Genomic DNA, 57,671 nt, shown 5'->3' on the forward strand with positions numbered 1-57,671 from the left:
CCAAAAAATGCACTAACTAAACAATATATTAAATTGTTTAAAATGGAAGGTGTAGATTTAGAGTTCAGAGAATCAGCACTGCTACTGATTGCGAAAAAAGCTTTAGAGCGTAAAACCGGTGCACGTGGTTTGCGTTCTATCATGGAGCATTCGTTATTAGAGGTGATGTACGAATTACCATCATTAAAAAACTTGGATAAAGTTGTGATTGATGAAGGTGTGATTCGAGGCGATACGCCACCGCTATTAATTTATGCGGATAAGCCAGCCGACGAGGCATCAGCTTAAACAAAAAGCCAGCAACTTAAAATTGCTGGCTTTTTAGTTTTTGTGCCGTGCATTTGTTACTTTCTATGTGCATGCTTTTTTACTAAACGCATATGCCGCGTTGCATCCACTTTGTACTGACGTCAGCCTAGCCCTTTAGTCGTTGTGTTTCGCTATATTTAGATGCCTAGCAATAAATTTCTTTAAACTTTTTACAATTACTTGCTAAATTTGGTGTTAAATACTAATAAATACTTGAACTGTTAATAGTTATCCCCATCAATCAATATATAAGCTCTCTTGGGCTTAACTCTTAGCTTAATTTTGGAAGTCTACACATGGCACAATCATTACCTTCATACAATCCAGATAGTGGCTTATTACCGCTATTACCTTTGCGTGATGTCGTTGTATATCCGCATTTGGTTATCCCTCTTTTTGTTGGGCGCACTAAGTCTGTCAAAGCCCTTGAGATTGCGTCAGAAGGCAATAAGCAAATTCTATTGGTTGCGCAGAAGTCAGCGAATAAAGACGACCCTGAAGCCAGCGATTTGCATGAAGTTGGCACGGTAGCTACCGTGTTGCAAATGCTTAAGTTGCCTGATGGCACTGTAAAAGTATTGGTTGAAGGCGTACAGCGTGCGCGCGTCAGCGAATTTACCGAAACTGATGAGTGCTTTGCCGCTCGTGCAGAGTTAATTGCTGAGTCTGTCAGCGATGTGGAAATCCAAGCTTTGATGCGCACTGTGTTTGCGCAGTTTGATCAGTATGTTAAGTTGAATAAAAAGATTCCACCTGAGATTTTAACTTCCCTCGCTAGCATTGATGAAGCTAGCCGCCTAGCTGATACTATTGCTGCGCATCTGACTTTGAAGCTGGAAGAGAAACAAAAAATCCTAGAAATGATTGATGTTGCCGAGCGTTTGGAGCACTTGTTGCGCCTAATGGAAGGTGAAATTGACATTCTGCAGGTAGAGAAACGCATCCGCGGCCGTGTAAAACGCCAGATGGAGAAAACACAGCGTGAATACTATTTGAATGAGCAAGTAAAAGCGATTCAAAAAGAATTGGGCGAGCAAGATGAAAACGCTGAAATGGATGAGCTTGAAAAGCGCATTGATGAAGCACGCATGCCAAAAGAAGCATTAGCCAAAGTGTCTAGTGAACTTAAGAAATTAAAACTGATGTCACCAATGTCAGCAGAGGCTTCTGTTGTACGTAACTACATTGATACTTTAATCAACCTACCTTGGAAGAAAAAAACCAAAATCAGTAAAGATTTAGTCAAGGCTGAAGCGATATTGGATGATGATCATTTTGGTCTAGAGAAAGTAAAAGAGCGTATTGTTGAGTATCTCGCGGTGCAGCAACGTGTAGATAAAATTAAAGCACCAATCTTATGCTTGGTAGGGCCGCCTGGCGTTGGTAAAACGTCATTAGGACAAAGTATTGCCAAAGCTGTGAATAGAAAATTTATCCGTATGGCCTTGGGTGGTGTGCGTGATGAGTCTGAAATTCGTGGTCATAGACGCACTTATATTGGTTCTATGCCGGGTAAAATTCTGCAAAGCATGTCTAAAGTTGGCGTGAAAAATCCATTGTTCCTGCTGGATGAGGTGGATAAGTTAGGTCAAGACTTCCGTGGTGATCCTTCTTCAGCATTGCTTGAAGTGCTTGATCCTGAGCAAAACCACACCTTTGCTGATCACTACATTGAAGTTGAGTACGATTTGTCAGATGTTATGTTTGTGGCGACAGCCAACTCAATGAATATTCCTGCGCCTTTGTTGGATCGTATGGAAATTATTAATCTTTCAGGCTATACCGAAGATGAAAAAGTGAATATCGCTATGCGCTATTTACTGCCTAAACAGCTTAAATCTCATGGTTTGAACGAGCTGGAGGTGCATATTTCAGAGCCAGCGATCCGCGATATCGTACGCTTTTATACACGTGAGGCTGGTGTACGAAGATTAGAGCAAGAAGTGGCTAAAGTTTGCCGTAAAGTGGTTAAGGAGTTGCTTACAACTAAAGCTAAGCAGGGCGTAAAAGCACCTAAAAAGATTAATGTGACACCGAAAAACCTAGATAAGTATTTAGGTGTTCAGCGTTATGACTTTGGTGTTGCTGCTAAAGAAAACCAAGTGGGTCAGGTAACAGGGCTTGCTTGGACATCGGTAGGTGGCGAGTTGTTGACCATTGAAGCTGTGTTGTTGCCAGGTAAAGGTAAAACTACAACGACAGGTAAGCTCGGTGATGTGATGAAAGAGTCTACACAAGCAGCGATGAGCGTTGTGCGCAGTAGGGCTGAACGCTTGGGTATAGAAGGTAACTTCTACGAAGAGCATGACATTCACATCCACTTCCCAGAAGGTGCTACGCCTAAAGATGGACCAAGTGCAGGTATTGCTATTACTACTGCCTTAGTTTCCATTTTGACGGGCATTCCTGTGCGTGCAGATGTGGCAATGACCGGTGAAATTACCTTGCGCGGTGAAGTGTTACCAATTGGTGGCTTAAAAGAGAAACTGTTGGCAGCGCATCGTGGCGGAATTAAAACTGTATTGATTCCACAGCAAAACGTGAAAGACTTGGCTGATATACCAGAAAACATTAAAAATCATCTGGATATACACCCAGTGCAATGGATTGATGATGTATTAGCACTAGCGTTGGCTTCAAAACCAGTGCCGCGTTCCGAGGAGTCTGATGTTGCAAAAGATGTACAACCTACTGATAATTCAAAAGAAAAATCAGACGTTGCACTAGAAACAACTAAGCATTAAAAAATAAGTGCGTTTTAACCCGTATTAACGCTTGACATAGCCTTTGTTGGCTTGATATAAAGTTGATACGGGTGGTTTGTTACCCAGACTGTCTGCCGAAGTTTTTTATTTAATAAACCTTGAGAGGGGATTACACGTGAATAAATCAGAACTAATTGACGAGATTGCTAGTGCCGCAGGTATTTCAAAAGCTGCTGCTGGTCGTGCGCTAGATGCAACAACTGCTGCAATTACAAAAGCAATTAAAAAAGGTGATCTAGTAACATTGATTGGCTTTGGTACGTTTTATGTAGGTAAACGTGAGGCTCGTAACGGCCGTAATCCACGCACAGGCGAAACAATTAAAATTCAAGCTGCAAATTCTCCTAAATTTAGGGCTGGTAAAGCGCTTAAAGATGCTGTAAACTAGCGTTTTCGTTGGTGATGCAGGGTGCTTAGCTCAGTTGGTAGAGCGTCGCCCTTACAAGGCGAATGTCAGCGGTTCGACCCCGTTAGCACCCACCAAAAACCAGCGATAATGTGACTAAGCCGTTTCTAATTTTATAAATTCAGAGTGCTGGTAGTTTAAGCGCTCTTTATTTTGTAAAAAATTTGCAGTAGATAATCACTGCACTTGCTAGAAGCGCAAATTTTTAAGTATGTTATTTAATAATATGCTGAGTTATGGAGTGGTAGTTCAGTTGGTTAGAATACCGGCCTGTCACGCCGGGGGTCGCGGGTTCGAGTCCCGTCCACTCCGCCAAATAAAAAAGCGAGCCTAATGGCTCGCTTTTTTATTTCTATTTTCCCTATTCTCTTTCATTGGGCGTTAATTCCCATCTGTCCTTGTCTGAACTTGTCTCCATAATCTAGTGTCATCACTCACTCTAGTCATGTTTCAACTATAACTTGTGATATATTAATGACCCTTGGCTTGTGGTTGATTTAGATTGTAAGCTTTTACATTTTTAATGATTTTTCAGCATATTTTTAAGAAGAGAACTTTATGTTAGATGGTATCCGTTCTGTAGCTAAAGGCTGGGTAGGGAAAGCTATATTGGCTTTCATTACAGTTCCTTTTGCTTTATTTGGGATTGACTCTTATTTGAGTCAGGCCGGTAATAATGCGGCAATTGCAAAAGTTGATGGTAGCGAAATCTCTGTACAAGCATACTCAAATGCAATGCAGAATTTACGTAATCGGATGCAAAGTGAAGGTAAAGCAGACCAGGCACAATTAGACAGCCCAGAAGTGAAAGCAATGGTGTTGGATCAATTGATTAATGAGCAATTGCTAGAAAAAGAAATTCAACGTGCAAACTATAAAATTAGCGATGCGCAATTGGCAACTTATATTACTGCGATGCCATCTTTCCAAAAGGACGGTAAGTTCTCACAAGAGTTGTATGATGAACTGCTGCAACAAAACAGATATACCCCGAAAAAATTTGAAGCTGAGATCCGCGCTACTTTATTAGCGCAGCAAGCACAGGATGGTATTGCTAAGCTTGGTTTTATCTCTACCGCGCGTGCTGACAAGACCTTAAAGCTTTTAAATCAAAAGCGTTTAGTGACAGTGTCTGAGCTTAAAACTAAAGACTATCTAGACCAAGTTAAAGTATCTCCGGAAGAGGTGAAAGCTTACTACGATAAACATAAAGATAAGCTGCGCGATCCTGAGCAGGTGAAAATTGAATTCTTGTTATTATCAGCAAGTAGTTTAGTGCCTGGTATTAAAGTCGATGATGCTGAGGTGAAGCGCTATTACGATGAGAATGCAGCTAAATTTAAAGGTGATGAGCAAAGACGCGCTAGCCATATCTTGATTGGTTTTGGTGTGAATGCAACGCCTGAGCAAAAAGAAGAGGCTAAAAATAAAGCGCAAGCTTTGTTAGCAACTATCAAAAAGAATCCAAAATCTTTTGAAGAGTTAGCAATTAAAAACTCACAAGACCCTGGCTCTGCAACTAAAGGTGGGGATTTAGGCAGCTTTGGCCGTGGCGCAATGGTGAAACCATTTGAAGAAGCAGCATTCAAAATGAAGGTGGGAGAGGTTAGTGACTTAGTAGAGTCTGAGTTTGGCTATCACATCATTAAAGTGACAGAAATTACTGGCCAAGGCTCTGATTTTGAGTCATTAAAAGCGCAAATTAAAGGTGACTTGATTTTCCAAAAGGCACAAGCTGAGTTTGTTGAAAAAGCCGAGAGCTTCAGCAATGCGGTTTATGAACAATCTGAAAGCTTGGCACCGGTTGCTAAAATGTTTGGTGGTCAGTTACAGCTTTCTGGTTGGACTTCACGTGAAGAAGCGACTAAGTTCTTTAAGAACGATAAAATCGTTAGTTTGATTTTCTCACCAGAGGCTATTAAAGAACACCGTAATACAGAGGCTGTTGAGATTTCACCTAACAATTTAGTTTCAGCACGTGTGCTGGAGTACAAGCCAGCAGCAACAAAATCATTTGATGCTGTAAAAGCAGGTATTGAAGATTTGCTTAAACTGGAAGCAGCTTCAAAGTTGGCAATTGCTAAGGGTGAAGAAGCATTAAAAACCTTACGTGCTGGCGGTTCAGTTGCTAATTTGGACTGGATCCCTGAAGTGAAGGTTGATCGTAAAAACGCACAAGGTTTGACGCAGCTTGCGATGACGCAAGTGTTTAAAACTGATGTAAGCAAGTTACCAGCTTACTCTGGCTTGGCAGATAGCAAGCTTGGTTATTTGATTGTAAAAATCATTGAAGTAGATACTGACAGCGTTGCTGATGCAGAGTCAGTAAAAACGGCAAAAGGTGAACTTAGCCAAGTGTTATCAGATGAGTACTTGTCAGCGTATAAACAATCACTGCGTGAAAAAGTAAAAGTAACTGTTAACCAACGTTTGTTGTTAGAAAACACTAACCACTAATGATATGACTGGCCTCGGAATGAGGCCGGTCTATTTGCAGTAGGCAATAAAAAAGGCACCTAGGTGCCTTTTTTATTGAGTGCTAATCGCTTAACTTAATCAATGCTGCCTGCAGCAGTGATATTCATGCCGCCGTCTACATAAGTGATTTCGCCTGTAATACCAGAAGCCAAGTCACTACATAGGAAAGCAGAAGCATTACCAACTTCTTCGATGGTGACGTTTCTGCGCAATGCAGCGTGCTTCTCGTTAAAGCCAATCATTTTGTCAAAGTCTGCAATACCTGACGCTGCAAGCGTTTTAATCGGGCCTGCAGACACCGCATTAACGCGGATGCCACGTGGGCCTAAGCTTTGTGCTAAATAGCGTACATTCGCTTCTAAACTGGCTTTAGCTAAGCCCATTACGTTGTAGTTTGGCATTGTGCGTTCTGCACCTAGGTAGCTCAGTGTTAATAGGCTGCCTTTACGGCCTTCCATCATCGGGTAAGCTGCTTTGGCTAGCGCTGAGAAGCTGTATGAGCTGATGTCGTGCGCAATGCGGAAGTATTCGCGATCAACTGCCTCAAGGTAGTCACCAGCAAGTGCGACCTTAGGTACAAAGGCAACAGAGTGAACTAATGAATCTAAACCATCCCAGTGTTTCGCTAGAGCAGGGAATAGTGCGTCTATTTGTGCGTCTTCTGCAACATCACATGGTAATACAATTTTCGAATCAAAATCTGCGGCTAAGTCTGCAACACGCTTTTCATGTTTATCAATTTGATAAGTGAATGCGAGTTCAGCGCCTTCTCTTTTCATGGCGGCAGCAATACCGTAAGCGATTGAGCGGTTACTTAATAAGCCCGCGATGAGTACTTTTTTACCAGCTAAGAATCCCATAGTTATTTCCTATTTACTTGTCATTAGAGGAAGGGGTGGTTTAGCATCGGCTAAACTCGATAGCTGCGTGATAGCTTAGATTAGATTGATATATGGAACTAACGATTGCTTCCACTTCGTGGGTCTAGTGCATCACGCAAACCCTCACCGAGCAGATTATAACCTAACACGGTAATTAAAATCGCTAATCCTGGAAACAACGATAACCACCAGGCAAACTGAATGTACTCTTTTCCATCAGTAAGAATGTTGCCCCATGACGCTTGTGGTGCTTGTACGCCTAAACCTAAAAAGCTTAAGCCTGATTCCATTAGTACGGCACCAGCTACCCCTAAGACTGAACTGACGATAATAGGGGTTAAGCTATTAGGCAGTAAATGGGTGAAGATGAGTCTGGCATTTTTAGCACCTAGGGTGCGCGAAGCCATTACGAACTCGCGTTCACTTAAACTCAAAAACTCTGCACGCACTAGCCTTGTAACACCCATCCATGAGGTGAGGCCGATCACGATCATGATGTTGATGATAGATGGTGTTAAAAACGCAATTACGGCCAGTATCAGGAAAAAGCTAGGGATAGATAGCATGACGTCAACGATACGCATGATAAAGGTGTCTACCCAGCCGCGATAAAAGCCAGCGAGCGCGCCTAGTAGTATGCCGATAGCGGTGGATATGCCGACAGCCACTAGGCCGACTAGTAACGATATACGACCACCGAACAGCATGCGGCTCAGTACATCGCGCCCTAATCCATCGGTGCCCATCCAGTGTTGCATAGACGGCTGTAATAGAATGGCTTTTACATCTATGTAATTAGGGTCGTAGGGTGCAACTACAGGGGCGAGCATCGATAATACGAACACAAACATAATAATGATGAATCCCGCTAAAGAAAGTGGGTTAGATAAGGCTTTTTTAATTAGGCTGGTCTGCATGTTCATGAGTGCTATGTCTTTGCTACGCCGCGGCGTACACGTGGGTCTGCCCATGCGTATGCAACATCGGCAAGCAGGTTGCCAATAAGTGTTAATGCTGAGCCTATTGTGAGTATGCCCATGACCACGGGGAAGTCACGCATCAGCACTGCATCGTAAAACAACTTGCCCATGCCAGGGATTGCGAAAATAGTTTCCGCAATCACTGAGCCGCCAATGAGGCCAGGGATTGATAAGCCTACAATGGTAATGAGTGGTAGTAACGCGTTGCGTAAGGCGTGTGTGTAGACTACTTTACGTTCACCTAAGCCTTTAGCGCGTGCAGTCGTGATGTAGTCCTGTTGCAATACATCCAACATTCCGTTTTTCACAAATAAGGTGATGCCTGCAAGCCCTGTAATCGATGGAATAATCACAGGTAGCCATAAGTGGTTGAAAGAGTCTTTAATTTTATGCCAGGTATCCATTGAGTCGTAATTGAGGCTGTGTAAGCCTGAAATAGGAAACCAATTGTGAACCACACCCAGCCAGTACATCAGCAGTAAAGATAGCCAAAAGCTAGGGATAGAGAAGCCGATGAAGTTAAATAGAGTAATTGAGCGGTCTTGCCAACCTTGGTATTTGCGTGCAGCAATAATGCCCAATGGTATAGCTAGAGCTAGGGTGATGACTAAGCCGATTACATTAATCATTAACGTAATAGGTAAGGCCTGTTGAATCATGCCTTCTGTCACGTTGCCCTCAGCATCTACAGTTTGCCAAAAAACAGGTTTTTGGTGTGATGCAAACGAGTTGCCGAAATCCAAGGTGGCCATACGCTTTAGCCATAAACCATATTGCACGATGACTGGTTTATCTAAATGATACATCTCACGTAGTCTTTGCCTGGACTCTTCGCTTGCCTTAGGATTAAAGGCGGCTTCGTTGTTGGTAATGTCACCAGGCGCCAGATGCATGATAAAAAATGAGATAAGGCTGATACCTATGAGCATCGGTATCAGCCACAACACACGTTTGACTAGATATTTAATCATAATAGTTATTGAGTGCTAATTTCATTTCTTCTTAAGGCTTGTGGAATATACCAATCTTGCGAGTTATGGCCGATGCCAGCAGGTGGTGCCGGATTATCAATGCCTTTGACGCGTTTGTGTATTGCGGTTAAGCCATAGCCCGCAGAAAGATAGATGATAGGGCTGTCTTCAAGCAGTATTTCCGCAAACTTGTGATAAATGACCATGCGTTTGTCTGGATTGAGTTCTAGCCGTCCTTGTTCCAACAGTGCGTCAATTTTAGGGTTGTTGTAGCCAATAAAGTTGAATTGGCCGGGTGCTTGCTGGCTGGAGTGCCAAATATTGTATTGGTCAGGATCTAAACCTAGCCCCCAGCCCAATACGACCACATCAAAATCACCAGTTTTAATAAAGCGACTGATAAAGCTTGCCCATTCTATAGCGCGGATTCTGACATCAATGCCAACTTCTTTTAGCCTGCGCTGGATCAGCACTGCTGATTTTTCACGCTCTTTGTTTTGGTTGGTGATAATTTCAAAGCTAAATGGTTTGCCATCACGTTCTAATATGCCATCGCCATTGCTGTCAGTAAAGCCAGCCTCTTTCAGCAAGGCGCGCGCTTTGGCTGGGTCGTAAGGATAAGGCTGTAGGGCAGGGTTGCTCCAACGCGTACCCGGTTTGTATGGCGAGGCAATATTAATGCCTAGACCAAGGTAAACGCCATCTATGATTTCCTGCTTGTCGATAGCGTAATTGATAGCACGTCTTACACGCACGTCATCAAACGGTTTGTGTTTGAGGTTAAAGCCCATATAGGTGTAACTATTGCCGAGTTCTTTATATAGCGCGAGTTTTTTGAGCAACTCAGGGCGGGCAGGGATGATGCGCGAGTATTTAATCGGGTCGAGACCCATCAGGTCAATGTTGTCTGCCATTAACTCTAAAAACTGTGCCGAGTTATCAGGAATAATCCGTGTTACTAGACTATCGATTTGCGCCGACCCAAGTACCGAGTTGGCATTTCTGGAAAGCATCAGATGCTCGCCATGCTTCCAGTTGTCTAGTTTGTAATAGTTGCTACCTACTGGCTTGCGTGCGAATGCCGTGGTGTGCAGGTCTTTGCCTTCAAGCAAGTGTTTTGGCAGTATTTGCAAGCCGGCCCAGCTATCTAGGGCTGGTGCATAAGCTTGCGCATAAGTGACGCGAAATGTCTGCGGGTCTGGCGTTTCTGCCTTTTTTACCAGTAAAAAATCAGAAGCGTAGGGGCTGGCATTTTTTTCATCGGTCACGGCTTGCCAAGTAAAAAGTACATCTGCGCTGGTGAGTGGCTGGTTGTCTGCCCATTTTAGGTTGTGCTTCAGCTTGAAGGTGATTGTTTTCTGGTCAGTAGATATCTGCCAGCTTTCAGTCAGGTCACCTTCTAGCTCAAGGTTCTTGTCGTATTTAAGCAGGCTATTGAAGATGTTGCTGCTAATTGCTGAAGATGCTGACTCTCCTGCAATCATAGAAATGAGACCGCTAGGCTCACCTGTCATTGCGTTGATTAATGTGCCGCCAGAGACTTTAAGTGCGTTGACGTTGTAATCAATCTGATTTTGTTGGTCCGTCGGTGCACCACACCCTGTAATCAATAAGGTGAGTAATATGCTGGTTGTGGTGTTTAGACTGAATGATGGCGGCATTGGCAGTATTTATCTATTAAACGTTATGCTGTTATTGGATGATCAGCTTGGCGCCAGGGGTGATGTGGCTAGATGACTTTTTGTTCCAACGTTTAAGGTCTGCCACTGCCACATCAAATTTATCAGCAATGCTGTGTAATGTGTCACCACGTTTAACGATGTAAGTTTGTTTCTTGTCTATGATTTTACTTTTGCTTGCAGACTTATTAGCGCTGGCATTATCTTTGGCGTCAGTAACATCAATGTTCAATACTTGTCCGGTTTTTAGTTTACCGTTGCGTAATGCATTAGCTGCCAATATTTGTTTAACGCTCACGCCGTAGTATTTAGCAATCGATTGCATCACTTCACCTTTTTTCACCTTGTGAGTGATGGTTTGTTTTTGTGGTGCTTCTTTTTCTACTTCTTGGTCTTCAATTACAGTCAGTGGTGCATCGTCATTAGCGTCAGATTTAGGCACCAATATGGTGGTGCTTTTTTTCATTTTAGCTTGTGCGGATAAATCATTGACATCCCTGAGCTGAGCTAGATTCATACCAAACTTGTTGGCGATTTTATCCATGCTTTCGCCGCGTTTTGCCTGATAAGTTTGCCAGTTAACTAAAGGCTTTTCGTAGTTGGCCAGGTTGGTTCTAAAAGTCTGTGCTGCCATAATTGGCAGTAATAGTTCCAGGTTTTCACGGTCGCTATTAATCAGTGGGCGGTCATAGCTCGGGTTGAGCGCAAGAAACTCTTCATGGTTAATTTCTGCAAGCTTGGCGACTAAATGCGTGTCGATGCGGGCTGGCGCGCTTACTTTGGCAAAGTAGGGGGTGTTAGCAATTGTTGGTATCTTAAGCCCGTAATTACTTGGGTCTGTCATCAAGTTCTTTACGGCCTGTAGCTTAGGCACATAGTTTTTGGTTTCATCTGATAGGTTCAGGCTTTCGTAATCTGTAGGCAGGCCGAGTTTACGGTTGCGTTCGATGGCTCGCCCAACAGTGCCTTCACCTGCATTATAGGCAGCGAGTGCTAAGTCCCAAGCGCCAAACATGGCGTGTAGTTTTTGCAGATAAGTAAGCGCTGCGTCGGTCGCCATGGTGATGTTGCGTCTGTTATCCACCCACCAGTTTTGCTTTAAACCGAAATGCTTGCCTGTAGATGGAATAAACTGCCATATGCCTGAAGCACTGCTTTTTGAATAAGCTTTAGGGTTGTATGCACTCTCAATCATTGGCAATAGTGCAATTTCGGTAGGCATACCACGCTTTTCCACTTCTTCAACGATATGGAATAAGTAGCGTTGGCTACGCTCTACCATGCGTTGTACGTAGTCTGGGCGTGAGCTGTACCACTCCTCATGTTTAGTGGTGAGCGCAGATGTTGAGTCTGGCATGGCATAGCCATTTTTAATGCGTTGCCACAGGTCATCGTGTTGCGGTGATGTTGTGTCTGTTGTTGCTGTGCTGGTATCGCCACTAAGACTGGTTTTATTGTCTTTGATGTTTAGTTCAAAACTATCTGCCAGACGGCCACCGCGTGAAGGTTTTTGGCTTTGCAACTCTTTGCCGGTTTCGGGTTTTGTGCCCAAATCTCGCATGGCTGGTTTAAACGTGTCGTCTGAGAAAATAATAATCTCATCACCAGCGACGTTGGAAATTGTATTTGATTCTGCCTGCGATGCACTGCTAAACATCATGCCCGCAGAAGCTAAACTGATAAATAGTGTAGCGTGAAGCGTGCGCACGGAGCTAATAAGAGTTGGGATGGCAGGAGTTTGGATAGATCGACCAATGCGTAAGAAAAATTGAGTACCCATAAAAACGCTCTTGTTCATCATAATGCAACATAGTAACGAACGTGCGTTCGTAAAGTCAAGTTAAAATCACCGTAAATTACTTTATAAAAATTGTCTATCTTCATGATTAATATGAGTTTCTAAGCGCTCTCATTGCGCTGAATGTTTGTAAGATTTCTGCTTTTTCAGTATTTAAAGATGCTTGAATTTCAGGCATATGGCAGCGTAAAAAAGGATTAGTTTCCAGCTCTAATGCAAGGGTGGAAGGTAAAGTTGGCTGGCCTGATGTGCGCAACATCTTTGCATCCTGCTGGCGCTTAACTAGCGACATATTGCTAGGCTCTAAACTGAGAGCAAAGTTAATGTTGTGCAGCGTGTATTCATGTGTGCAGTAAACTTGTGTGCTCGACGGTAGTGCTGCCAGTTTTTGCAACGATGTCATCATTTGCGCAGGCGTGCCTTCAAACAACCTGCCGCAGCCTGCACCAAACATAGTGTCACCGCAAAATAGCCATTGCTGTGCCTGATGCTCAATATAGTAAGCGATATGACCAAGTGTATGCCCCGGTACATCAATCACCTTTGCACTGCTAATCCAATCACCCAAATACAGTTGGTCAGTTTCACTTACCGGCTTGTGTGCAAATGTGTACTGCTCTAATTTTGGGGCGAAAACTTCTGCATCAGGATATGTTCTTAGTAGTAAATCTACCCCACCTATATGGTCTTGATGGTGGTGGGTAATTAAGATGGTTTGTAAATCTAAACCAAGCTGTTTTAAGGTGTTAATGACAGGTGTTGCATCTCCGGGGTCTACCACAATCGCTTTGCGATTGTTATGTATAAGCCACAGATAATTATCGCTAAAAGCCGGAATTGGAATAATTTGTAATGGATGTTGTATATCGTCTATCATCTGCTTAAGTATATTACTTTACTAAAATATAGTTTGTTTTAATTCCATTAAAGTGACATCAACGCTATGAGCCAGCAACTAAATACATCTGCACCGCTGCATCCAGAGCATCAATGGCTAAATTCAGCGCTTGGTCGTTACTTGCAACAGGAAGAGCAGGTGCTGTATGACCAGGCGGTGGTCGATTTATTTGGGTTTAACGCACTGCAAATTGGCTGCTTGCAAATGGATTTGCTACGCAGTTCACGCATCGCCAACCGATACAGATCTACAGAGTATATTAACGCTGCCGAGTTCCCACATTTATATTGCTGCGATGACTTTCTACCTATCGCAGATGCGAGTTTAGATTTATTAATCTTACCGCATAGGCTTGAGTTTAGTGAGCGCCCCCACCAAACGCTGCGTGAAGCAGAGCGCGTGATGATGCCGGAAGGGCATTTGTTGATATCAGGTTTTAATCCACTCAGTTTGTGGGGCATGGCGTTGTTCTTGAGAAACTTACTGCACAATAATGATGCGGCTGCGAAAAGTTTCCCGTGGAATGGCAGCTTTATTGGCTTGGGCCGATTGAAAGACTGGTTGGCCTTGCTAGGGTTTGAGGTGGTTTCAGTGCAAATGTGCTGCCATACGCCGCCTTGCGAGCAAGATTCTTGGCATCGCCGCTTTGGCTTTATGGATAAGCTGGGGGCAAAATGGCTATCGGCAATTGGTGGCGTATATTTTATTGTGGCAAAAAAACGCGTAGTAGGCATGACGCCACTCAAGCCTAGCTGGAAAACAGTGCCAGTAAAACCAAATTTGGTAGTACGCCCTACACAACGTAAACCTAGCCAGCGTGGTCATGTAGAGTGATTTAGGCGTTGCAACGCCGTAGTGCGTTTAAGCCCTGGCTTGAGTTGCCGATTGGCTACATTTGCATCAATGCTTTTCTCACTTCTGCCTCATCAATATCTTTACCAATAATGACAATGCGTGACATTGCATCTTCTTCATCCCAACCCTCTAGCAATGTGGGTGGGTAAGGAGTGAAGTGCACGGCATGAATCGCGAGCGGTGCAGGCTGGTCTTCTGCGTGAATAATGCCTTTTAAGCGTAATAGTTTGGCGCCATGAGTTTGGCACAGCTTCAAAATTACAGGCTTTAAATCGCGCCAGTTAAGTGGTTTTGGCATGGTGACAGTAAAGCTGGTGATGCCGTCCTGATGTGGTTTTTGTGGCAAGGTACCTTTAGGTGCACTGGTTTTGCTTGGGTTGCGTAACCAGCGTTGTGGCGTTGCAGTTTTACCTGCGGGGTCAAATAAGCCAACATCAATGATGTGATCCGGGTTTATATCTCCGTGCTGAATCAAATGTTGATTGGCGCCCGGGTTAATTTCCGCCAGTTTCTCCTGTAGTGCCTGTATCTGTGACGATTCTGCGATATCGGTTTTAGTTAGTAACAGAACATCGGCTACAGCAGCCTGTTTGAGGGCTTCTACGTTATTTTCTAACTGACTTAAACCATAAACGCTATCAATAGTTACGACAACTGCATCTAACCTGAAGGTTGACTCAATCACTGGCTCATTCATCAAATTGCCTAAAATTGGACCCGGATCAGCCATGCCGGTGGTTTCAATCACTAAGCGGTTAAATTGCGGGATTGCCTGTAATGCGCGCTTGAAGAATAAATCGCGCATAGTGTCTGCCAGCTCGTTTTTTAAAGTGCAGCAAACGCAACCAGAATTTAATAATACCGTGTTGTCCGCAATATGCTCACTATCTACCTGCGTGGCCAAAATATGGTCTAAGCCTGTTTCGCCAAGTTCGTTGATGATAACGGCTGAATCGTGCATTTTAGGGTCACTTAGCAGTTTGTTGAGTAAAGTGGTTTTACCTGAGCCTAGAAAGCCTGTGAGCAGTGTAACGGGGATGCGTTTGTCCATATTGAGATTTATCTTAAATGTTGAATTTGCTTATATTGCATTTATTTGGGTATTGCTAAAGTTGAATGTCAGCGTGTTTGCGTATTGCACTGCTGACACAAGCCTTTGATATTAATATCAATCGATTCAACATGGTACAGCTCCAATACTTGTTTTGGAAACTGTGGTTTTACTTCATGTATGCAGGTGACTTCACCACAGGAGGTGCAGTGTAAGTGAGCATGCTGGTGTGCGTTTGGTAGTAGCTGCTTTTTGTCAGCACTAGCTTCGCTACGTTTGTAAGTATTGTGTGAAAACTGAAATTTCCATGCACGGTTTTCACCTGAAATTTTATGAATCAGATGATGTTCTGTTAACCAATCTAGCACTCGATAAATAGTTACGCGGTCAAACTCTTTTTGGCTGGCCATTTGCTCTAAAATTTCAGAATGGCTCAGTGCTGTGCGCGCGCTAGTAAGTGCAGTAAGTACAGCAAGGCGTGCTTTGGTTGACCGTAAGCCGGCATCGGTAAAGATTTGTTGTGTGCTCATGAGTAACTGTGCTGAATTAGGTGCGCATTATGAACTACAGGAGAGCATGGAACAACCCGCTTTGTGCCTTGCCCAATCCGGACGTTTTTGTTCAAATCTTTCCATGCCTGCTTGTTCTGTATAGGGGTTGCGCAGCAATTTTAGCAGCGCTTCAATCATGCTGGTGTCGCCTTGTTCTGCTAAATCAATTGCTTCTTGTGCTAGGTAATTTCGCAACACATAACGCGGGTTGTGGCTAGCCATGCGCGCGTGTCTTGCCACAGTTGATTCCGTGCTTTGCGCCATACGCTTGGCATATTGCGCTAACCAATCGTTAAAGTCTGCTTCAAAGTTGGTGTAACCTTGCTCGGTGTAGAACGCAATTTTTAAATCTGCAATATTGGGTGCGGCTAAGTTGATATGCGGCAAGTTAGTGAAAAATAAGGTCATATCCACTTCCGCACGAGTCATTAGCTCAAAACAGCGGTTAATCAGTTCACCATCGCTATCTTGCCAATTATCGAGACCGAACTTACCCACTAAAGCGTCTATCAGGCTTTGGGTATAAACAGCCTCATACTGGTCTAGCGCATGATTCAAACCTACGGCATCTGGCAAAATGGTCGAGAGTGCGTCGGCAAGACGCTCTAAATTCCATCGTCCAATATCATGCTGCCTGCCAAAGCAATAACGCTTGCCTTGTGCATCTGTGGTGTTTGGGGTCCAGCCCGGATCAAAGTTATCTATCCAGCCGTAAGGGCCGTAATCAATGGTGAGGCCGGTAATCGACATATTGTCTGTGTTCATTACACCGTGCACAAAGCCTACGCGCATCCAGTGAGCAATCATGCGCGCTGTGCGTTCGCATATTTCTGTAAACCAAGCTTCAATGAGTGCTGTAGAGGGTTCATCTTTGGTTAAGCTGTGCGTTTGTTGTTTTAACCAATCGCTAAAGTCGCGGTCTATCGTAAAGCTAATCATTTTTTTTAAAAGCGCATGGTTGCCACGGCTGGCTAAAAGCTCAAAATGCCCAAAGCGCGTAAACGATGGCGCTACACGGCAAACAATCGCGCCTTGTTCCATTTGCGGGTTACCGTCATAAAACATATCACGTACCACTTGGTCGCCGGTCTTTACCAAGCTTAATGCGCGGGTAGTCGGCACACCTAAGTAGTACATGGCTTCACTGCATAAAAATTCACGTAGTGAAGAGCGCAACACGGCTCGGCCATCGGCACGCCGGGAGTAGGGCGTTTCGCCAGCACCTTTGAGTTGTAGCTCAAAGCGTTGGTTTTTGTGTACCAGTTCGCCTAAATAAATTGCACGCCCATCACCTAATTGCCCAGCCCAGTTGCCAAATTGATGCCCACCATAACAAGTGGCGTACGGCTGCATGCCCTCTAGTAACTGGTTGCCGCCTAAAGCGCTCACCATGGCTGGGTCGTGCATGTCAGCATCAGACAGCCCTAGCATCTCGGCTACATCGCTGGAGTAAGCCATTAGAAATGGCGCTTTTACTGGAGTAGGCATGACGTTAGACCAGAGTGCATCTTTTACCTGACGCGTGTAGTTGGCGGTAACTGCATCACCCGGTAGTTCTCTGTAAAAGCGATTATCAAAATTAAGTGTTCTCATACCAGCATTTTAGATGGTTTGCCTTACTTAAAGTTACAATTTTTTGCAGTGAATCATAGGCTGGCTAATGTATCATTGCGGTTATATTGGAAATAGAAAAAACGGAATGAACGTATTTTACGAAGAAGACGGTAACTTTAAGGTTGCCAGCATAATGAGCGAGGCTGAAAGCTCGATGCAAGTTGAATCAATTAGCGGAAAACGTAGCAAAATCAAGGCAGCTAATGTCTTGCTGCGTTTTGAAGCGCCATTGTCTGGCTTTTTAGAAACCGCGCAAGCTGAGGCCGATAAACTTGAGCTTGATTTTCTGTGGGAGTGCTGCGGCGAGGCTGAGTTTAACTTTGAAGACTTTGCGCAAGAATATTACGGTAAAAAACCAACACATTTAGAGGCTGCTGCTATTGCTGTTCGCCTGCACAGCGCACCAGTTTATTTTAACCGCAAGGGTAAGGGCCGTTATAAAGCGGCGCCTGCGGATATTTTAAAAGCGGCATTAGCTGGGCTGGAGAAGAAGCGTTTATTAGCAGAAAAAATGGCTGGTTATGTGGAGCAGCTAAAAGCGCTGACGATGCCAGAAGAGTTAATGCAAAAGCGCGACATGCTGCTGTACGAGCCAGATAAAAACGCATTTGAATTTAAAGTGTTAGATACGGCTGCCGATGCTTTGCACTTGAGCCACCTTAAATTGTTGCATGCATGTGGTGCGATTCTTTCTGTGCATGATTATCACTTAGGTGCTTTCTTGCGCGAGTATTTTGCAAAAGGCGAGGCGTTTACCGATGAGCAATTATCGGCCTTGTCTGCGGGTATCAGCTTTGATTTACCGATGGCCGAAGCTGAGGCATTTAGTATCGACGATAGTACCACAACCGAGATTGATGATGCCTTCTCTATGCGCCAGCTTGACGATGGCGTAATGTGCGTTGGTATACATATTGCCGCGCCAGCACTGGGTATTGAAGTGGATAGCCCTTTAGACCTCGCTGCGATGCATCGTTTATCTACGGTATACATGCCTGGCCATAAAATCACCATGCTGCCGGAGTCGGCTATTCGTCCGTTTAGCTTAGATGAAGGGCAGATTAAACCGGTACTATCGATGTATCTGCATGTGAATCCTGACCTCACGATTGCACAGCGCCACAGTAAAGTGGAGTTGATTAAGGTGGCAGAAAACCTGCGACATGACGCGCTGGAGCCATACTTTAACGAAACTACGCTGGCGGAGGATAGTGGCCACCCGTATTGGTCTAAGTTGTTGTTTTTATTTAACCTGGCAGAATCTTTAGAAAAAGCGCGCGGCAAATACGACCCAACAAAACCGCCGCAGGTAGATTACAACTTTTACGTAAATGACGGCAAAGTGAGCATCGTAGGGCGCCATCGTGGTTCGCCTATGGATAAGTTAGTTGCCGAGTTGATGATTGAAGCTAATAGCCAATGGGGTGCGTTATTAGCTAGTCACCAAGTGCCGGGATTATACCGTGCGCAAATGGGCGGTAAAGTTTACATGACAACTAAAGCCGAGCCGCATCAGGGCTTGGGTGTTGCGCAATACTCTTGGAGCACATCGCCATTACGCCGCGCGGTTGATTTAATCAACCAGCGACAAATTATCAGCGTGGTACAAAATCAGCCACCGGTTTATCCGCAAAATAGTGATGCGCTCACCACACATATGCGTAACTTTGAGCTTACCTATAAAGCGTACAGCGAGTTTCAGATTCGTATGGAGCGTTATTGGTGCTTGCAGTATTTGATTCAAGAAGACATTCAAGAAGTACACGCCACGGTATGGCGCGAAAATTTGGTGCGCTTGGATAATCTACCTTACATGACCAAAGTCTATGGCCTGCCCGAATTAAAAGTGGGTACGCGTGTGAGTTTGCAAGTGCAAGAAGTGGATACACTTATGATGGAACTGCGGACTAAGTTCCTGCAAGTGTTAGAGAATGAAGCGGTTGTTACCGAAATACCTGCCGAGGATGAGGGAACTGAAGTGGAGGCGGCTTAAGTGTTTACTGCGGCAAAAAAAATGCTAAAAGGCTTTGCGCATGCAGCTTTGAGTGAAGCCGTCGATGTCAGTGAACTAAATGGAGTACGTGCGCTGCACTTAGGTTCTGCTACCGTACAAAGTGCCATGCGGATTAGAGAGCCGTTTGAGCTGGAGCTCACTTATACGCGTGCCATTATGTGTTTTTTGTTGTTTCACAGTAACGTTAGGCACATGCTGACGATAGGCTTGGGTGGCGGCTCAGTTGCTAAGTATGTTTATGCACACTGCCCAGAGATTAAGGGCACTGTCGTTGAAATTAACCCTAGAATCATCCAAGTGGCTAAAAATCAGTTCTTTGTGCCAGATAATGATGAAAAATTTGAGGTAATCGAGGGTGACGGCTTAGTTTATTTAGCTGAGCACACAGAAGTAGCTGACGTTTTATTTATTGATGCTTTTGATAGCAATGGCATTCCCCCGAACTTTTGTAGCCAAGACTTTTTTGATCAATGCGCGCAAACCCTAAAAGATGATGGCGTATTTGTGATTAACCTCTGGGGTAGTGATAAAAAGTTTGATGTGTATCTGGCTAGAATCGAGCAGAGCTTTAATCAGCGTGTGCTGATATTGCGCACTGGTAAGCCTGGCAATATTGCTGTATTTGGCTTTAAGCAAGGCATTGCAGATTTAAGGCTAAGTAGTCTGCGTGACCGTGCGAAGCTTTTAGAAAAGACACACAAAATTGAATTTATGCAGTTTGTAGAAAAACTGGCAGACAATAACAATAGTAGTAATAACCGAATATTTATGAAAAGCGATCGTTAATTTATGGCACTTGATAAAAATACCCCGCGTGACCAACGCAGCCCACGTGAACCGCAGGGTCAGCAAAATAGACCGGCGCAGCCAAACAGGCAAGCACCTAATCGCTACTTCGCTACCTGTCCACGTGGTTTAGAGCAACTGCTGGCGGATGAGCTTAAACAAGTTAGCGCAAAAGTGGTGAATGTGACCGATGGCGGTGTGAGCTTTGATGGCGATTGGTCCGTGTGCTATGCGGCTAACTTGCACTCGCGTATTGCTACCCGTATTTTGTGGCAGGTTGGTCGTGGTAAATACCTGAATGAGGAAGACTTATTCAATGCCGCCTACAAAATGAACTGGCCGCAATGGTTTGATGTAAAACATGACTTTATGGTTAAAGTAACAGGCGTTAAGTGCCCATTAAAGAGCCTGGAATTTGCAACACTAAAAATTAAAGACGCGGTTTGCGATAAATTCAGGTTAGCAGTAGGTAGTCGTCCTTACATTGATACTAAAACACCAAGTGTACGTATCCATGCTTACCTAACTACAGATGAGTATCAATATTATGTTGATACCTCAGGTGCAGCTCTATACCAGCGCGGCAACCGCGGCGCGAGTATTGAAGCGCCATTGCGTGAGAACCTAGCCGCAGGCATTTTAAAACTCACAGGCTGGCAAGCAGGGCAGCCATTGTTAGACCCAATGTGTGGCAGCGGTACATTCCTGCTAGAGGCGGCTATGGTGGCACTCGATATGGCGCCTGGCATTAAGCGTGAATTTGGTTTTGAAAAACTGAAAACGTTTGAATCAGACACTTGGAAAAAGATTAAAAACCAAGCCTTAAGCAAAGTTAAAAAAGTCAGCTTCCAAAAAATATACGGCTCGGATATGGATTTGCGCGCAGTACGCGTGACCAAGCAAAACCTGGAAGCTGCCGGTTTGTTAGAGGCGGTGCAAGTGTCGCATGTTGATATGTTAAACGTGATTCCACCAGCTGATCATGGCGTGTTAGTGGCTAACCCACCTTACGGCGTGCGTATTGGTGAAGATGAAGAACTCACCTTGCTCTACCCAAAAATGGGCGAAACGCTTAAACACAAATTTGCAGGCTGGAACACTTACTTCCTTACCAATGATTTACGCATGCCTAAGCTTATGCGTTTATCTCCAAGTAAAAAAACACCGCTGTTTAACGGCCCGCTAGAGTGCCGTTTATTTGAAATCAAAATGGTAGCAGGCTCTAACCGAAAAGATAAACCAGAGGCATAAGGAACCCACATGGCAGACTCATTAGATGCACTAAGAGCCCGCGTCAATGCATTTGTCACCGAGCGTGATTGGGCACAGTTTCACTCACCTAAAAACCTCGCCATGGCCATGATAGTAGAAGCGGGCGAGGTGGTAGAGCATTTTCAGTGGATGACAGAAGACGAAAGCCGCAATTTAAACGCCGAGACTAAAGAGCAAGTTGGGCAAGAGTTATCTGACACCTTGGTTTATTTGCTACGGATTGCCGAAGTGTGCGGTGTGGATCTAATTGAAGCCGCCAATAAAAAAATAGACCTGAACGCGCAAAAATACCCAGTAGAAAAATGCAAAGGCAGCAACGCTAAATACAGCGCGTATGAATAACTAGCATATTGATTGGCACTATTGTTTTAGGAGCAAAAGATGAGCAATGCAATTCAATCTCCGGTAACCCAGCTGCTTGAACAGCAAGTGGTTGCTTTTGATGTCATCGAAATCCCATTGAGTGAAGATAAAAAGCCAATACGCAGCCTAGAAGAACTGCTCAGTAGCAAAGGGTTAAACCCCAACGCTGTCGTGCGCAGTGTTGTGTTCAGAGGCGAGTCTGGTCAATTTGTATTACTGGCCGTGGCTGGCGGTGGCCGTGCTGATTGGGGCATACTACGCAAACACCTTAATGAGCGTAAATTGCGCATGGCAGTGTATGACGAAGTGCCAGAAGCAACCGGCTATGTGGTAGGCGCAGTGCCGCCGATTGCATTGCCAGAAACAGTGCGTGTCTTGGTAGATAAAAGCGTGCGCAATTATGAGACAGTAGTCATCGGGAGCGGGGTGTTGGGCTATGCACTTGCACTTAACACTCAGGCCTTATTGACCCTATTTGCAGGTGCAGATGAAGGCGATTTTGTTAAGGTTGAAGCTTAGGGTTAACTGGCTTCATTGGGTGCTTCACTTAATTGGCTAGCTTGCTGTTTCTGCTTAGCGTCCTCCGCGTAGGCCTGCCTTTCAAAGCAGTTATTCCAGTAACCATTACGGCCATTACATACTTCCCACAAGCTAGATAAAGCATAAGCCGGCAAAAAAAATACTCCCCATCGCTCGTATTGTCTAACATGTACATGCTCGTGCGCTCGCAGTGCGTTAAGCTCGTTGTGGCATGTACCTAAAATGACATGACCAACGGTTATCGCGCCAAAGCAAAATGGACGGGGGCGTGTTGCAAAAAAATTACCCACCGAGCCGCCATGAAATTCAGCTACTCCATCCATAAAGTGCACTCTGCCACCAAAAACAATTATTACCAGCCCAAGCCATATACCCAGCAATGTGTTGGGTGCAGCCCAGGCATATGCAATCAGTTTCAAAATTGCTTTTTGATTCGAGCTCATTAAGGGCTAGTGTTTGAATTAAGGAGTACGGTTAGGCATTTGGTCTAGTCGCACGATTAGCATAGTCCTTAGCTTGCTTTAGTTTTTCTTTGAAAATTGCGATGCATTGAATGGCTTGCTCATGAGAGGTTTCATACTGTTTCAAAGCTTCATAGCTTGTTGCTTTAGTTCGCATAATATCTGAATAGCTCATTTCACCATGCCAATTGATAAGGTTAGCGTAATCGCTTTCAAGAAGGGCTAGAGCTCTTTCAATTGAAGGTAGAAAACCTGTAAAAAGATTCGTATAGTTTTTCATTAGCTCTTTTACCGGTTGTGTCTCTATACCGAAGCTAGCCTGTAAGGCTCCAATTTCAATACGTGCATTATTTAGAATTGATTTGTTATCTGAAATTTGCCTCAATAGTTCTGCTTTTTCATTTTCAATTAGTTTCCTCTCTGTTGTTTTTTGCATTTCAATAGCAAAATCTAAGGATTTTTTAGCGATATAAAAACTTCCAAAACTAATTATTAGTGCGAATGTTGCAACAATGTCTGATGTATTCACGTGTTATTGCCTAACGTTTGAGTTCAAGGGAAGGCTTTATCTGGTCTTGCTTGAATAATGATGAGTTAGGGAGGCTACTTGTCATTTTTGTCCCAACGCCTACCAGGAATAACCCACCCATAACATATAGCCTCAAATAAAATACGTAGAGTTCGCAATAATGACCATTTAGGCAAAACGGCAAGCTCTTCTTTGCTTGGATTTATAAATTCTGATAATAACTCTCTTGAAAAGTCATAGTGCTCCGCTGGAACCATGAATGTTTGAGTGTTGTAATCCTTTATTTGCATACCCGGATAAAGCTTACTAAAGCTCCCACCGCGAATGAAAAATGGAACTTCATATGCTTCAAGCATTGCAGAAATAACAGCTGCTTCAGATTCAGTTATTGGTGTGTATACAGGAACCATAATTCACTAACATAAAATAGCCATCCTAATTTACATGAAACCTTTTCTCAAAGGATGTTTATTTTGATAAAGAGTTGTGAGAGGTATGAAAAAAGCCCAGCAAACTAATCTGCTGGGCTTTTTTATTCAAACCTTGCTCAATTATAAAACAGCTAAAGCTGCTTCGTAGTTAGGCTCGTCTGCAATTTCAGCTACTAATTCGCTGTGTAATACTTTGTTGTGTTCATCTAGCACTACAACTGCACGTGCTGTTAAGCCAGCTAGGCTGCTGTCTGTAATGAATACACCGTAATCTGTTGCAAATTTAGCAGTGTTGCGGAATGTAGATAGTGTTACTACATTTTCAATGCCTTCTGCGCCACAAAAGCGGCTTTGTGCGAAAGGTAGGTCTGCAGAGATGCATAACACTACTGTGTTAGCTACGCTGCTGGCCTTTTGGTTAAATGTGCGTACAGAAGTTGCGCAAGTCGGTGTGTCAATGCTTGGGAAAATGTTTAACACTTTGCGTTTGCCAGAGAATGCGTCGAGTGATTGTGTCACACGTTTTGCATCGGCTAGTTCAAAGTTTGGTGCTGTTTGGCCTACTTGTGGCAGATTGCCGCCTACGTTAACTGGGCCGCCTTTGAGGGTCACTGTTGCCATGCTTAATTCTCCTTTGTTATAAAGTGGCTAACTTTATCGTTTATAGTTAAACCAATCAACCATAAATTAATTGTGGGTTAGTAATGGGTTTGCTAACACTATAGCCCGTTTACACTCTGATTAATTGATTTTATCGCCTACTAAGCGAGTAGGTCTTCGCTCAAATAACCAATAGTCATGGTTTGGTTATGCAATACGCTATCGTTAGTATCTGGTCTAGGTGCAAATTCACCGTATGAGTAAAAGCCGGTAATAGCTGTTTGATTACCTAAAATTTGCTGTACTAATTTAACTTCGTCCGCCACCAGTTCTGCCATTACACCTTTACGGCCAACACAGCTTACACAGATGGCTAAGCCAGTTTGGTTTACGTTAGCATGACTAGATACTAAATGCGCGGCATCGCCAGCGCCTTCTACCAAGCGGTCATGCGTAGATTGGCATAAACGTACGGTTTCGCCTTCAGCTACGTTGCCGGCAAAGGTCAGGCTGTTGGCTTTAGGGTCAATAGCGAGCAGGGTGCGAATCTTCTCAATATCGCGCTTGCCTTCTTCAATTACCGCAAAAGGGAATTTTAAGCCGCTACCTGGCAGTTCTTTAGCTGAGTGTGCGCCTATATACATATTATAAAGCGGTAGCGCAGGTTTGCCATCAAGCTCCAACACCACGTTTTTATCAGATTTAGTCACTTTGCGCGGTGGGCCGTATGGCTTCCAGCCCCGGCCAACGCCGGTGGCGGCAATTAAGCTGTTGCCATATAAGCCTACGGCAATCACCAAGCCATCAGAGGCAGTGTCGTTAAAGAGTTGTACAGTTTTGGTAAAGTTAAAACCATCCCCAGCCATGCCGCCCATAATTGGGGTTTCGCCGAGTTCGCTTTTAAAGCCCTCCAGTAACTCAGAGCCGTTGACGTTTAGGCCATCAGAATACACAAGCACAGCTTTTAAGCTGTCTGATTTTAATTGTTTTGCCAGGGTGACTGCGGTTTCAAATGAGTTTTGCATGCCGGTCATTTTGGTATGGGTAACGCGCTGCACGGCTTTTTCCCATAAAATCGCGGTGATTTGCAAACTGTCATCATAAACGCCAGTAGCGGTGATCTCACCAGAGGTTGAACATCCGATAATTTGCGCTGTTGGGTAACGTGCTTTTAAGGTGCTTTGAAGTTTTGGTTCACTAAAGCGCTTTACTGATCCAAATACCAATACCAAGTTAGCGGATGGTAGGGGTGAAGTGGAGGCTAAATCTTTGAGCGACATTTTAGCTGTTAATGATTCTTGTCTAATTATCATGCTTATCCCTTGGTGACCTACATCGACCTTTAAAAATATTTATTACTGTCTAAGATTTTTATTGTATTCTGACAGTTGTAATAAATTGTAATTTTATTATAGATTACCCTTTAGAGTGATTGAAATAAATATTATTATTTTTTTGATTAATATAATAATGGTATTGCTTATTCAGACAGACTGTATATAAAATGAAATATAACAAGTGCAGAAATGATACTAAAGAAGCGATGCATACAAAATAAAGGAGCTTACTGGTGAGCCAGGAAAAGCCGTTTCAAGAAAAGCTGACATTAGATCAGCTCTCAACAATCAAGGTAATGGTGATAGATGATAGCAATACGATTCGTCGTAGTGCTGAGATATTCCTCAAGGCGTCTGGCTGTGAAGTGATACTCGCTGAAGATGGTTTTGATGCGTTAGCAAAAATATCGAATGAACATCCCGATTTGATTTTTGTTGATATTATGATGCCTAGACTTGATGGGTATCAGACCTGTTCTCTCATTAAAAGAAACGCCCGTTATAAAGCCACGCCTGTCATTATGCTATCTAGCAAAGATGGCTTGTTTGATCGGGCACGTGGCCGCATGGTCGGCTCAGACCAATACCTTACCAAACCCTTTACCCAAGAAACGCTGATTGAAGCAGTGCAAATCTATGCTGCTAAGGCTAAAAGTAATCAAAAAGAGGTGGATTGAATATGGCAATACAAACTATTTTAGTGGTTGATGATTCTGCAACAGACCGTTTTTTTCTAACTGAAATGCTAGAGACAGCAGGCTACCGTGTAGTAGGGGCTGAAAGTGGTGAAGAGTGTTTAGCTAAAGTAGGCACTAATCCGCCTGACCTTGTGTTGTGTGATGTAGTGATGCCTGGCTTGACCGGTTTTCAGGTGACGCGCACATTGACAAAAAACCCTGCAACTGCGCATATTCCCGTCGTGCTGTGTACGGGTAAGTCGCAAGCAACTGATTTGGCTTGGGCATTAAAGATGGGCGCTAAAGCCTGTGTGACCAAGCCAGTAGTTGAGGCGGATTTACTGGCTATTATTAAAACGATAGGCTAATCAGCTTTAGGTTGATGAACTTGAGTTGTTAATCATGCATATTCTTTAATGTTTTTAATGGTACTGATTAGGATTAATAATTAATCGTGGCACAAACTTCTAATTTACGTGAGTTTCAAGAAGCGATACTTTCTAAGCTGAAAGATGCCGCTAGCCAGGTTGGAGGAGAATCTTCGTCCCGTTTAGGCGTCACTGTCGGCGATAAAAGGTTCTTAATCAACTTGCAGGACGTAAAAGAGGTGTTGCCCGTTCCTCCAATGCAGTTGGTACCTTTTACAAAGCCATGGTTTTTGGGCGTTGCAAACGTACGAGGTAATTTATACAGTATTTCAGATTTAGCGCAGTTTTTGGGTATGCCGCCAACGCCTAAATCTGCTAATAATCGAATTTTATTACTCAGTACAGAATCTACCGCGCAAGTAGCTTTGCTGGTGGATAGTTTGATTGGCCTGCGTAGCATTCAAGGTATGCAGCTTCAGTCTGCAGAAGATGAAGCTGATTTTTTTAGCTTAAATGTGTATAAGGATGCTGAAGGTGGAGATTGGCTCGAGCTTGATGTAGAAGCGCTAGTTCAAAATAAAAGCTTCGTGCAGCCAATATAATTGCGTAAGCATAAATTTAAGGTAACTTAGTGTTGATATCCTAGTGATTAAGTAAGCAAATAAATTTAGAAATCGGGGTTAACAATGGCATTAAATCTTGCAGCTATAAAAGGCCTGCCACCACAAATAGGCTCGTTGATGGGTGGGTTCTTGACGAACGTTAAGGAAAAAATTTCTAACTCAGCCATCGCTAAAAAAACCAGCTCTGATAGCGGTAGTATGAGCGCGGGTTACCGCCAGCTTTTCTTGCAGATTGTTGCATTTATTTTATTCGCCTTGCTGAGCTTCTGGGTAATTAATCAGGTGCGTGTGAACGGGCCTATCTATAATGTTCTAGATACTTATGACCGACTAACCGCAGACACTAATCCGCCGCCAATGTTCCCGTTGGACGCTTTTGCGTCATATAACGAGGCGTATGTTGCCTCTACTAGCTTTAATAATCAGAAACGTGACAATGCCTTGGCAAATGCTGCTAAAAGTGAGGCGATGTTTAAAGAGCGTTCTGAATACTGGCGTAAGAATTTAAGTAATAAAAAACTGGCTGCACCGTTGGAAGAGGTGATCAGTGCCGGTGCCAACTTTTTTGAGGTTGCAAATAAACGCTATGTTCCAGCACTACCACTAGGAACCGTGGCCGCATCTGCACCATTGCTTGAGCTGACGGCTGCTTTTGAGGCTTCTAAACAAGCCGGTAACACCTTTACTCAAATGATCGCCAAAGAAAACAAGTCATTGATTGAGTCGCAAACGAGTTTTATTCGATTGGTATTGGTTGGCTTGTTGTTACTAGGTTTGGTGTTGCTAGGCTTGATGTATTTTTACGGTAAGAAACAGGCTGTGCAGTCAGTTACCTTAACTAGCCAGTTAGCAAAAGAGGGCCAGGAAAACCAAGAAGCGGTATTGCAACTGCTAGATGAGATGGGTGACTTGGCGGATGGTGACTTAACTGTAAAAGCGGAAGTGCGCGATAACATTGCTGGCGCGATTGCTGACTCTATTAACTATACGATTGATAGTTTGCGAGACCTTGTGGTTGAGATTAACCGTGCTACCGAGCAGGTGACTTCTGCAACATCTGTCGCGCAGGGTACTTCAGAACAGTTGCTTACAGCTGCTGAAACACAAGCGGCGCAGATTACACAAACAACACAGGCGGTTAACGACATGACCCGCTCTATTTTGCAAGTATCTAGCAACGCGGAGCAGGCTTCTCAGGTGGCGCAGCGCTCACTAGAGGCGGCGATTCAGGGTTCACAAGCGGTACAGAATACGATTTCAGGGATGAATGAGATTCGTACCCAAATTCAGGAAACCTCTAAACGTATTAAACGCTTGGGTGAAAGCTCACAAGAAATTAGTGAGATCGTTGAGCTGATTTCAGACATTACCGAACAAACCAACATTCTGGCGTTGAACGCGGCGATTCAGGCTGCTTCTGCTGGTGAAGCTGGCCGAGGCTTTACGGTGGTTGCGGAGGAGGTTCAGCGTCTGGCGGAACGTTCATCTGAGGCGACTAAACAGATTAGTGCGATTGTGAAGACGATTCAGACCGATACGCACGGCGCTGTGGCGGCGATGGAGAAATCAACCGAGGGTGTGGTTGAGGGTGCACGTGTTGCGGATGCTGCAGGACAGGCACTGAACGAGATTGAGTCTGTTACGACCAATCTGGCGCGATTGATTCAATCGATTTCAACCGCGACTAATGCGCAAACTGAATCAGCCACAACCGTGTCAAACAACATGCAGATGATTCAAGAGATTACAACGCAGACAACAGAAGGTACCAAACTTACTGCTGAATCTGTGGGTCAGCTCACATCATTGGCGGAAGAGTTACGTGACTCAGTAGCTGGTTTTAAACTTTAAGACACGAAATATTTTGCGTAGAAGTTTAATTTTTAGCATAAGACACATAAAACGCCATGAAAAACTACACACCGAAAATGGAAGTAAATAATGCCTGAAGCATTTGATACTGGCCCGTTGTCTTGGGTTAAAGATGAGATTGATCAGTCACTGAAAAAGGTGCTGGAAAGTTTTAATGAGGTCAATCAGAATCCAAGTGAGTTTGCGAACTTGAGGTTTACCATTGCGCATCTGTATCAAGTGAGCGGTGCGCTGGATATGGTTGGCTTAGAAGGCTGCAAGCGCTACTGCAACGAGCTCGAGAAACTAGCTGATAGCTTGGCAAAACAGCAAATTGCGGTGAGCCCCGAAGTAATGGAACACCTGATTAGTGCTGTGGAAGTCTTGTCTAAGTACCTGCAAGACCTTCTTAATGGTCAGCCAGACCAACCCATTAGGCTCTATAAGGCGCTAAAACCTATCGTTGAAGTGCAAGGCGAGACCTTGGATGAAAGTGAACTATTCTTTCCAGATGTAGATAACAGCGCGCCTAAAGACTTACCAAGCAACCCGATTGAAGAGTCTACAATCCCGATTTTTGTATCAGAGCAAAGAGCTGCCTTTCAAAAGGCTTTGCTGGATTGGTTACGTACTAAAGATGCGTTGGCGCTAGATGGCATGCGCCTTGCGGTTGCCAAAGTGCAGCAGGTGCAATCAAAAAGTGCACCAAGAACACTGTGGTGGACTGCCTCTGCCTTTACCGATGCACTCGCGCAAGAAAAAGTAGCAGATAACCCAAGTGCAAAAAAACTGTGTAGCAAGCTAGACCGTCAATTACGTAATGTAGCGATGGGTGATGCTAAAGTCCCATCTCGTTTATTGCGAGATTTACTCTATTACGTTGCGATTAGTGATAGAAGCACAGACACGATTTCAGCTGTTAAAAATACATTTGAACTAGACGCCGCTTTGCCTTCAGAAGCGCAGGTAACTGAGGTAACTAGCTCTAACGCAGCTGAACAGGCAGCATTGGCGCAGTTAATTGCGGATATCCCAACCCTTAAAGATTTATGGGCTAGCATTAGTGTTAATGATGTGGCAGCCAGCGCGCTTGATTTAGCAACATTAGTCAATAAATTTGAACATATTCTCAACACTGTTCAGCAAGGCCTTAATCATGAAGGTGTCGTTAATCTATTTAACGTTACGTATCAAACCGCAGAAGGCCTACAACATGATGCCGCTAAATTAAATGAAGTTGCATTTATCGAGGTTGCTGCTTCATTGAATTTGCTAGAGTCTAGTTGTGATCATTACCAGCAGTTAGATGCAGAAGCTAATCAAAAAATTAATACACAAATCTCACGCTTACATGCTGTAATGCGTGGTGAGGCGTTGGCACCGGCTGTAGATGAGTTTGCGCAGGCTCAGCATGATGCCACCTTGGTGGAGGCTGTTGCCAAACAAGTGTTAGCAGCTCTGGCGATAGTTGAAAAAGCCTTGGATAGTTTCTTTAGAAACCCTGAAAACACTGCTGAGTTAGAAGAAGCCAGCAAGCCGTTGCAACAAATTGCCGCAGCATTTGATATGTTAGAAATGCATGTGCCAAAATCAATTGCACAGTTGAGCGTCAATTTCGTTGAGCATTTTAGAGAACACGATAGCACAGGCCACTTGCCAGTATTTGAGTTGATTGCCGAAAACTTAAGTATGTTAGGTTTGTATGCAGAAGAGTTGCCAAATGTGCACAGTGAGGCAGAGCGTGCGCTAGCGGATGCATTGTTACGTTTAGAACAAGCGGCTGATACACTTGGGTTGTCTTCATCAGGGCTAGTTTCAACTGAGCTTATTTCATCAGAGGAGGATTCAACAGAGCCTGACCTTACAGATGATGTGCTACCAATTGATTTGTCAGCAATCGATTTAAATTTAGGCGACGCTACTCAGGTAGAGTCTACTCAAGCTGAAACACTACCAGCTAGCGCACTTGCAAATACCGCAGATGAAGTGTTGGATCAGGCATTTGATGCTGAGTTACTGGATATTTTCTTGGCAGAGGCTGAAGAAGTGCTTGCCGGCTTAGCGCAAAACTTACAAGCCTTACGTGTTAATGCCACGGATAGCGAAGCCTTTGTTGAGGTGCGCCGGTCTTACCATACACTCAAAGGTAGTGGGCGCACCGTTGGTTTGTTAGGAATGGGCGAAGTGGCTTGGGCTGTTGAGCATTTGCTTAATGTAGTCTTGGAGCGCAAAACCTTTCCAACGCCGGCTATTTTGGCTTTTGTAGAGAAAGTCAGTGCTGCATTTGCAAATTGGGTAGCGGAACTGCAGCAAGCGCAAAAAGTTGCGCTCAATCCGGCACCATTCCAGCAGCAAGCTGCGACATTAATCAGCGAGCTTGAGCAAAATGCTGCAATGGTTAAACCTGCCGTACAAAAAGAAGAAGTGCTGATAGGTGGCACTCGTAAGTTAAGTAAAGCATTCTTCAATATATTCCTGGGTGAGGCGCAGCAGCATTTACAGGCATTGATTGATGCACAGGCAGCCTTGGTAGAGAACTCGACTGACTTACCCACCGCGGAAAGTTGCCGTGCCGCACATACCTTGGGCAGTAATGCACTCACCGCCGGGTTTAAAGCAATTGGTGACTTGGCGCGTGCTCTAGAACATTGGTTAGATGAGCATCATAGTGCCTGGACTGCACAGCACATTTCACTGTATGGCAATGTGGTTAAGGCGCTGAAGGATGGTTTAGAAAAAGCCAAGGCGCTTAAAAACCCAAGATCCTCACGTGCATTAATTTTAGCCCTGAGTGAATCCACTGCGGCAATGCAGGCATCTGCTGCGCAAGAAGCGGAAGCTGCCGTACTTGAAATTGAGCGGACAGAGAAGTCTAAGAAAAAATCCAGGTCAAAAGCTAAAGTCGCAGAAGTGCCGGTTGAAGCCATGCTAGAGGATGGGCCTCTTCGAGTTGATCTTGCAGCAGCAGGCCTTGCTCTAGCTGACCTTGTTCAAGATGATCTAGTGCAAGCTGAGCCTTTGCTTGAGTTTCCAGTAGAGCCGAGTGTACTGTTGGCCGCAGAGCAGGCCTTGCAGCGAAAAGACGCCATCGTTAATGATGAGCTATTGGCTTTGTTTGTGGAAGAGGCGCGTGAGCTTATTCCGCAAATCGGTAAAGATTTAAGAGGCTGGCGTATTAACCCTAAAGAGGCTGAGTATCCAGACTCCCTGCAACGTGCATTGCACACGCTGAAGGGGAGTGCGCGTATGGCTGGGCAGGCTGCAATCGGCGATAGCGTACATGGGATGGAAGATCACGTGATTCGCGCGTTACGGCATCAAGTCAGTGTAGATGATTTTGATGCGATGTTTGTCGAGTTTGACCGTATCGGTTACATGCTTGAAGACGTGGTAGGAGACATGAGCAGCGCTGTGGCTAACGATACCCCAGCACAAGCCAAAGTTAAAGCGGCTACGCCAAAATCAACCAGACAGAGCGAGCGTAAAACGCAGTTCCTGCGTATGCGTGCTGACGTGCTAGACAGATTGATTAATGAGGCAGGTGAAGTTTCTATTATGCGTTCTCGTATGGACAGAGAAATGCAGAACTTCAAACAGTCATCAACCGATTTGACGGATAGTATCAGCAGGCTGCGTACTTATCTGCGTGAGCTAGAAATTGAGGCAGAGACACAGTTGCAATCTCGTATGAGCTTGCTGCAAGAAGCCAATGAAACGTTTGACCCGCTAGAGTTTGACCGATTTACCCGTTTGCAAGAGCTGACCCGTATGATGGCCGAGAGTGTAAACGACGTGGCTACGATTCAACATGGCTTGTTGCTAAACCTAGATCAGACTGATGCGGCATTGCAGCAACAAAACCGTATGAACCGTGAGTTACAGCAAGGCTTGATGACGGTACGTATGTTACCGTTCTCGACCATATCTGAGCGTTTGCAGCGTATCGTGCGCCAAACGGCCAGAGAGCTGAATAAGCGCGTTGAAATGACCATTGAGGGTGAAAGCATTGAGCTTGATCGCGGCGTGCTGGATAAAATGGGTGCCCCGTTAGAGCATTTACTACGTAATGCTGTTGCGCACGGGCTTGAGTCTACCACTGAGCGCGTAAAACTAGGTAAGTCTGAGGTTGGCCATATCAAGCTGAAAATCAGCTTGGAAAACGACGAAATTACACTGGTGATTACCGATGATGGCGCCGGTGTGAATTTGGCTAAAGTCAAACAGAAAGCGGTTGAGAAAGGGTTGTTTGGTGCAGACCAAGAAGTGTCTGATCAAGCGCTGATGACGATTATTTTTGAGCCTGGATTCTCAACAGCAGACACCGTTTCACAGATTGCAGGACGCGGTGTGGGCTTGGATGCAGTGCGTAGCGATATTGCGGCGCTAGGCGGACGTATTGATGTGAGCAACGCATCTGGTTTAGGTGCGATGTTCAATATTTACTTGCCGGTGACGTTATCTGTTGCGCAGGTGGTACTTGCACGAGTTGGTACGCAAATTTATGCCATCCCATCTGTGATGGTTGAGCAGGTGCAAAAACTTAAATCATTAGATTTAAGCGATGCTTATAACGCAAACAAAATCAGCTGGGCTGGACGAGAGTATCCATTACACTTCTTGTCCAAACTTGTTGGCGATGCTGATCACATAGCGCAGGCACATACTTATACGCCTGTCGTTCTCTTACGCAGCGGTGCTTACCGCACGGCATTGCATGTAGATGAGTTGATTGGTAACCAAGAGGTGGTTATGAAGCCTATGGGTACTCAGCTATCACATGTGCCAGGCATGATCGGCGCGACGGTGATGGGCGATGGTGCCATTATTTTGGTGATTAACCCTGTGTTGCTCGCCAATAGAGAAGAATTAGCCAGCGGCTCGATTAAAGTCACCAATGTTGCGCCTATTGTGGAAAAACTGAAAAAAGTTGCTTTGGTTGTGGATGACTCACTCACTATGCGTAAAGTGCTGTCACGTGTATTGGAGCGCGACGGATTTGAAGTGGTGACGGCTAACGATGGTATGGACGCGATTCAAAAGTTACAGCTTATATCGCCAGCGATTATTCTGACCGATATTGAAATGCCGCGTATGGATGGCTTTGAGTTCTCACGTTACGTGCGTGATAACGTACAAACCTCGCATACACCATTAATTATTATTAGCTCACGTACCGCAGAGAAGCATCGTAATGTGGCGACAGAAATTGGCGTGAATGCATTCTTGGGTAAACCAGTGCAAGATGAGGTGCTGATTGAGCAAGTGCATGCCTTGCTTAATGATTAATAGCATGAAGGTTTAAGTGCCAGTGCTGGCAAAGGGTAATGCCCTGTGTCGGTGCCGTGCATGCGCTGTTTATTCACTATCAAAACGCATGATTTAGCAAGCTTTAAATCATGCAAAATATGATGTTTCAAGCAATATTTTTGTCGAGTTTTGCACTTACATTACCGACAACCATATCCGTAATAAGGTAAAATTACCTTATGCTACAAACGACACCATCCCCTTCAGTTTCTCCTAGTTTTGTCCACTTGCGCTGCCATAGCGAGTATTCCATTGTGGATGGTATCGTGCGCATAGATGACTACGTCAAGCAGGCGGTGAATGACAAAATGCCTGCGTTGGCATTGACTGATTTGAGTAATTTATTCGGTGCTATCAAGTTCTATAAAACAGCACGTGGTAAGGGTGTTAAACCTATCATAGGTTGTGATGTCTGGTTAGAAAATACGGATAACCGAGAGCAGCCTTCACGTTTATTGCTACTGTGCCAGTCTCACGCCGGTTACTTAACGCTTTGCCATCTGTTAAGCCGTGCTTATCTAAGTAACCAATATCGCGGGCGTGCTGAATTTAAGCGTGAATGGTTCTCTGAAGTTGGTACCGAAGGCTTGCTGTTGTTATCTGGAGGCCTTGCCGGCGACATAGGCCAGGCCTGCGCTCAAGGTAATGTAAGCTTGGCTAAAAGGCTCGCAAATGAATGGAATCAGTTATTTCCAGATCGCTTTTATCTAGAAGTGCAGCGCATTGCGACTGATGCAAGCAAGGCAGGGGAAGAACAGTATATCCAGCATGCTCGCCGAATTGCACATGAATTAAACCTGCCTATTGTTGCTACGCACCCGATACAATTTACCTCTCCGGATGATTATCGCGCACACGAAGCAAGAACCTGTATTGCAGAAGGCTACGTGTTGGCGGATAAAAGACGCCCGCAGAACTTTACCACTGAGCAGTATTTTAAAACACAGGCAGATATCGCAACGCTGTTTGCTGACATGCCAGAAGCGTTGACCAATAGTGTAGAAATCGCGAAGCGCTGTAACTTAAATCTTACGTTAGGTAAAAACTATTTACCGCAGTTTCCTACCCCCAATAATGAAAGCCTGAATGATTACTTAATTTCAGAGGCACGTTTAGGGCTTGCTAAACGTCTGGAGGTTTTGTTCCCTAACGAAGAACTGCGAGCCAGTAAGCAGGATGCCTACGCTGCACGCTTAGACTTTGAAACCAATGTGATTAACCAGATGGGTTTTGCCGGCTATTTCTTAATCGTGGCAGACTTCATTAATTGGGCAAAAAATAACGGCGTGCCAGTAGGGCCTGGGCGGGGTTCTGGTGCGGGTTCTGTAGTTGCTTACAGTCTAGGTATTACGGATCTAGATCCGTTGGAATATAACTTACTGTTCGAGCGCTTCTTAAACCCAGACCGCGTATCTATGCCTGACTTTGATATTGACTTCTGTCAGGAAGGGCGCGATCGCGTCATCGATTATGTAAAACAAAAATACGGGATTGATGCTGTTTCACAGATCGCCACCTTCGGTACCATGGCGGCAAAGGCCGTGATTCGAGACGTGGGGCGCGTGCTGGATTTGCCATTTAACTTTGTGGATGGCATTGCAAAACTTATCCCGCTAGAGTTGGGTATTACCTTATCTGATGCGCTAGAAAAAGAACCGCAGCTAGCCGAGCGCCGCGAAAATGAAGAAGAAGTAAAAGAGCTACTGGAGCTTGCACTACGCCTTGAGGGCCTAGTGCGAAACATCGGTATGCATGCGGGCGGCGTGTTGATTTCTCCTAGTAAGATTGCTGATTTCTCACCCGTGTATTGCCAACCAGACGGTGCGAGCTTGGTAAGCCAGTACGATAAGGATGATGTTGAAGCCGTAGGTTTGGTGAAGTTCGACTTTTTGGGCTTACGTACGCTAACGATTTTAGACATGGCTCTGGAAAACGCGAACAAGCAGCGTGCTGAGCGCGAGTTGCCGCCACTGTCTTTTGAAACTCTGCCGATTGATGACAAGCCTACTTTTCAGCTACTAAAAACAGCTAATACTACTGCGGTGTTCCAGCTAGAGTCGCGCGGTATGAAGGACATGCTGAAACAGGCGATGCCGGACTGCTTTGAAGATATTATTGCGCTGGTGGCTTTGTACCGCCCGGGCCCAATGGATTTGATTCCAGATTATTGCCGCCGTAAGCATGGTAAGCAGCGCGTTGAATACCCGCACCCACTCACAGAGCCAATCTTAAAAGAAACCTACGGAATTGCAGTTTACCAAGAGCAGGTAATGCAGATCGCGCAGGTGGTGGCGGGCTATAGCCTAGGCGGCGCTGACTTGCTACGCCGTGCGATGGGTAAAAAGAAAAAAGAAGAGATGGATGCCCAGCGTAAGATATTTACCGAGGGTGCGACCAAAAACAACATGACTGAGCAGCAAGCCAGTGATTTGTTTGACTTGCTGGAAAAGTTTGCAGGCTATGGTTTTAATAAATCTCACGCGGCAGCTTATGCCTTAGTTGCTTATCATACTGCTTATCTTAAAACACATTACCCAGCAGCGTTCTTGGCTGCGACCATGTCTGCTGATATGAATAACACAGACAGTGTGCATATCTTTTATGATGATTGCGCACCGAATCAGGTTGAAGTACTGCCGCCGGATGTGAATGAAAGTGAGTTTAAGTTTAAGCCTGTGAGCAAGAACCAAATCTTGTATGGCTTGGGAGCGGTTAAAGGTACCGGCTCAGCCGCGATTGATGTGATTTTACAAGCGAGAGCTAAAGATGGCCCATTCACTAGCTTATTTGATTTCTGCAGCCGATTAGATTTGCGCAAGGTGAACCGACGTGTCATTGAGTCACTGATTAGAGCTGGCGCGTTTGATAAGCTAGAAGCTAACCGACATGCTTTATTGGCAGGGGTTGCCTTGGCAATTAGTGCGGCTGAGCAAGCAAATGCAAATAGCAACCAGAATAGCTTGTTTGGTGAGGCGTCAGACCAATCTGTGCATGTGCTACCTAGCGTTGCGCCATGGCCAGAGCAGCAACGTCTGCAAGAAGAAAAAATTGCATTGGGCTTTTATTTTAGCGGCCATCCCTATTGGTCTTATCAAAAAGATTTAAGCCAGTTTATCAGCACCACTTTGGCTAACTTGGCGCCTAAGGATCAGCCGCAGCTATTGGCAGGTATTGTCTCCGGTGTACGTAACCGTATGACTGCGCGCGGCAAAATGGCAATCGTAGGCCTAGATGATGGCACAACCAGAATTGAAGTGGTGGTTGGTAATGATTTGTTAAATCAATCGCAGCAACTGCTAAAAGATGACCAGCTAGTGATTGTAGAAGGGCGCGTGAGCCATGATGAGTTTTCTGGTGGGGTGCGCGTGAATGCACGCAAACTATATGACCTCTCTGCATTAAGAAACACTCGCGCCAGCTTTCTTAAAATCATGTGTAATGGCCAGTCTGACGCAGCTAAGTTAAAGACATTATTAAAACCATATTGTGTGAATGTCTCGGATGAAGTGCGCGGCTGCCCGATTAAAATTGAGTACCATAATCAAACCAGCAAAGTTGAACTGATGCTAGGGAATGACTGGCGCGTGGATTTGCATGATGAGCTGATTGCGAGTTTAAGCGAATGGTTGAGTAAGAATAATGTAAAAATCCTATATAATTAGCGCATTGTGGATAATGCTATATAAGTGGTCACACCGCTAATAATGACGGATTTATGCAAACTTAACGTTTCTTTAATAGGCTTGTGTTCAGTGCAAGCCAGCGCCTAGTAGTAAATTTATGCATTAAATAATCAGATTATTTGAGACAAAACATAACGATATGAAAATTACTTATTTAGATTTTGAACAACCAATCGCTCAATTAGAAGCGAAAATCGAGAGCCTGCGCTCATCACATGATGACCACGATAATCTGGATATCTCAAAAGAGTTGGTAGCATTAGAAAAGAAAAGCAAAAAGCTATCTGAAGATATTTATGGCAATTTGACTGCTTGGCAGATTTCTCAAATGGCGCGCCACCCACAGCGCCCATATACACTAGATTATATTCAGGCTTTATTTACAGATTTTGAAGAATTACACGGTGACCGTGCCTTCTCGGACGACCCTGCAATTGTAGGCGGTATCGCTAGATTTGAAGGCCAGCCGGTGATGGTAATCGGCCATCAAAAAGGACGTGATATCAAAGAACGTCAGTATCGTAATTTCGGTATGCCACGCCCTGAAGGTTATCGTAAGGCGCTACGTTTGTTCCGCTTGGCTGAGAAATTTAATATACCAATCGTGACGTTTATTGACACTCCAGGTGCATATCCTGGTATTGGTGCTGAAGAACGCGGTCAATCTGAGGCGATTGCACGCAACCTATATGTAATGGCTGAGTTAAAAACACCTATCATCGGTGTAATTATCGGTGAGGGTGGTTCTGGCGGTGCTTTGGCACTCGGCGTTGTGGATCAGTTGCTGATGTTGCAATACGGTACTTACTCTGTGATTTCGCCAGAAGGTTGCGCTTCTATTTTGTATAAGAGTGCGGATAAAGCTTCTGTTGCTGCTGAAGCACTGGCGATTACGGCTGATAAGCTTAAAACCCTAGGCTTAATCGATAAAATTGTCCCAGAACCTATGGGTGGCGCGCACCGTGCACCTGATGAGATGATGGCATCATTAAAAACTGCGCTGAAAGAAGAACTGACTCGCTTTAAAGCTAAATCAATTAAAACATTATTAGTGAGCCGTTATGAGCGCTTAATGAGCTATGGCAAATTCAAAGAAGTTGCTGAAAAGTAAGGCTTCTATCAAACGGGCTGGTAAGCAAGCTTTAGCAAGCCAGCCTGATTCAAATGCACTTCATCCAGTATTATCTGAACTACATTCCTTTTTAAGCCAGCACTTATTCTCGAGTAAGTGTTTAACTTTCGATACACAGCCATCAGCCCCTCTGCTAGCTGCAAAGCCTAAGTTGCTGCTCGCATTAAGTGGCGGTTTAGATTCTTCCGTATTGCTACACCTATTGGTTACGCTTAAGCCCTTACTAGGGTTTGAACTGTACGCTTTGCATGTACACCATGGTTTGAGTTCAAATGCAGACGATTGGGCCGCCTTGTGCGAGCAACAGTGCCGGTTGCTTGATGTACCTATTACTATTAGCCGTGTGAGCGTGGACCAAGCCAGTAAGTTAGGGGTTGAGGCTGCTGCACGTTTATTACGTTATCAAGCCTTGTTTAATGAGCAGAGTGCAATTCAGGCGGGCTTTGTTGTCACCGCACATCATCAGGATGACCAGGCGGAAACCTTGCTTCTACAGCTATTAAGAGGTGCTGGGGTAAAAGGCCTGAGCAGTATGGCGGCTGTGGATCAAACACGCAGCTTGATGCGGCCATTGCTAGGTGTGCCCAGACGCACACTGTTTGATTATGCGGTACAGCATAACCTTACATGGTGTGATGACGAGAGTAATAGCAACACCAAGTATGAACGTAATTTTATACGTCACGATATCATGCCAATTTTACAGGCGCGTTATCCTAGTGTGCAGTCCGTTATTGCCAGAACAGCTTCTCACTTAGCAGAGGCGAGCTCATTACTAGAGGTATTAGCTGAAATGGATGCGCAAGATATCGTTGTTAACAGCAGTATTTGTTTGCAGGGGTTGGCGCAGTTGGGTCTGGTGCGCGCCAAGAACTTATTACGATGGTGGTTTGCGCAGCATAAGATTGCGATGCCTACATCTGATCATCTTGCCGAGATGTTAGAGCAACTGCTTAACGCTAAGCCAGATGCAGAGTTGAGCATCAATATTCAGCATTACACCTTAAGACGATACCAACAGCGCGCTTATCTCTGTGTGCCACAAGTGAACGAGCCATATGATATGGTGTGGAATGGTGAAGCAACATTGACGGTGCCTAATGGTGGTCTGCTTACATTCAAGCAAGTGCAAGGCGCGGGTCTTGCGCTTAAACTTGGCATGACTAGGCTCAGAATTACTAACCGTAGCGGTGGCGAGCGTTTTAAACCAGATGTTACCAGGCCAACGCGAACACTGAAGCATCTGCTGCAAGCTGCCAATATCCCACCTTGGCAGCGCGACCATGTGCCATTGATATACTGGCAGGATAGCCTAGCCTGCGTGCCAGGGATAGGTGTTGCACATGAGCTCAAAGCCGCTGACGATGAGCCAGGGCTGGAGGTTACCTGGCAGCCTGCTGCATTTGAAGCACACCAATCACAAGCTTAGTGCCATACAACTTTATACTGGTTTGCAAGCCAAGGTTATTTTTTTAGTAATTGCTTTAAGTGTGGCCAAATGTTGTCTAAAACCAATGGTTGTGCAATGGCGTTTGGGTGCAGCCCGTCATCCTGAATCAGGTTCGCTTTTGCTGCGATGTTATCTAACATAAACGGTACCAATGGAATGTTGTGTTGCTGGCTGAGTTTCAAGTAGCTTTGGCTAAAGCGTGTTGTGTATTGTGGACCGTAATTAGGTGGAATTCTCATCCCTACTAATAATACTTTGGCGCCAGATTTTTTACTTTGCTCGATGATAGTGTTGAGGTTGGCAGTCATTTCCGGAATCGGTAAACCACGCAGGCCATCATTTGCGCCAAGTTCAAGAATAATAATATTAGGCTTGGTCTGGTTGAGAGCTTGCTGAATACGACTAAGCCCGCCACTGGTGGTCTCTCCGCTAATGCTGGTATTCACGACTTGGTATTGATAATGCTCTGCATCTAGCTTTTTTTGTAGTAATGATGCCCAGCCTTGTTGTTGTGGTATGCCATACGCTGCAGATAAGCTATCTCCATACACCATGATTTTTGCGTTTTCTGCAAAAACGGGGGCAGACCATGCAACGAAATTCAAAAACAACCAACTAAGCAATACGGTTTTCAAAAAGAATTTAAAGACTAACAATAAACGGAACGACATGAATGCAACAGCCTCCTTTGATTCAAGCACAAGATTTACATTATGAAATTACTAACCATGATAACCAAATTCGCATACTCAGTGGCCTAAATCTCAGTGTGGAAAATGGAGATCAAATCGCCATCATCGGTAGCTCAGGTTCAGGTAAATCAACATTGCTCAGTATGCTTGCAGGGTTGGATATTCCAACCAGTGGAAGCGTTCAAATTAGAGGTAACGCCTTTAGCAGTTTAGGTGAAGATAGCCGTGCTGCAGTACGTGCTGCTGATATGGGTTTTGTGTTTCAGTCATTCCAATTATTGCCTGCACTGACTGCGCTAGAAAACGTGATGCTGCCTCTGCAATTAAAAAGCCATGCAGCGGCAGAGAAATTAAGCCTAGATGCCTTGGATAAAGTGGGTCTTAGTCATCGTGTGCAACATTACCCCAAGCAGCTATCGGGTGGCGAGCAGCAGCGTGTAGCAATTGCGCGTGCTTTTGCTACGCAGCCTAGTATTTTGTTTGCAGATGAGCCTACCGGTAATTTAGATAGTACTACTGGGCAAATGATTATTGAGTTGCTGTTTAAAATGAATCAGGAGGCAGGCACTACCTTGGTGTTGGTGACTCATGACATTCAGTTGGCAAATCGCTGTAAGCGCCTGTTTAAGTTAGATGCTGGCGTTCTGAGTGAAGTGACACAGTCATGATGCTTGCTACTAAATTGGCATGGTCACAGACCATTAGTTTGTGGCGAGCTGGTGCATTAAGGGTGCTGGTGTTTGCATTAGTGTTAGCGGTTGCCGCTATCACTGCAGTGAGCTTCTTCACACAGCGCATTGAGTCTGCCCTCAATCAGCAGGGTAGCTTGCTGATAGGCGGCGACTTGGCAGTTATTGCGGACCATCCCATCCCGCAGGCATTGATTGAACCAGCCCTCGCACAGAAAATTCCAACAACGCTTACTTATGAGTTTCCTAGTATGGTGATGTATGGGGAATCTAGCCAGTTAGTTGAAATTAAAGCGATTGAAGCTAACTTTCCGCTCCGTGGCCATTTAACCATTGGCAAGCATGCTGGTGAGGCAGGGCAGTCTGTACAAACGGCACCGCAATCCGGTGAGGTTTGGATAGAGCCACGTTTAGCCACGTTGTTAGATGTTAAAGTTGGTGACCAGTTGGAGGTTGGCGAACGTAGTTTGGTTGTGGCTGCAATATTGCTGCGCGAGCCCTCACGTGGTGGCAATATGTTCAGCTTTGCACCACGCCTGATGATGAATGCTTCGGATTTAGCCGCTACCAAGCTGATTCAATACGGTAGTCGCGTGAAATACCAGCTATTGCTAGCATCTACGCCTGAAAAGATTAATGACTATTCTGCACAGGCTAAACCTAAGCTGAATCGTGGTGAGCGTATAGATGATGTACGTAATGCGCGCCCTGAAATTAAAACAGCATTGGATAAAGCGCAGCAGTTCTTGGGTTTATCTGCCATGGTGAGCGTGGTGCTGGCGATGGTGGCTATGTTGCTGTCCAGTCTGCCGTATATCAAGCAAAGCCTAAATACGTTTGCGCTGATGCGCTGTTTTGGCGCTCAGCAGGCTACAGTGCTGCAAATACTGACCATTCAAACCCTAATCATTGCTTTACTCAGTGCGTTGCTTGGTGCCTTGCTAGGCTTTGTTGCACAGATGGGTTTGGCACAATTGGCTGGTAGCCTATTTGTTGAAACACTGCCACCTACCTCTGTCGCACCCGTGTTGATTGGTATTTTCGCAAGCATAGGCATGATGATTGCTGTAGTGTTGCCGCATGCTTGGCAAATGAGAAATCTGTCCGCAATGAATATACTGAGGTTGGATACGCTGATGCAGCCTCTGTCTGCACAAGCTAAGTTTTTGCCTGCGGCGTTGATGATGGTGCTGATGATTTTCTGGCAAGCACATGATGTAAATATTGCGCTATCTACAATTGTGGCAATGCTGGTATTGAGTTTGGTCGTGCTTTGTTTTGTTTTCCTCTTAACATATTTGGTCCAGCGTTTTTTGAGGGCTACGCCCCAAACCAGGTTGCTAGCATCAGTGAGTCTTGGTATACAGGGCTTAAAACGACGCTTAGCCTTGTCTGCCGTGCAAATGATAGGCTTCTGCATGGGCTTGATGGTGATTATGCTGCTCACATTGATACGTGGTGATCTGATCCGTAATTGGCAAGCGTCTTTGCCTGAAGACGCACCTAATCGATTTGTTATTAACATCCAGCCAGACCAGATTGACAAGGTAAGTCAGTTTTTTACTGCACAGAATATTAAAGACGCGGCTATATTCCCGATGGTACGGGCGCGCTTAGTCAGCAAAAATAAAGAGCTGATTAAAACGGTAGAGTGGCAAGATGAACGCGCCAAAAGGCTTGCTGAACGCGAGTTTAATTTATCCTGGGCGGCAGAAATGCAAAGTGATAATAAGCTGATTGCAGGGCGTTGGTGGCCGAGTCAGGATTATGGCAAGCCATTAATATCGTTAGAAGAAGGCTTGGCAAAGAGTCTAAACATCAAACTTGGCGATGAACTGCAGTTCGATGTAGCTGGAAGCCCGCTAAACCTGACGGTAAGCAGTATTAGAAAAGTAGAGTGGGACACCATGCGCGCTAACTTTTTTGCGGTGACACCACCAGGGGTGCTAGATCAATTTGCTGCCAGTCATATCAGTAGTTTTCATTTACCGATAGGCGCAGAGAGCTCGCTCAATCAACTGATTAAACAGTATCCTAATTTAACAGTGATTGATATTGCTGCCCTAATGCAGCAAGTGCGTGGCATTATGCAAAGAATGAGTCAGGCGGTTGAGTACGTATTTGCTTTTAGCCTGCTAGTAGGAGTTGCCGTGTTGTATGCTGCTCTAGTGGCAACCCGAGAAGAGAGGGTTAGAGAGGCAACCTTGATGCGTGTGTTTGGAGCATCGAGGCAACAGGTAAGTATCGCTTATATTGCTGAGTTTGCCTGCATTGGTTTTATTTCTGCATTAGTGGCCTCTATTGCGGCAAACTTTTTAGCCTATTACATTAGCGTACGTGTGCTTGATATTCCGTTTCAGTTTAATTTGAGCGTGATGCTTATAGGTACAATGATTGCTGCAGTTGTTATTCCTGGGGCCGCATGGTTGGGCTTACGTAGTTTTCTGAACATACCACCAAGGCAATTGCTCAATAGTATTTAGCGGGTAGGTCACTGTTTTAGTTGGACAACGCCTAACGAGCTGACATAAAAAAAGGGGTTACAGCGAACTGTAACCCCTTTTTGTTAAGCAGCCATTCGTTAAAATAGCCTAGCTTGTTTTTACTGCTGTTTATTTACTTGCAGATGTTTTTGGGCCGCCAAACTCATAGCGCGCACCAATCCAAGCTGCACGTGGTGCACCAGGCAACAAGCCAAGTTGTTTTGATTCTGTGCCATATGTACCATCAGCTGCAAACATTGTTTCAGCTAAACGGCCACTCACATTGTATTCACGGTCAAAAATGTTGGTGGCTTTAGCAAATGCTTTCCAGCCATTACCAATGTTGTACTGTGTATCTAAGTTAACAATGAAATAGCCGCTTACTTTACCGTTACCAGTTGCACACTCTTGGTTATCTGCTACACAAGTTGCGCTATTGGCTTGATGTTGGTTATTTTCATTACCCCAAACATATGCATTGGAGAAGCCAACCACGCTGCTGCCAACCGTCCATGATGGTGTTACCGTATATTGACCGCGCAGTTTTAACTGATGCGCAGGAATAGACGGAATACGGTCACCCGGTTTTGCATAAATCATAGAGTTGCTATCTTCTGATGAGTTTGAGCCGCTAACGAACGACACGTCAGAGTCGTAAGTGGCACGTACATAGCTGTATGAAGCACTCCATTTGAATTTATCTGCATCACCAGATAGGCCCATATCTAAGCCTTGGCGTTTAGTGCGGCCTACGTTTTTGTAGTAGCCAGCACCATTTGATGAGCCCGCAGCAGTAAATTGAATATCATCGTGGTTAACGGCTTGATATACGCCTGCATTCCAGCGAACATTCTCAGTGAGTAAACCACGTGCGCCAAACTCATAGGTTTTTGCAACCACTTGGTTTAGAGGAGGATCATCCGCCATTGCTGAAGGCAGTAAGCATGGTGCTGCTGGATTAGAACAGCCAAGCTCAATGGCCGTTGGTGCACGGCTAGATTCGCTGTAAGAGGTAAAGAACGTTAAATTGTCATTAGGTGTATGGGTTAGGCCGATACTTGGATTTAAACGTGTATAGCTATCTCTTGCCGTCAAGCTGTTGGGGTTGGTTGGTGAGTAACCGCCTCTTAAAGTGTCTACGTTGTCAACACGGGTGAAGTTCCAGCTTGCACCGCCGGTTAAATGCCATTTTTCGTTAAGTGATAATGTATCAGTGGCAAATAGACGAGCCGTGTATTGCTTGCCAGTTAGGCCAGTGGTTTGTCTTTGCGGGAGTAAGCCGTCACCAGCCATGATAGGTGCTCTGCTACTATCAAATACAGAGTCACTTAGTCCCGGTAGGCCGCTAGTACCTTCGTCTCCTTCACTAAAGCTAGAGACGTTAACGTGTTCAGATTGCTTGAAGCGCATCAGTGTGTAGTCGTAGCCAGCGCCAACCACAAATTGATTTTTCTTGCCCATCCAGTCTTGGTCAAACGTCACTTGACCTGTCATACCGTAGGTGTCTTGTCTAGTTTTGGATGTGTTCATGACTGAACCTACATACTCTTCGTCATCCTCTAAACCATATGCATTTGCACCTTCAAGTTCCCATAGGTCGCCATTTTTGGTATGACGGTTAGATTTTCTGTAATAGACATTGCCTGAGAACATGGTGTCTTCATTAATCCAATGAGAGCCGTTCAGCGCTAGGAAATGAGAGTAGTTATTAGTAAGGTCTGGACGTGTATGGATTTGATCACGATCACCGCTCAACAGGTTTTGAGGTGCAAAACCATTGCCAATCAGGCTGTTATCTGTGCCAATGTAGGTGAGGTCTAATTTCGTGGTTTCGTTCTGCCAGCCAAATTTGCCAAATAACTGATTCAAGTGTGATGGTGAGCTTTTTCTCCAGCCATCTTCTGTTGTGTGTTGATAGCCCAGCATGTAGTCAACTGAACCATCTTTTGACACGCCACCAGCTTCGATTAAAGCGCGTTGGCGTCCCCATGAGCCAGCCTCGTACTCCAAAGCCATGCCTTGATTGTCACGTCCGCTTTTTGTGTGGACTACAATTGCACCACCTAATGTGTTTAGGCCGAATAAAGGGTTCGAACCCGGTACCATTTGCATATTGCCAATAGCAAAACTAGGAATTTTGTCCCAAAGTGTCACGTCACCAAATGGCTCGTTAACGCGCACGCCATCTACATAGGTAGATAAACCCTGAGCGTTGCCTAATAATGATGATGCAGAGTAACCGCGGAAATTAATTTCCGGTTGCCATGGGTTGCCTGACATGTCAGATACAGTAACGCCCTGCATGTTGTTTGTCATGTAATCGGCAATCGACACGCCAGATTGATTCTTAACGTCTTTTTGTGATGCCATTTGAATATTAGCTGGCACTCTGTTTAACGGTAATCCAATGCCAGGCAGTGGTGTTGTTCCATATACCTCAACTTTTTTAAGGGTCATTGGCGTATCGTCTGCAAATGCTGATGTGTTTGCGAATGCAAGCATCACGGCAACAGCGCTTAGTTTCATTACTGGTTTCTTCATTTTGCTACTTTCAATAAAAAATTACATTTATCGTCATGTGATAGTGTCCAATATATGCAATTAATATTCCATTTCGTGTCTATTTCCATGTTGTTTATTTAACTATTTGAATTTTATAGAGTATGTTGAATAGCTTGCAGTAGTTGATTGTTTTTACTTATGTCCATTTATGGTTGTAAATAGCCTTGATTGGTTGTTTATAACCATAATATGGTTGTAATAAACCATATTATGGTTGAATATGTCGTGATGGGATTGGTGAATTATTTAGTAAAAATAACCTAAACATATTTTAAGCTTGGCTAGCCTTGCGCGCTGTAGGTGTAATGCACAGCTCATAGTTTTTATTTAAATTGGCATAGTGCGGGCTTGATTAGCGATTAATTGAATTTCATATTAAAACTGTTTGGAATGTTTCTTGCTAACGTTGACTGATAAATAACAACCTCACATTCGCATTTCAGGAGTAAGCATTGCAATTAGCGTACCACAGCACCAACGATAACTTAGTAACAGGAAAGCAGCAGTCAAAAGTACTGATTGTTGAAGACGAAGCACTGTTTGCACGTGCAGTGGTGCGTCGTCTGCAAAAGTCTGGTTATGAGTGTGCACATGTAGAAAGCCTGCAAGACGCACGTAATATCGTAAGGCAGTTTACACCGGATGTAGTATTGCTAGATATGCGTTTGCCAGATGGCAATGGCCTGGATCTGCTGCCGGAATTTGTAGCAAAAGGGGCTGTGGTCATTGTGATGACTGCACATGGTGAAATTAGCGATGCAGTTAACGCCATGAAACAGGGTGCAGTTGATTATCTTAAAAAGCCGATTGATCTCGAAGAGTTGCTTTTGTCGATTCAAAAAGCTGAAACTGCGGCAAGCCAGAGCAAGAGCTTGGATTACTCACGTCAGCGCAATGCGCATGCATCAGAAGGGGTTGAACTATTGGGCGATAGCCCCGCAATGCAGAATGTGAAAATGCAGATTACTCGAATTGCACAACTAGTTTCAAATGATAGTGTGCCGCCTACAGTGCTGATTGGCGGTGAAACTGGTACGGGTAAAGATGTTGCTGCACGCTTGCTGCATTTATCCTGCGCGAATAGTGAAAAGCCGTTTGTACAAGTTGATTGTGCATCATTACCTGCTGAGTTGATGGAGAGTGAGTTATTCGGGCATGAAAAGGGCGCGTTTACCGGTGCAGTTGGCGCCAGACCTGGCTTGATTGAAGCGGCTGAAGACGGCACTTTGTTTCTGGATGAAATCGGTGAGTTGCCGTTAGCGCTGCAAGCCAAATTACTTAATGTACTTGAGCGTCGCGTGGTTAGGCGCATTGGCTCCACTAAAGAGCGCGCTGTGCCTGCTCGGTTTGTGGCTGCAACCAATCGCAATCTGCATGATATGTCGCAGAGTGGGCGTTTTAGGCAGGACTTATACTACCGATTGAATATGATGAGCATTTCCATGCCGCCATTGCGTGACCGTGGCCAAGATATTATGTTGCTGGCACAGCACTTTGCTTCCCAAACCGCAAGGCGTTACGGTTTAACCAGCCCGCATTTTACACGTGAGGCAATTAGCACCGTGCAAGCTTACCGATGGCCTGGTAATGTACGTGAGCTAAAGCATCAGGTTACGCGTGCCATGTTGCTTTGCCATAACGGTGAATTAACGGATATTGATTTGGCATTGCCAAATACTCGCCCTGCAGAGGCTGTGCCGCTGATGTCCTTGGATTCGCATCAATCTGCCTTAGATGCCGCAGAGCGGGCGATATTGCTACAGGTGTTAACGGAAACTAAATTTAATGTTTCTGAAGCCGCCAGAAAACTCGGCATTACCCGCATGACAATGCGCTATCGTATGGATAAGCATCAAATCAAGCCCTAGCGTATTCTAGGCTTGTTGCACTTAAGCTTTGCATCTAAGGCTTAGTGCGGCCAAAGCCTGCACATTGAGCGGAGTTTAGGCTTGCACGGTATAGCCATTACCTGCTGAATTACTTCTATTTCTGATTTTCTTGTGAATTAACCCGCATCTGCAATTTTCTTAAAAATAGCTGCGTGGTATGATTCGAGCAATCATCAAACGAAAGAATCCCTATGCGAATCGGAACTCCCTTAAGTCCTAATGCAACCCGTGTCATGCTCTTAGGTAGTGGTGAGCTTGGCAAAGAGGTGATTATCGCTTTACAGCGTTTAGGTGTGGAAGTGATTGCGGTTGACCGTTACGAAAATGCACCAGGCCATCAGGTGGCGCATCGCGCGCACGTTATTGATATGACAGATGATCAGGCGTTGCGTCAGTTGATTGCGCTTGAGCAGCCACATTTAATTGTGCCTGAGATTGAAGCCTTGAATACAGCAACGCTTGCCGATATTGAGAAGTCAGGAATCGCAACTGTGATTCCTACCGTTAAAGCTGTGCAACTCACTATGAACCGTGAGGGAATTCGCCGACTAGCCGCTGAAGAGCTTAATTTACCAACCTCACCTTACGCATTCGCACGCAGCGAAGCGGAACTTCAGGCTGCAATTGATGCCGGAATCGGTTACCCGTGTTTTATTAAGCCAACCATGTCGTCTTCAGGTAAGGGGCAGTCACGCCTTACCCAAGCAAGTGAGGTGTCTGCGGCATGGAGCTATGCTGCGTCAGCGGGTCGTGTTAATCAAGGTGTGGTGATTGTTGAAGGGCAAATTGATTTTGACTACGAAATCACCTTGTTAACCGTACGTGCTAAAAACGCGCAAGGGGAAATTAACACCTATTTCTGTGATCCAATTGGACATTTACAAGAAAAAGGTGACTATGTAGAGAGTTGGCAACCGCAACCAATGGCAAGCAAAGCATTAGAAGAATCTAAACGTATTGCAAAAGCCGTGACAGACAGCTTAGGCGGATTGGGTTTGTTTGGTGTAGAGCTATTTGTGAAGGGCGACCAAGTTTGGTTTAGTGAAGTTAGCCCGCGTCCACATGATACTGGCATGGTTACCATGGCTACACAACGCTTTAGTGAGTTTGATTTACATGCACGTGCGATTTTGGGCTTGCCTGTCGATGTAAGTTTACGTGAAGCAGGCGCTAGCGCTGTGATTTACGGCGGTCATAATACCAAGCAGCTGGCTTTTGAAGGCGTAGAAAAAGCCTTGGCCGTGACTAACGCAGATATTCGTTTGTTTGGTAAGCCAGAGTCATTCACCAAAAGACGTATGGGTGTTGCGTTAGCGTCAGGTAAAGATGTGACTGAAGCTAGAGCGAGTGCAAAATTAGCGGCTAGCTTGGTAATAACGGTTGACATATAAAAACTGCAAGCATGTAAATATTTAAGTGCGGAATTGACTCCTTGATTTTAATCATTGAGGTTTGAATATCCTGCAATCAAGGTTTTAAGACAATGTTGAATGAAATAGAAGAAGCAGGCAGTGATAAACGTACATTTTTTGAACTGCTTGGCGGCGCGGAGAGTGGCACACAAAATATACGTCTGCTAGTTGAAACGTTTTACGACATCATGGATAGTGACCCTAAGGCCAAGCCTCTGCGTGATATGCATCAACCTGATTTAACGTCTGCACGTGAGAAGCTCTTTATGTTTCTTACAGGGTGGACAGGTGGGCCGCAGCTATATATCGAGCGCTATGGGCATCCTATGCTACGTAAACGACATATGCCTTTTGAGATTGGTGAATCAGCACGTGATCAATGGATGTATTGCATGATTAAGGCTATGCATCAGTTGGAATATGACGACGACTTGATGAAAAAGTTAGCCAATCAGTTGTATGGCGTCGCTGACTTTATGCGCAATAAACAGGGGCACTAAAAAAACAGGGGCACGCAAGTGCCCCTAATCACATTGCAACTTTAAGTTGCCAATTGTTGCTGTTGCTTACTTTCTAGATAAGCCACCAAGCAGTGCTGCTACCGGTGCTTTCTTCGTGTTAATTTGTCTGGTAGCAACAACATTTTTTTCTTGCTGCGTGTTTGGTTCGTACGGCTTATCAAACCATGGGTCAGCGCTCTTTTTCTTAGCTGGTATGCGTCTAGCAGTTGTTGTTTCACGGTCTTTCACTGGGCTAGCTGCATGGCTGCGGGCACGTGTGCTCGGTCTGTCTAAAGCAACGGTCTCTTTAGTGATTTGGCGCTTAATTAGCTTCTCGATTTCAACCAGATATTTTTCTTCATCATCACTAACAAAAGAAATCGCTACACCTAATGCACCAGCACGTCCGGTGCGGCCAATACGGTGTACATAATCTTCTGGTGCACTTGGAATCTCATAGTTAATTACCATTGGTAATTCACTAATATCTAAACCGCGTGCGGCAACGTCAGTAGCAATAAGCGCTGAAACGTTACCAGCTTTAAACGCATCCAAAGCTTTAATACGTTCTTGCTGATTTTTGTCGCCATGAATCGCATCTGCAGCAATGCCTTCGCGCACTAGACTACGGCTTAAGCGGCTTGCTGTTAATTTTGTTTTGGTGAATACGATGACTTGTTTTGCATCGGCTTCTTTTAATAGTTGAATCAGTAAGGCTTCTTTATCTGATTGCGCAACTTGATATACTTTTTGCGTCACATTGTCATTGGTGGCATTGCTACGCGCCACTTCAATTAATTGTGGTTTAGTTAAAAAGTCATCTGCTAACTTTTTAATCTCGTTTGAGAATGTCGCTGAAAACATTAGGTTTTGGCGCTGTTTTGGCAACAATGCCAAAATACGTTTCAAATCAGGCATAAAGCCCATGTCCAGCATTCTGTCTGCTTCATCAAGCACTAACATTTGCACTTGATTAAGTTGCAGCGTTTTTTGTTCAATATGATCCAACAAACGGCCAGGCGTCGCTACCAACACTTCAACCCCAGTTTTAAGGTGAGGTGTTTGTGTTTTGATATCTACGCCGCCATACACCACTAGTGAGCGTAATTGCGTATGTTTTGCATACGCTTTTACGCTTTCTTCCACTTGAATCGCAAGCTCGCGTGTCGGCGTTAAAATCAACGCACGTACTGGATGCTTAGCTGGAGAGGTGCTGTTATTGGCTAGCGGTAGTAACTTCTGTAGCAGGGGTAGTGAAAAGGCCGCAGTCTTACCTGTGCCAGTTTGTGCGCCTGCCATTAAATCCCCACCAGCTAAGGCGACAGGAATAGCCTGTGCCTGAATTGGTGTTGGGGTAGTGTAACCAGATTCAGTTAATGCACGTAAGAGCTCAGGTGCGAGTCCTAATGTGCTGAAACTTGGGCTGTCAGTCGTTACGATTTCTGTCATTTGTTGGGTACTGTTCAATTAAGGTCTTTACTTAAATTATGCAAAACTACGTGAGCGACGTGGTGCACCCGTGCCTGCACCTGCGTTTGCACCGCCAAAGCCACTACGTGCTGGGCTGCGGCTGTCATTGCGAGCGCCATCACGACGTGCTGGTGCTGCGCCACGATCGTTACGGCCCTCACTACGTTGACCGTCGCGTGCGTATGGTTTTTTACCAAAAGCTACGCTATCGCCAAAGCTACGGTTAGGTGCACCTGCATTGTTGCCACGGCTACGGTCGCCAGAGTTTTTATCAAACGCTGGGCGGTCACCAAAGCTACGTGGGCGGTCGCCAGATGGTCTTTCTGAGCGGTTAGCATCAGATCTGCCAGCATAACCAGCTGAGTTGCCATTAACTTCACGCGGTGCTGAGTCACGGTTGCCACGGTTTTCAAAACGGTTTTCGCTGCGAGGAGCGCTATCACGGCTAGAACCATTGCGATCATCACGGCCTTTATAACCACCACGGTCATCACGTGGTTTAAAGCCACCACGGCCACCTGGTTTATGACCATCACGACGGCTGCCGCTAGGGCCATCCATCTTCATCGCACGTTTTGGTTCAAAGCCTTCAATCACTGCTGGTTCCATACGGTTACCAGTGAATTGCTCAATTTTACGTAAAATATGTCTATCCATATTTGATGCAAAAGAAATCGCGATACCGGTGTTGTTCGCGCGACCAGTACGGCCGATACGGTGTACATAATCTTCAGCAAATTTAGGTAAGTCGTAGTTGATTACGTGTGTAATGCCGTGTACGTCAATACCACGTGCAGCAACGTCAGTCGCTACCAAGATTTTTACATCGCCATGACGTAATTTAGTCAATGTGCGGTTACGTGCACCTTGTGTCATATCACCGTGTAGTGCCGCCGTTTTATGGCCAGCAGCATACAAATCTTCAGCTAAAACATCAGCATGACGTTTAGTGCTGGTGAAAATAATGGCTTGGTTAACTTCTGGAGCAATCAATAAATGCTCAAGTAGTTTGTTTTTGTGTGTCATGTCATCAACAAAGTGCAAGCGTTGCTCAATGTTTGCATGTTTTTCACGTTGTGCGGCAACTTGAACCGTTTTAGGGTTTTTAAGAATCTTGTTTGCAATGCGTGCGATGTCGCCATCTAATGTTGCTGAGAACAACAGTGTTTGACGCTCAGCAGATAGTTGCTCACAAATACGCTCAACATCAGGTAAGAAGCCCATGTCCAGCATGCGGTCAGCTTCGTCTAAAATCAACATTTGTAAACGTGATAAGTCAATACGGCCACGTTCCATGTGATCTAGCAAGCGGCCTGGTGTAGCAACTAGAATATCTAGTGGTTGTGACAACAATTTGTTTTGTAGTGGATAAGGCATACCGCCTACGATACTTACAGTACGTGCACGTAAGAATTTGCCGTATTTACGTGCAGCTTCGTTTACTTGTGTTGCAAGTTCACGTGTAGGTGTTAACACCAAAATACGTGGGCCACGGCTTTTTGATTCGTGTGGTGTAGCTAATAAGTTAAGTGCTGGCAGCATGAAGCCTGCAGTTTTACCAGTGCCGGTTTGTGCTGAGGCCATCAAGTCATGGCCTTCCATTACCACAGGGATTGCCTGTGCTTGGATAGGAGTAGGGGTGGTGTAGCCTGTTTCTTCAATAGCACGAAGGATGGCAGGATTAAGGTTTAATGATTCAAAAGACAAGGTAGTCCCTTTCAAAAGCAGTTTTATAAAAACAATAAAAGGGCGCGAGCAAATACATGTATGTTTACAGTGATGTTGTAAAAAACAACATAACGCAAAAAGCAAGTTTCAAATATATAGTTTCGAGATGCTTTATTTACCAGCGCACGGGCATAGCCGCTAACCAGTAAAGATAGATTTAATATTAAATCTAAAGATAGTCACTTCAAAAGTTCACGAGTGACTGAGGGTCAGGGCGATGAATCTAAAACTTTTAGAGCTATTTGTTTAGCTATTTAAAGTTCTAAGTTGTGCGCATTATATGCATTAATTACACTTTGTCAAAGAGTTTTTTCTATATTTGCATATTGTTAAATCATTCTTGGGGCTTAATGTGTTAAAATCGCCGCCTTTCAATGAACTGGTAGCAAGACAATGTCTCGTAATTTAAGAAATATCGCAATTATTGCCCACGTTGACCATGGTAAAACAACTATGGTTGATAAACTTCTACATCAAGCAGGCACATTCTCATCTCATCAGGCAGTGTCTGAGCGTGTGATGGATAGTGGCGATATTGAAAAAGAACGTGGTATTACTATTTTGGCGAAAAACACAGCGCTGAACTACGAAGGTACACATATTAATATCGTGGATACTCCAGGCCATGCTGACTTCGGTGGTGAAGTAGAGCGCGTATTAGGTATGGTGGATGGCGTGGTATTGCTAGTGGACGCTGTAGAGGGCCCAATGCCGCAAACTCGCTTCGTAACGAAAAAAGCGTTGGCTTTAGGTTTGAAGCCTATTGTAGTAATCAATAAAGTTGACCGTCCAGGTAGCCGTCCTGACTGGGTAATCGACCAAACATTTGATCTGTTTGCTAATTTAGGTGCAACAGATGAGCAGTTAGACTTCCCAGTAGTATTTGCTTCAGCATTGAATGGTTTTGCAACCCTTGATATGAAGGTTGCTAGCGATAATATGCGCCCATTGTTTGAAACGATTTTAAGCCACGTGGAATCTCCATCTGGCGACAGCAGCGCACCATTGCAAATGCAAATTTCTGCACTAGACTATTCTACTTACACTGGCCGTCTTGGCGTAGGCCGTGTGCGCAATGGTAAAATCAAGCCTGGTCAGGTTGTTGTTGTGATGAACGAAGATAAGCAAATTGCACAAGGTCGTATCAACCAAGTGCTTGGCTTTAGAGGTCTTGAGCGTGTGCCAGTTGAAGAAGCTGAAGCAGGCGATATCGTGATTATTTCAGGTCTTGATGATATTGGTATCGGTTTCACTATTTGTGACCGTGAAAATCCAGTAGGCCTACCACACTTAGGCGTGGATGAGCCAACATTGACTATGGACTTTATGGTGAACACTTCACCATTAGCTGGTACAGAAGGTAAGTTCGTGACTTCACGTCAAATCCGTGACCGTTTAACTAAAGAGTTGTTGGTTAACGTGGCGTTACGTGTTGAAGATACGCAAGATGCTGACGTGTTCCGCGTTTCAGGTCGTGGTGAGTTGCACTTGACTATTCTTTTAGAAAATATGCGTCGCGAAGGTTTCGAGATGGCTGTAGGGAAGCCACGCGTGGTATACCGTGAAATCAATGGTGAAAAATGTGAGCCATATGAGATCCTGACTGTAGACGTAGAAGATGAAAACCAAGGTGGCGTGATGGAGGAGTTAGGTCGTCGCCGTGGTGAAATGCAAAACATGGAGTCTGATGGTAATGGCCGTACCCGTTTAGAGTACAAAATTCCAGCACGTGGTTTGATTGGTTTCCAAGGTGAGTTCTTAACCTTAACGCGCGGTACTGGCTTAATGGCACATATTTTTGATGAATACGCGCCGGTTAAAGCTGATATGCCAGGCCGTCGTAACGGTGTATTGATTTCTGCTGAACATGGTGAAGCTGTTGCTTATGCACTGTGGAAACTACAAGACCGCGGTCGTATGTTCTCAGTACCTGGCGACAAGCTATACGAAGGTATGGTAATCGGTATCCATAGCCGTGATAACGATTTGATCGTTAACCCGGTTAAAGGTAAACAGTTAACTAACGTGCGTGCATCTGGTACTGATGAGGCTGTACGTTTGATTCCACCAGTAGCTTTATCTTTAGAGTCAGCAGTTGAGTTTATTGATGATGACGAGTTGGTAGAAATTACACCTAAAAACATCCGTATTCGTAAGCGTTACTTGCTTGAGCATGAGCGTAAACGCGCATCAAAAGAGTAATTGATGTCATTAAAAAACCCAGCCATGTGCTGGGTTTTTTATTTTGGCTGCTAGATTCAATGATAGTTAGCGAGTAATTCGCACTGGTCGTTCCGTATTGGCGTTTAGTATTGGTTGATTACAGCCAGAAATGTAATAATTTTGTAAAACAATCAATTGGTTAGCGCTGATTTGGTAAAATTTAAAAAGTAATAGATTTATCTAGCTACTTAATTTTTATACTTCACTAACAATAATAGGAGTTAACAATGTTTCGTTTATCTTTAGGATCTACTTTAATTGCAGCTGTATTTTTTGCAAACGCTGCAGTTGCAGGCCATGAAACAATCAAACCAAAAGCTTATGACAGCTTAGGCAAGTGCGTAAAAGCAGCATTAACTAAACACGAAGGCACTATCGTAAAGGCTGAGTTTAAGTCTGAGAACAAAGTAGGTGTTTATGAGTTTGATATCGAAACTGCAGATGGCAAAGCATGGGATGTTGAGTGCAATGCTAAAACAGGTAAAGTAACTGAAATTGAAGAAGAAGTTAAGGCTGATGATCCAAGATTCAAAGCCTTGGCTAAAGTGAGTGAGTCAGATGCTAAGGCTACGGCACTAGCTGCACATCCTGGTACAGTAGTTGAAGTTGAGTACGAGCTTGAGTCTGATGGTAAAGCATCTTACGAGTTCGATATTTTAGAAGCAGACAAAGAAGAAGTTAAAGTAGAAGTCGATGCGACTACAGGAAAGATTGTTGAAGTGAGCTACGAAGAGTACCAAATTGGTAAAGAGTAATCCGCAAACAGCAATAGATTCTGTATGAAACTAAAGCCAGCATTTGCTGGCTTTAGTTTTTCTGGCGGTGGCAAAGTGAGTTAATTTATCCAATAAGCAATTAACTCAAAAAGCTGAGTTATCAGTTAATTAGTTACTTTTTGCTCTACTTGCACTTTAGGCAGTGGGGTAGGTGGTTGTGGTGTAATTACATTAGAAGTGTCTTCTTGCGCAGGCATTTCATAGGTAATGATGATAGATACCCGTCTATTTTTTGCGCGGCCTGCTTCTGTCTCATTTTCGCTAATGGGTTGTGATGCACCTAAGCCTGTGGCGCTCAAACGTTGCTCGCCGATACCCAGGCTACTGAGCAAGCGTACAACGCTGCTAGCGCGCACTGCAGAAAGCTCCCAGTTAGAAAAGAACGTAGCGGTATGAATCGGGGTGTTGTCGGTGTGGCCCTCCACCTGAATTTTTCGTTGATTGTCTTTAATGAGTGGCACAATTTCACTGATGATTGCATTCGCTGTTGGTGATAAGTCAGCGGACCCGGCGCCAAATAGCAAGTTATCCTGTATATCAATACGGATACCACGGCTGGTTTGTATCACTTGAATCTTGCCTTCGGT

The 57,671-nt window shown here is 44.7% G+C and carries 44 protein-coding genes and 2 tRNA genes (2 of these 46 only partly in view); 27 read left to right on the forward strand and 19 right to left on the reverse strand.

The features are described 5' to 3' along the window. The 6 genes from clpX to VGD82_RS11025 all read left to right on the forward strand — a co-directional run. Window positions 1-288, forward strand: the end of a protein-coding gene (gene clpX / locus VGD82_RS11000; RefSeq protein WP_331020429.1) for an ATP-dependent Clp protease ATP-binding subunit ClpX. 993 nt of this gene lie to the left of the window's left edge; the window shows 288 of its 1,281 coding nt (coding positions 994-1,281); its start codon lies off the left edge, out of view; it ends in the stop codon at window positions 286-288. Window positions 289-605: 317 nt separating this feature from the next. After that, the gene (lon, locus tag VGD82_RS11005; RefSeq protein ID WP_331020430.1) at window positions 606-3,053 is read left to right on the forward strand and encodes an endopeptidase La; all 2,448 of its coding nucleotides are present in this window, start codon (window positions 606-608) and stop codon (window positions 3,051-3,053) included. A gap of 136 nt (window positions 3,054-3,189) precedes the next feature. Further along, complete coding sequence (locus VGD82_RS11010) at window positions 3,190-3,462, forward strand: HU family DNA-binding protein (protein WP_015832259.1); 273 nt, start codon at window positions 3,190-3,192, stop codon at window positions 3,460-3,462. A gap of 19 nt (window positions 3,463-3,481) precedes the next feature. Beyond that, window positions 3,482-3,557 (forward strand) — tRNA-Val (locus tag VGD82_RS11015). Window positions 3,558-3,718: 161 nt separating this feature from the next. Continuing rightward, window positions 3,719-3,795, forward strand: a tRNA-Asp gene (locus VGD82_RS11020). A gap of 243 nt (window positions 3,796-4,038) precedes the next feature. Further along, complete coding sequence (locus tag VGD82_RS11025) at window positions 4,039-5,937, forward strand: SurA N-terminal domain-containing protein (protein ID WP_331020431.1); 1,899 nt, start codon at window positions 4,039-4,041, stop codon at window positions 5,935-5,937. 95 nt (window positions 5,938-6,032) lie between these two features. Here the strand turns inward: VGD82_RS11025 and VGD82_RS11030 are convergent, their stop codons facing one another. From VGD82_RS11030 to gloB, 6 genes are all read right to left on the reverse strand, one after another. After that, a complete protein-coding gene (locus tag VGD82_RS11030) occupies window positions 6,033-6,818 on the reverse strand; it encodes an enoyl-ACP reductase FabI (protein ID WP_331020432.1) in 786 nt (261 codons plus the stop codon). Window positions 6,819-6,916: 98 nt separating this feature from the next. Continuing rightward, a complete protein-coding gene (locus tag VGD82_RS11035; RefSeq protein WP_331020484.1) occupies window positions 6,917-7,756 on the reverse strand; it encodes an ABC transporter permease in 840 nt (279 codons plus the stop codon). An 11-nt stretch (window positions 7,757-7,767) separates the two neighbouring features. Continuing rightward, entirely contained in the window at window positions 7,768-8,790 is a 1,023-nt protein-coding gene (locus tag VGD82_RS11040) for an ABC transporter permease (RefSeq protein WP_331020433.1), read from the reverse strand. 5 nt (window positions 8,791-8,795) lie between these two features. Next, window positions 8,796-10,451: a peptide-binding protein gene (locus VGD82_RS11045; protein ID WP_331020434.1), complete on the reverse strand. Its 1,656-nt coding sequence runs from the start codon at window positions 10,449-10,451 to the stop codon at window positions 8,796-8,798. A gap of 31 nt (window positions 10,452-10,482) precedes the next feature. Then, window positions 10,483-12,249 (reverse strand): LysM peptidoglycan-binding domain-containing protein, encoded by a 1,767-nt coding sequence (locus VGD82_RS11050; protein ID WP_331020435.1) that lies wholly within the window; start codon window positions 12,247-12,249, stop codon window positions 10,483-10,485. A 106-nt stretch (window positions 12,250-12,355) separates the two neighbouring features. Then, complete coding sequence (gloB, locus tag VGD82_RS11055; RefSeq protein ID WP_331020436.1) at window positions 12,356-13,144, reverse strand: hydroxyacylglutathione hydrolase; 789 nt, start codon at window positions 13,142-13,144, stop codon at window positions 12,356-12,358. A gap of 66 nt (window positions 13,145-13,210) precedes the next feature. Here gloB and VGD82_RS11060 point away from each other — a divergent pair, with 66 nt between their 5' ends. Continuing rightward, complete coding sequence (locus tag VGD82_RS11060; RefSeq protein ID WP_331020437.1) at window positions 13,211-13,999, forward strand: class I SAM-dependent methyltransferase; 789 nt, start codon at window positions 13,211-13,213, stop codon at window positions 13,997-13,999. Window positions 14,000-14,054: 55 nt separating this feature from the next. Here VGD82_RS11060 and VGD82_RS11065 read toward each other — a convergent pair whose 3' ends face one another. From VGD82_RS11065 to VGD82_RS11075, 3 genes are all read right to left on the reverse strand, one after another. Next, window positions 14,055-15,071, reverse strand: coding sequence for a GTP-binding protein (locus tag VGD82_RS11065; protein ID WP_331020438.1), 1,017 nt, complete (start codon window positions 15,069-15,071; stop codon window positions 14,055-14,057). Between the two features lie 68 nt (window positions 15,072-15,139). After that, window positions 15,140-15,601, reverse strand: a complete 462-nt coding sequence (locus tag VGD82_RS11070) for a Fur family transcriptional regulator (RefSeq protein ID WP_331020439.1) — start codon at window positions 15,599-15,601, stop codon at window positions 15,140-15,142. A gap of 27 nt (window positions 15,602-15,628) precedes the next feature. After that, on the reverse strand, window positions 15,629-17,215 hold the full coding sequence (locus VGD82_RS11075; protein WP_331020440.1) for a protein adenylyltransferase SelO: 1,587 nt from the start codon (window positions 17,213-17,215) through the stop codon (window positions 15,629-15,631). A 106-nt stretch (window positions 17,216-17,321) separates the two neighbouring features. Between VGD82_RS11075 and VGD82_RS11080 the strand changes: the two genes are divergently transcribed. From VGD82_RS11080 to VGD82_RS11100, 5 genes are read left to right on the forward strand one after another with little or no spacing between them, the layout of a single operon-like run. After that, window positions 17,322-19,229, forward strand: coding sequence for a ribonuclease catalytic domain-containing protein (locus VGD82_RS11080; RefSeq protein ID WP_331020441.1), 1,908 nt, complete (start codon window positions 17,322-17,324; stop codon window positions 19,227-19,229). Further along, window positions 19,230-20,036: a polyamine aminopropyltransferase gene (locus VGD82_RS11085; protein WP_331020442.1), complete on the forward strand. Its 807-nt coding sequence runs from the start codon at window positions 19,230-19,232 to the stop codon at window positions 20,034-20,036. 3 nt (window positions 20,037-20,039) lie between these two features. Further along, window positions 20,040-21,287, forward strand: a complete 1,248-nt coding sequence (locus tag VGD82_RS11090) for a THUMP domain-containing class I SAM-dependent RNA methyltransferase (protein WP_331020443.1) — start codon at window positions 20,040-20,042, stop codon at window positions 21,285-21,287. Between the two features lie 9 nt (window positions 21,288-21,296). Next, entirely contained in the window at window positions 21,297-21,650 is a 354-nt protein-coding gene (locus VGD82_RS11095; RefSeq protein WP_331020444.1) for a nucleotide pyrophosphohydrolase, read from the forward strand. Window positions 21,651-21,689: 39 nt separating this feature from the next. Continuing rightward, window positions 21,690-22,190: a YbaK/EbsC family protein gene (locus VGD82_RS11100; RefSeq protein ID WP_331020445.1), complete on the forward strand. Its 501-nt coding sequence runs from the start codon at window positions 21,690-21,692 to the stop codon at window positions 22,188-22,190. Window positions 22,191-22,192: 2 nt separating this feature from the next. Here the strand turns inward: VGD82_RS11100 and VGD82_RS11105 are convergent, their stop codons facing one another. The 5 genes from VGD82_RS11105 to VGD82_RS11125 all read right to left on the reverse strand — a co-directional run bounded on the left by VGD82_RS11105 (window position 22,193) and on the right by VGD82_RS11125 (window position 25,545). Beyond that, window positions 22,193-22,654 (reverse strand): signal peptide prediction, encoded by a 462-nt coding sequence (locus VGD82_RS11105; protein WP_331020446.1) that lies wholly within the window; start codon window positions 22,652-22,654, stop codon window positions 22,193-22,195. A gap of 31 nt (window positions 22,655-22,685) precedes the next feature. After that, window positions 22,686-23,201 carry a hypothetical protein gene (locus VGD82_RS11110; RefSeq protein WP_331020447.1) on the reverse strand — a complete coding sequence of 172 codons (516 nt, stop codon included), beginning with the start codon at window positions 23,199-23,201 and terminating at the stop codon, window positions 22,686-22,688. Between the two features lie 74 nt (window positions 23,202-23,275). Next, window positions 23,276-23,611 (reverse strand): hypothetical protein, encoded by a 336-nt coding sequence (locus tag VGD82_RS11115; protein WP_331020448.1) that lies wholly within the window; start codon window positions 23,609-23,611, stop codon window positions 23,276-23,278. 141 nt (window positions 23,612-23,752) lie between these two features. Further along, on the reverse strand, window positions 23,753-24,253 hold the full coding sequence (gene tpx / locus VGD82_RS11120; protein ID WP_015832237.1) for a thiol peroxidase: 501 nt from the start codon (window positions 24,251-24,253) through the stop codon (window positions 23,753-23,755). A gap of 140 nt (window positions 24,254-24,393) precedes the next feature. Beyond that, window positions 24,394-25,545: an FIST signal transduction protein gene (locus tag VGD82_RS11125; protein ID WP_331020449.1), complete on the reverse strand. Its 1,152-nt coding sequence runs from the start codon at window positions 25,543-25,545 to the stop codon at window positions 24,394-24,396. A gap of 320 nt (window positions 25,546-25,865) precedes the next feature. Between VGD82_RS11125 and VGD82_RS11130 the strand changes: the two genes are divergently transcribed. From VGD82_RS11130 to tilS, 8 genes are all read left to right on the forward strand, one after another. Next, the gene (locus VGD82_RS11130; protein WP_135276513.1) at window positions 25,866-26,246 is read left to right on the forward strand and encodes a response regulator; all 381 of its coding nucleotides are present in this window, start codon (window positions 25,866-25,868) and stop codon (window positions 26,244-26,246) included. Window positions 26,247-26,248: 2 nt separating this feature from the next. After that, window positions 26,249-26,614 (forward strand): response regulator, encoded by a 366-nt coding sequence (locus VGD82_RS11135; protein WP_331020450.1) that lies wholly within the window; start codon window positions 26,249-26,251, stop codon window positions 26,612-26,614. Window positions 26,615-26,700: 86 nt separating this feature from the next. Then, entirely contained in the window at window positions 26,701-27,216 is a 516-nt protein-coding gene (locus tag VGD82_RS11140; RefSeq protein ID WP_331020451.1) for a chemotaxis protein CheW, read from the forward strand. 84 nt (window positions 27,217-27,300) lie between these two features. Next, the gene (locus VGD82_RS11145; protein ID WP_331020452.1) at window positions 27,301-29,088 is read left to right on the forward strand and encodes a methyl-accepting chemotaxis protein; all 1,788 of its coding nucleotides are present in this window, start codon (window positions 27,301-27,303) and stop codon (window positions 29,086-29,088) included. Window positions 29,089-29,178: 90 nt separating this feature from the next. After that, window positions 29,179-34,374 (forward strand): Hpt domain-containing protein, encoded by a 5,196-nt coding sequence (locus VGD82_RS11150; protein ID WP_331020453.1) that lies wholly within the window; start codon window positions 29,179-29,181, stop codon window positions 34,372-34,374. 200 nt (window positions 34,375-34,574) lie between these two features. Next, the gene (gene dnaE, locus VGD82_RS11155) at window positions 34,575-38,057 is read left to right on the forward strand and encodes a DNA polymerase III subunit alpha (protein WP_331020454.1); all 3,483 of its coding nucleotides are present in this window, start codon (window positions 34,575-34,577) and stop codon (window positions 38,055-38,057) included. A 160-nt stretch (window positions 38,058-38,217) separates the two neighbouring features. Further along, window positions 38,218-39,189, forward strand: coding sequence for an acetyl-CoA carboxylase carboxyltransferase subunit alpha (locus VGD82_RS11160; protein WP_331020455.1), 972 nt, complete (start codon window positions 38,218-38,220; stop codon window positions 39,187-39,189). Then, window positions 39,158-40,639, forward strand: coding sequence for a tRNA lysidine(34) synthetase TilS (gene tilS, locus VGD82_RS11165; protein ID WP_331020456.1), 1,482 nt, complete (start codon window positions 39,158-39,160; stop codon window positions 40,637-40,639). The genes VGD82_RS11160 and tilS overlap by 32 nt, the downstream gene beginning before the upstream one ends. 35 nt (window positions 40,640-40,674) lie before the next feature. On the opposite strand, the gene VGD82_RS11170 is transcribed toward tilS, so the two are convergent. Further along, window positions 40,675-41,331, reverse strand: coding sequence for an arylesterase (locus tag VGD82_RS11170; protein ID WP_331020457.1), 657 nt, complete (start codon window positions 41,329-41,331; stop codon window positions 40,675-40,677). 2 nt (window positions 41,332-41,333) lie between these two features. On the opposite strand from VGD82_RS11170, the gene VGD82_RS11175 reads away from it, so the two are divergent. Next, window positions 41,334-42,020 carry an ABC transporter ATP-binding protein gene (locus tag VGD82_RS11175; RefSeq protein ID WP_331020458.1) on the forward strand — a complete coding sequence of 229 codons (687 nt, stop codon included), beginning with the start codon at window positions 41,334-41,336 and terminating at the stop codon, window positions 42,018-42,020. After that, the gene (locus VGD82_RS11180) at window positions 42,017-44,524 is read left to right on the forward strand and encodes an ABC transporter permease (RefSeq protein ID WP_331020459.1); all 2,508 of its coding nucleotides are present in this window, start codon (window positions 42,017-42,019) and stop codon (window positions 44,522-44,524) included. The genes VGD82_RS11175 and VGD82_RS11180 overlap by 4 nt, the downstream gene beginning before the upstream one ends. A 129-nt stretch (window positions 44,525-44,653) precedes the next feature. Here the strand turns inward: VGD82_RS11180 and VGD82_RS11185 are convergent, their stop codons facing one another. After that, the gene (locus VGD82_RS11185; protein WP_331020460.1) at window positions 44,654-47,065 is read right to left on the reverse strand and encodes a TonB-dependent receptor; all 2,412 of its coding nucleotides are present in this window, start codon (window positions 47,063-47,065) and stop codon (window positions 44,654-44,656) included. A 473-nt stretch (window positions 47,066-47,538) separates the two neighbouring features. Here VGD82_RS11185 and VGD82_RS11190 point away from each other — a divergent pair, with 473 nt between their 5' ends. The 3 genes from VGD82_RS11190 (at window position 47,539) to VGD82_RS11200 (ending at window position 50,887) form a co-directional block, all read left to right on the forward strand. Continuing rightward, entirely contained in the window at window positions 47,539-48,954 is a 1,416-nt protein-coding gene (locus VGD82_RS11190; RefSeq protein ID WP_331020461.1) for a sigma-54 dependent transcriptional regulator, read from the forward strand. Between the two features lie 212 nt (window positions 48,955-49,166). Then, window positions 49,167-50,366, forward strand: coding sequence for a formate-dependent phosphoribosylglycinamide formyltransferase (gene purT / locus VGD82_RS11195; protein WP_331020462.1), 1,200 nt, complete (start codon window positions 49,167-49,169; stop codon window positions 50,364-50,366). A gap of 92 nt (window positions 50,367-50,458) precedes the next feature. Continuing rightward, a complete protein-coding gene (locus VGD82_RS11200) occupies window positions 50,459-50,887 on the forward strand; it encodes a group II truncated hemoglobin (RefSeq protein ID WP_331020463.1) in 429 nt (142 codons plus the stop codon). A 66-nt stretch (window positions 50,888-50,953) separates the two neighbouring features. Here VGD82_RS11200 and VGD82_RS11205 read toward each other — a convergent pair whose 3' ends face one another. Together VGD82_RS11205 and VGD82_RS11210 are read right to left on the reverse strand one after the other, a co-directional pair. Further along, window positions 50,954-52,336 carry a DEAD/DEAH box helicase gene (locus tag VGD82_RS11205; protein WP_331020485.1) on the reverse strand — a complete coding sequence of 461 codons (1,383 nt, stop codon included), beginning with the start codon at window positions 52,334-52,336 and terminating at the stop codon, window positions 50,954-50,956. A gap of 36 nt (window positions 52,337-52,372) precedes the next feature. After that, complete coding sequence (locus VGD82_RS11210; RefSeq protein WP_331020464.1) at window positions 52,373-54,064, reverse strand: DEAD/DEAH box helicase; 1,692 nt, start codon at window positions 54,062-54,064, stop codon at window positions 52,373-52,375. A 414-nt stretch (window positions 54,065-54,478) separates the two neighbouring features. Between VGD82_RS11210 and typA the strand changes: the two genes are divergently transcribed. After that, window positions 54,479-56,287 (forward strand): translational GTPase TypA, encoded by a 1,809-nt coding sequence (typA, locus tag VGD82_RS11215; protein ID WP_331020465.1) that lies wholly within the window; start codon window positions 54,479-54,481, stop codon window positions 56,285-56,287. A 248-nt stretch (window positions 56,288-56,535) separates the two neighbouring features. Next, window positions 56,536-57,063 carry a PepSY domain-containing protein gene (locus tag VGD82_RS11220; RefSeq protein ID WP_331020466.1) on the forward strand — a complete coding sequence of 176 codons (528 nt, stop codon included), beginning with the start codon at window positions 56,536-56,538 and terminating at the stop codon, window positions 57,061-57,063. Between the two features lie 125 nt (window positions 57,064-57,188). Here VGD82_RS11220 and motD read toward each other — a convergent pair whose 3' ends face one another. Beyond that, window positions 57,189-57,671 carry the 3' portion of a flagellar motor protein MotD gene (motD, locus tag VGD82_RS11225; protein WP_331020467.1) on the reverse strand. It continues 372 nt past the right edge of the window, so the window shows 483 of its 855 coding nt (coding positions 373-855); its start codon lies off the right edge, out of view; the stop codon is at window positions 57,189-57,191.

Source organism: Methylotenera sp., from assembly GCF_036401095.1.
GTDB lineage: Bacteria > Pseudomonadota > Gammaproteobacteria > Burkholderiales > Methylophilaceae > Methylotenera.

Bases quoted from the DNA above. Each gene is read 5' to 3' on its own strand.
- VGD82_RS11105 (WP_331020446.1), bottom strand. From the start codon at position 22,654: ATGAGCTCGAATCAAAAAGCAATTTTGAAACTGATTGCATATGCCTGG.
- VGD82_RS11080 (WP_331020441.1), top strand. From the start codon at position 17,322: ATGAACGTATTTTACGAAGAAGACGGTAACTTTAAGGTTGCCAGCATA.
- gloB (WP_331020436.1), bottom strand. From the start codon at position 13,144: ATGATAGACGATATACAACATCCATTACAAATTATTCCAATTCCGGCT.
- VGD82_RS11130 (WP_135276513.1), top strand. From the start codon at position 25,866: ATGGTGATAGATGATAGCAATACGATTCGTCGTAGTGCTGAGATATTC.
- VGD82_RS11060 (WP_331020437.1), top strand. From the start codon at position 13,211: ATGAGCCAGCAACTAAATACATCTGCACCGCTGCATCCAGAGCATCAA.
- VGD82_RS11145 (WP_331020452.1), top strand. From the start codon at position 27,301: ATGGCATTAAATCTTGCAGCTATAAAAGGCCTGCCACCACAAATAGGC.
- VGD82_RS11200 (WP_331020463.1), top strand. From the start codon at position 50,459: ATGTTGAATGAAATAGAAGAAGCAGGCAGTGATAAACGTACATTTTTT.
- VGD82_RS11180 (WP_331020459.1), top strand. From the start codon at position 42,017: ATGATGCTTGCTACTAAATTGGCATGGTCACAGACCATTAGTTTGTGG.
- VGD82_RS11095 (WP_331020444.1), top strand. From the start codon at position 21,297: ATGGCAGACTCATTAGATGCACTAAGAGCCCGCGTCAATGCATTTGTC.
- VGD82_RS11070 (WP_331020439.1), bottom strand. From the start codon at position 15,601: ATGAGCACACAACAAATCTTTACCGATGCCGGCTTACGGTCAACCAAA.
- purT (WP_331020462.1), top strand. From the start codon at position 49,167: ATGCGAATCGGAACTCCCTTAAGTCCTAATGCAACCCGTGTCATGCTC.
- VGD82_RS11030 (WP_331020432.1), bottom strand. From the start codon at position 6,818: ATGGGATTCTTAGCTGGTAAAAAAGTACTCATCGCGGGCTTATTAAGT.
- VGD82_RS11100 (WP_331020445.1), top strand. From the start codon at position 21,690: ATGAGCAATGCAATTCAATCTCCGGTAACCCAGCTGCTTGAACAGCAA.
- VGD82_RS11040 (WP_331020433.1), bottom strand. From the start codon at position 8,790: ATGATTAAATATCTAGTCAAACGTGTGTTGTGGCTGATACCGATGCTC.
- VGD82_RS11125 (WP_331020449.1), bottom strand. From the start codon at position 25,545: ATGATAATTAGACAAGAATCATTAACAGCTAAAATGTCGCTCAAAGAT.
- VGD82_RS11220 (WP_331020466.1), top strand. From the start codon at position 56,536: ATGTTTCGTTTATCTTTAGGATCTACTTTAATTGCAGCTGTATTTTTT.
- dnaE (WP_331020454.1), top strand. From the start codon at position 34,575: ATGCTACAAACGACACCATCCCCTTCAGTTTCTCCTAGTTTTGTCCAC.
- VGD82_RS11175 (WP_331020458.1), top strand. From the start codon at position 41,334: ATGCAACAGCCTCCTTTGATTCAAGCACAAGATTTACATTATGAAATT.
- tilS (WP_331020456.1), top strand. From the start codon at position 39,158: ATGGCAAATTCAAAGAAGTTGCTGAAAAGTAAGGCTTCTATCAAACGG.
- typA (WP_331020465.1), top strand. From the start codon at position 54,479: ATGTCTCGTAATTTAAGAAATATCGCAATTATTGCCCACGTTGACCAT.
- VGD82_RS11045 (WP_331020434.1), bottom strand. From the start codon at position 10,451: ATGCCGCCATCATTCAGTCTAAACACCACAACCAGCATATTACTCACC.
- VGD82_RS11185 (WP_331020460.1), bottom strand. From the start codon at position 47,065: ATGAAGAAACCAGTAATGAAACTAAGCGCTGTTGCCGTGATGCTTGCA.
- VGD82_RS11135 (WP_331020450.1), top strand. From the start codon at position 26,249: ATGGCAATACAAACTATTTTAGTGGTTGATGATTCTGCAACAGACCGT.
- VGD82_RS11090 (WP_331020443.1), top strand. From the start codon at position 20,040: ATGGCACTTGATAAAAATACCCCGCGTGACCAACGCAGCCCACGTGAA.
- VGD82_RS11025 (WP_331020431.1), top strand. From the start codon at position 4,039: ATGTTAGATGGTATCCGTTCTGTAGCTAAAGGCTGGGTAGGGAAAGCT.
- VGD82_RS11065 (WP_331020438.1), bottom strand. From the start codon at position 15,071: ATGGACAAACGCATCCCCGTTACACTGCTCACAGGCTTTCTAGGCTCA.
- VGD82_RS11160 (WP_331020455.1), top strand. From the start codon at position 38,218: ATGAAAATTACTTATTTAGATTTTGAACAACCAATCGCTCAATTAGAA.
- VGD82_RS11170 (WP_331020457.1), bottom strand. From the start codon at position 41,331: ATGTCGTTCCGTTTATTGTTAGTCTTTAAATTCTTTTTGAAAACCGTA.
- VGD82_RS11050 (WP_331020435.1), bottom strand. From the start codon at position 12,249: ATGGGTACTCAATTTTTCTTACGCATTGGTCGATCTATCCAAACTCCT.
- VGD82_RS11205 (WP_331020485.1), bottom strand. From the start codon at position 52,336: ATGACAGAAATCGTAACGACTGACAGCCCAAGTTTCAGCACATTAGGA.
- lon (WP_331020430.1), top strand. From the start codon at position 606: ATGGCACAATCATTACCTTCATACAATCCAGATAGTGGCTTATTACCG.
- VGD82_RS11075 (WP_331020440.1), bottom strand. From the start codon at position 17,215: ATGAGAACACTTAATTTTGATAATCGCTTTTACAGAGAACTACCGGGT.
- VGD82_RS11115 (WP_331020448.1), bottom strand. From the start codon at position 23,611: ATGGTTCCTGTATACACACCAATAACTGAATCTGAAGCAGCTGTTATT.
- VGD82_RS11035 (WP_331020484.1), bottom strand. From the start codon at position 7,756: ATGCAGACCAGCCTAATTAAAAAAGCCTTATCTAACCCACTTTCTTTA.
- VGD82_RS11150 (WP_331020453.1), top strand. From the start codon at position 29,179: ATGCCTGAAGCATTTGATACTGGCCCGTTGTCTTGGGTTAAAGATGAG.
- tpx (WP_015832237.1), bottom strand. From the start codon at position 24,253: ATGGCAACAGTGACCCTCAAAGGCGGCCCAGTTAACGTAGGCGGCAAT.